Annotated in this window: 48 protein-coding genes, 1 tRNA gene and 3 pseudogenes (1 of these 52 only partly in view); 27 read left to right on the top strand and 25 right to left on the bottom strand. The window is 57.7% G+C overall.

Features of this window, described 5'->3' with window-relative positions:
- Together AC1RT6_RS17600 and AC1RT6_RS17595 are read left to right on the top strand one after the other, a co-directional pair.
- Positions 1–174: DUF983 domain-containing protein (locus tag AC1RT6_RS17600; RefSeq protein WP_493029558.1), on the top strand; the 174-nt coding region annotated here is incomplete at its 5' end.
- Positions 171–929: an SURF1 family protein gene (locus AC1RT6_RS17595; protein ID WP_079447856.1), complete on the top strand. Its 759-nt coding sequence runs from the start codon at positions 171–173 to the stop codon at positions 927–929. The genes AC1RT6_RS17600 and AC1RT6_RS17595, both read left to right, overlap by 4 nt.
- Before the next feature lie 756 nt (positions 930–1,685).
- Here AC1RT6_RS17595 and cyoD read toward each other — a convergent pair.
- From cyoD to AC1RT6_RS17570, 5 genes are all read right to left on the bottom strand, one after another.
- The gene (cyoD, locus tag AC1RT6_RS17590) at positions 1,686–1,964 is read right to left on the bottom strand and encodes a cytochrome o ubiquinol oxidase subunit IV (RefSeq protein ID WP_079447855.1); all 279 of its coding nucleotides are present in this window, start codon (positions 1,962–1,964) and stop codon (positions 1,686–1,688) included.
- Positions 1,965–2,024: 60 nt separating this feature from the next.
- The gene (locus tag AC1RT6_RS17585) at positions 2,025–2,639 is read right to left on the bottom strand and encodes a cytochrome c oxidase subunit 3 (protein ID WP_472791399.1); all 615 of its coding nucleotides are present in this window, start codon (positions 2,637–2,639) and stop codon (positions 2,025–2,027) included.
- The gene (locus AC1RT6_RS17580; protein WP_079447853.1) at positions 2,636–4,609 is read right to left on the bottom strand and encodes a cbb3-type cytochrome c oxidase subunit I; all 1,974 of its coding nucleotides are present in this window, start codon (positions 4,607–4,609) and stop codon (positions 2,636–2,638) included. The genes AC1RT6_RS17585 and AC1RT6_RS17580 overlap by 4 nt, the downstream gene beginning before the upstream one ends.
- Before the next feature lie 356 nt (positions 4,610–4,965).
- Positions 4,966–6,483, bottom strand: coding sequence for an ArnT family glycosyltransferase (locus tag AC1RT6_RS17575; RefSeq protein WP_493029556.1), 1,518 nt, complete (start codon positions 6,481–6,483; stop codon positions 4,966–4,968).
- A 121-nt stretch (positions 6,484–6,604) separates the two neighbouring features.
- Entirely contained in the window at positions 6,605–7,351 is a 747-nt protein-coding gene (locus AC1RT6_RS17570) for a hypothetical protein (RefSeq protein ID WP_079447850.1), read from the bottom strand.
- Positions 7,352–8,008: 657 nt separating this feature from the next.
- On the opposite strand from AC1RT6_RS17570, the gene AC1RT6_RS17565 reads away from it, so the two are divergent.
- The 10 genes from AC1RT6_RS17565 to AC1RT6_RS17520 all read left to right on the top strand — a co-directional run bounded on the left by AC1RT6_RS17565 (position 8,009) and on the right by AC1RT6_RS17520 (position 21,221).
- Positions 8,009–8,989, top strand: a complete 981-nt coding sequence (locus AC1RT6_RS17565; RefSeq protein WP_079447849.1) for a c-type cytochrome — start codon at positions 8,009–8,011, stop codon at positions 8,987–8,989.
- Entirely contained in the window at positions 8,989–12,633 is a 3,645-nt protein-coding gene (locus tag AC1RT6_RS17560; protein ID WP_079447848.1) for a nitrate reductase subunit alpha, read from the top strand. The genes AC1RT6_RS17565 and AC1RT6_RS17560 overlap by 1 nt, the downstream gene beginning before the upstream one ends.
- Entirely contained in the window at positions 12,627–13,331 is a 705-nt protein-coding gene (locus AC1RT6_RS17555; protein WP_079447847.1) for an FKBP-type peptidyl-prolyl cis-trans isomerase, read from the top strand. Before AC1RT6_RS17560 ends, AC1RT6_RS17555 begins: the two co-directional genes overlap by 7 nt.
- Positions 13,332–13,395: 64 nt before the next feature.
- Positions 13,396–14,937 carry a nitrate reductase subunit beta gene (gene narH / locus AC1RT6_RS17550; RefSeq protein ID WP_309775774.1) on the top strand — a complete coding sequence of 514 codons (1,542 nt, stop codon included), beginning with the start codon at positions 13,396–13,398 and terminating at the stop codon, positions 14,935–14,937.
- Between the two features lie 147 nt (positions 14,938–15,084).
- A complete protein-coding gene (gene narJ, locus AC1RT6_RS17545) occupies positions 15,085–16,113 on the top strand; it encodes a nitrate reductase molybdenum cofactor assembly chaperone (RefSeq protein WP_079447823.1) in 1,029 nt (342 codons plus the stop codon).
- 34 nt (positions 16,114–16,147) lie between these two features.
- Positions 16,148–16,825, top strand: coding sequence for a respiratory nitrate reductase subunit gamma (gene narI / locus AC1RT6_RS17540; RefSeq protein WP_079447822.1), 678 nt, complete (start codon positions 16,148–16,150; stop codon positions 16,823–16,825).
- 238 nt (positions 16,826–17,063) lie between these two features.
- A complete protein-coding gene (locus AC1RT6_RS17535) occupies positions 17,064–18,320 on the top strand; it encodes an MFS transporter (protein ID WP_079447821.1) in 1,257 nt (418 codons plus the stop codon).
- A 152-nt stretch (positions 18,321–18,472) separates the two neighbouring features.
- Positions 18,473–19,504, top strand: a complete 1,032-nt coding sequence (locus AC1RT6_RS17530) for a tellurite resistance/C4-dicarboxylate transporter family protein (RefSeq protein ID WP_079447820.1) — start codon at positions 18,473–18,475, stop codon at positions 19,502–19,504.
- Positions 19,505–19,930: 426 nt separating this feature from the next.
- A tRNA-Met gene (locus AC1RT6_RS17525) sits at positions 19,931–20,007 on the top strand.
- Between the two features lie 266 nt (positions 20,008–20,273).
- A complete protein-coding gene (locus AC1RT6_RS17520; protein WP_079447818.1) occupies positions 20,274–21,221 on the top strand; it encodes a complex I NDUFA9 subunit family protein in 948 nt (315 codons plus the stop codon).
- Positions 21,222–21,260: 39 nt separating this feature from the next.
- Here the strand turns inward: AC1RT6_RS17520 and AC1RT6_RS17515 are convergent, their stop codons facing one another.
- Entirely contained in the window at positions 21,261–21,551 is a 291-nt protein-coding gene (locus AC1RT6_RS17515; protein ID WP_079447817.1) for a DUF3175 domain-containing protein, read from the bottom strand.
- Between the two features lie 122 nt (positions 21,552–21,673).
- On the opposite strand from AC1RT6_RS17515, the gene AC1RT6_RS17510 reads away from it, so the two are divergent.
- Both AC1RT6_RS17510 and AC1RT6_RS17505 read left to right on the top strand, forming a co-directional pair.
- Entirely contained in the window at positions 21,674–22,684 is a 1,011-nt protein-coding gene (locus tag AC1RT6_RS17510) for an NADP-dependent oxidoreductase (RefSeq protein WP_079447845.1), read from the top strand.
- 36 nt (positions 22,685–22,720) lie between these two features.
- Positions 22,721–22,969 carry a hypothetical protein gene (locus AC1RT6_RS17505; RefSeq protein ID WP_244553535.1) on the top strand — a complete coding sequence of 83 codons (249 nt, stop codon included), beginning with the start codon at positions 22,721–22,723 and terminating at the stop codon, positions 22,967–22,969.
- A 560-nt stretch (positions 22,970–23,529) separates the two neighbouring features.
- Here the strand turns inward: AC1RT6_RS17505 and AC1RT6_RS17500 are convergent.
- The 3 genes from AC1RT6_RS17500 to AC1RT6_RS17490 all read right to left on the bottom strand — a co-directional run bounded on the left by AC1RT6_RS17500 (position 23,530) and on the right by AC1RT6_RS17490 (position 26,129).
- Positions 23,530–23,808 carry a HipA domain-containing protein gene (locus AC1RT6_RS17500; protein WP_244553537.1) on the bottom strand — a complete coding sequence of 93 codons (279 nt, stop codon included), beginning with the start codon at positions 23,806–23,808 and terminating at the stop codon, positions 23,530–23,532.
- 83 nt (positions 23,809–23,891) lie between these two features.
- A complete protein-coding gene (locus AC1RT6_RS17495) occupies positions 23,892–24,371 on the bottom strand; it encodes a restriction endonuclease (RefSeq protein WP_079447815.1) in 480 nt (159 codons plus the stop codon).
- Between the two features lie 225 nt (positions 24,372–24,596).
- The gene (locus tag AC1RT6_RS17490) at positions 24,597–26,129 is read right to left on the bottom strand and encodes a Fic family protein (RefSeq protein WP_079447844.1); all 1,533 of its coding nucleotides are present in this window, start codon (positions 26,127–26,129) and stop codon (positions 24,597–24,599) included.
- Between the two features lie 238 nt (positions 26,130–26,367).
- On the opposite strand from AC1RT6_RS17490, the gene AC1RT6_RS17485 reads away from it, so the two are divergent.
- The gene (locus tag AC1RT6_RS17485) at positions 26,368–26,571 is read left to right on the top strand and encodes a cold-shock protein (protein ID WP_079447843.1); all 204 of its coding nucleotides are present in this window, start codon (positions 26,368–26,370) and stop codon (positions 26,569–26,571) included.
- Between the two features lie 1,259 nt (positions 26,572–27,830).
- On the opposite strand, the gene AC1RT6_RS17480 is transcribed toward AC1RT6_RS17485, so the two are convergent.
- The 4 genes from AC1RT6_RS17480 to AC1RT6_RS17465 all read right to left on the bottom strand — a co-directional run bounded on the left by AC1RT6_RS17480 (position 27,831) and on the right by AC1RT6_RS17465 (position 30,080).
- Positions 27,831–28,034: a hypothetical protein gene (locus AC1RT6_RS17480; RefSeq protein ID WP_079447814.1), complete on the bottom strand. Its 204-nt coding sequence runs from the start codon at positions 28,032–28,034 to the stop codon at positions 27,831–27,833.
- 157 nt (positions 28,035–28,191) lie between these two features.
- Positions 28,192–28,716, bottom strand: coding sequence for a hypothetical protein (locus AC1RT6_RS17475; RefSeq protein ID WP_472791402.1), 525 nt, complete (start codon positions 28,714–28,716; stop codon positions 28,192–28,194).
- Positions 28,713–29,867 (bottom strand): recombinase family protein, encoded by a 1,155-nt coding sequence (locus tag AC1RT6_RS17470; RefSeq protein ID WP_244553533.1) that lies wholly within the window; start codon positions 29,865–29,867, stop codon positions 28,713–28,715. Before AC1RT6_RS17470 ends, AC1RT6_RS17475 begins: the two co-directional genes overlap by 4 nt.
- Positions 29,868–29,879: 12 nt before the next feature.
- Positions 29,880–30,080, bottom strand: coding sequence for a hypothetical protein (locus AC1RT6_RS17465; protein WP_173816029.1), 201 nt, complete (start codon positions 30,078–30,080; stop codon positions 29,880–29,882).
- A 232-nt stretch (positions 30,081–30,312) separates the two neighbouring features.
- Here AC1RT6_RS17465 and AC1RT6_RS17460 point away from each other — a divergent pair.
- Positions 30,313–31,043, top strand: a pseudogene (locus AC1RT6_RS17460) (chromosome partitioning protein ParB); the annotation flags it as partial.
- 5 nt (positions 31,044–31,048) lie between these two features.
- Positions 31,049–31,291, top strand: a complete 243-nt coding sequence (locus AC1RT6_RS17455) for a DUF2274 domain-containing protein (protein WP_079447813.1) — start codon at positions 31,049–31,051, stop codon at positions 31,289–31,291.
- Between the two features lie 5 nt (positions 31,292–31,296).
- Here AC1RT6_RS17455 and AC1RT6_RS17450 read toward each other — a convergent pair whose 3' ends face one another.
- Positions 31,297–31,542: a hypothetical protein gene (locus AC1RT6_RS17450; protein ID WP_079447812.1), complete on the bottom strand. Its 246-nt coding sequence runs from the start codon at positions 31,540–31,542 to the stop codon at positions 31,297–31,299.
- 448 nt (positions 31,543–31,990) lie between these two features.
- Between AC1RT6_RS17450 and AC1RT6_RS17445 the strand changes: the two genes are divergently transcribed.
- Positions 31,991–32,611: a ParB-like protein gene (locus AC1RT6_RS17445; protein WP_079447811.1), complete on the top strand. Its 621-nt coding sequence runs from the start codon at positions 31,991–31,993 to the stop codon at positions 32,609–32,611.
- A gap of 265 nt (positions 32,612–32,876) precedes the next feature.
- Here the strand turns inward: AC1RT6_RS17445 and AC1RT6_RS17440 are convergent, their stop codons facing one another.
- Complete coding sequence (locus tag AC1RT6_RS17440) at positions 32,877–33,122, bottom strand: hypothetical protein (protein ID WP_338013174.1); 246 nt, start codon at positions 33,120–33,122, stop codon at positions 32,877–32,879.
- Positions 33,123–33,467: 345 nt separating this feature from the next.
- Between AC1RT6_RS17440 and AC1RT6_RS17435 the strand changes: the two genes are divergently transcribed.
- The 7 genes from AC1RT6_RS17435 to AC1RT6_RS17405 all read left to right on the top strand — a co-directional run bounded on the left by AC1RT6_RS17435 (position 33,468) and on the right by AC1RT6_RS17405 (position 41,437).
- Positions 33,468–34,004, top strand: a complete 537-nt coding sequence (locus AC1RT6_RS17435) for an RNA polymerase sigma factor (protein WP_338013173.1) — start codon at positions 33,468–33,470, stop codon at positions 34,002–34,004.
- A 150-nt stretch (positions 34,005–34,154) separates the two neighbouring features.
- A complete protein-coding gene (locus tag AC1RT6_RS17430; protein WP_079447809.1) occupies positions 34,155–35,111 on the top strand; it encodes a FecR family protein in 957 nt (318 codons plus the stop codon).
- A 265-nt stretch (positions 35,112–35,376) separates the two neighbouring features.
- Positions 35,377–37,665 carry a TonB-dependent siderophore receptor gene (locus AC1RT6_RS17425; RefSeq protein WP_493029555.1) on the top strand — a complete coding sequence of 763 codons (2,289 nt, stop codon included), beginning with the start codon at positions 35,377–35,379 and terminating at the stop codon, positions 37,663–37,665.
- A 39-nt stretch (positions 37,666–37,704) separates the two neighbouring features.
- Positions 37,705–38,010: a hypothetical protein gene (locus AC1RT6_RS17420; RefSeq protein WP_244553532.1), complete on the top strand. Its 306-nt coding sequence runs from the start codon at positions 37,705–37,707 to the stop codon at positions 38,008–38,010.
- Positions 38,011–38,013: 3 nt separating this feature from the next.
- Positions 38,014–39,573, top strand: a complete 1,560-nt coding sequence (locus AC1RT6_RS17415; RefSeq protein WP_079447807.1) for a PepSY-associated TM helix domain-containing protein — start codon at positions 38,014–38,016, stop codon at positions 39,571–39,573.
- A complete protein-coding gene (locus AC1RT6_RS17410; protein WP_079447806.1) occupies positions 39,566–39,886 on the top strand; it encodes a DUF3325 family protein in 321 nt (106 codons plus the stop codon). The genes AC1RT6_RS17415 and AC1RT6_RS17410 overlap by 8 nt, the downstream gene beginning before the upstream one ends.
- Before the next feature lie 21 nt (positions 39,887–39,907).
- Positions 39,908–41,437, top strand: coding sequence for a hypothetical protein (locus AC1RT6_RS17405; RefSeq protein WP_472791403.1), 1,530 nt, complete (start codon positions 39,908–39,910; stop codon positions 41,435–41,437).
- A gap of 353 nt (positions 41,438–41,790) precedes the next feature.
- Here the strand turns inward: AC1RT6_RS17405 and AC1RT6_RS17400 are convergent, their stop codons facing one another.
- From AC1RT6_RS17400 to AC1RT6_RS17375, 6 genes and pseudogenes are all read right to left on the bottom strand, one after another.
- Positions 41,791–42,762 carry a Dyp-type peroxidase gene (locus AC1RT6_RS17400; protein ID WP_420799317.1) on the bottom strand — a complete coding sequence of 324 codons (972 nt, stop codon included), beginning with the start codon at positions 42,760–42,762 and terminating at the stop codon, positions 41,791–41,793.
- Between the two features lie 672 nt (positions 42,763–43,434).
- Positions 43,435–44,574 (bottom strand): PepSY-associated TM helix domain-containing protein, encoded by a 1,140-nt coding sequence (locus AC1RT6_RS17395; protein ID WP_493029557.1) that lies wholly within the window; start codon positions 44,572–44,574, stop codon positions 43,435–43,437.
- Between the two features lie 158 nt (positions 44,575–44,732).
- Positions 44,733–46,744: pseudogene (locus AC1RT6_RS17390) on the bottom strand (TonB-dependent receptor).
- Between the two features lie 150 nt (positions 46,745–46,894).
- Positions 46,895–47,140, bottom strand: a pseudogene (locus tag AC1RT6_RS17385) (hypothetical protein); the annotation flags it as partial.
- Positions 47,141–47,349: 209 nt separating this feature from the next.
- Positions 47,350–48,354: a FecR family protein gene (locus tag AC1RT6_RS17380; RefSeq protein ID WP_274533968.1), complete on the bottom strand. Its 1,005-nt coding sequence runs from the start codon at positions 48,352–48,354 to the stop codon at positions 47,350–47,352.
- A gap of 121 nt (positions 48,355–48,475) precedes the next feature.
- Complete coding sequence (locus AC1RT6_RS17375) at positions 48,476–48,982, bottom strand: sigma-70 family RNA polymerase sigma factor (RefSeq protein ID WP_079447801.1); 507 nt, start codon at positions 48,980–48,982, stop codon at positions 48,476–48,478.
- 888 nt (positions 48,983–49,870) lie between these two features.
- Here AC1RT6_RS17375 and AC1RT6_RS17370 point away from each other — a divergent pair.
- Together AC1RT6_RS17370 and AC1RT6_RS17365 are read left to right on the top strand one after the other, a co-directional pair.
- Complete coding sequence (locus AC1RT6_RS17370; protein ID WP_244553530.1) at positions 49,871–50,143, top strand: CBS domain-containing protein; 273 nt, start codon at positions 49,871–49,873, stop codon at positions 50,141–50,143.
- A gap of 474 nt (positions 50,144–50,617) precedes the next feature.
- Positions 50,618–51,868 carry an MgtC/SapB family protein gene (locus AC1RT6_RS17365; RefSeq protein WP_079447800.1) on the top strand — a complete coding sequence of 417 codons (1,251 nt, stop codon included), beginning with the start codon at positions 50,618–50,620 and terminating at the stop codon, positions 51,866–51,868.
- 333 nt (positions 51,869–52,201) lie between these two features.
- On the opposite strand, the gene AC1RT6_RS17360 is transcribed toward AC1RT6_RS17365, so the two are convergent.
- The 4 genes from AC1RT6_RS17360 to AC1RT6_RS17345 form a co-directional block, all read right to left on the bottom strand.
- On the bottom strand, positions 52,202–52,597 hold the full coding sequence (locus AC1RT6_RS17360; RefSeq protein WP_079447799.1) for a response regulator transcription factor: 396 nt from the start codon (positions 52,595–52,597) through the stop codon (positions 52,202–52,204).
- A gap of 65 nt (positions 52,598–52,662) precedes the next feature.
- Positions 52,663–53,280, bottom strand: coding sequence for a response regulator FixJ (fixJ, locus tag AC1RT6_RS17355; RefSeq protein WP_079447798.1), 618 nt, complete (start codon positions 53,278–53,280; stop codon positions 52,663–52,665).
- The gene (gene fixL, locus AC1RT6_RS17350; RefSeq protein WP_079447797.1) at positions 53,270–54,802 is read right to left on the bottom strand and encodes a sensor protein FixL; all 1,533 of its coding nucleotides are present in this window, start codon (positions 54,800–54,802) and stop codon (positions 53,270–53,272) included. Before fixL ends, fixJ begins: the two co-directional genes overlap by 11 nt.
- Before the next feature lie 785 nt (positions 54,803–55,587).
- Position 55,588, bottom strand: partial view of a CBS domain-containing protein gene (locus AC1RT6_RS17345; RefSeq protein ID WP_079447795.1) — a 1-nt sliver only. Its footprint extends 728 nt past the window's final position; just 1 of its 729 coding nucleotides falls inside the window; the start codon falls outside the window, past its right edge — the gene reads right to left on this strand; its stop codon straddles the right edge of the window (only 1 of its three bases is visible, at position 55,588).

The raw sequence follows: 55,588 nt of genomic DNA, 5'->3' as shown, positions 1-55,588 counted from the left end.
CTCGTCGTCGAAGTCAAGTATCAGCCAGCCCTCTGGATCCACGCTGCTCTCTGGATCCCAACAGTCCTCGCTGTTACGCTGTGGCCCTTGCGCGCAATGAAATCGCTCCTGATCAGCCTCCAGTTTCATCACAAGGCTGCTGAGGGACGCGTAGTCTCTCGTAATCGCCTATGAATGCCTCCCGCCGTCGCGGTAGCAGCGCCGGCCTCGGCCTCGGCCTCGTTGCGCTGGTCATGGTCGCCGTGCTCGTCGGTCTTGGCGTCTGGCAGTTGCGGCGCGGGGCCGAGAAGCACGCGCTGATAGCAGCGCTCACCGAGCGATTGACCGCCGCGCCCATCGCCTTGTTCCCGCCGGCAGACTGGGCGACATTATCGTCGGTCAGGGATGAATTTCGCCGGGTGAGTTTTTCGGCGACCTACGAAGCGCGACCCGACGCAATGGTTTACAGCTCCGGCTCGGCTGTGCGCCCGGATGTTGGGCTTGGCACGTGGGCATTTCTGCCCGCGCGACTGGCCGACGGGAGCGTACTCGTTGTTAATACGGGCTTCGTGCAGAACACCACGCAGGATCGCAACCAGCAGGATCGTGCGGTGAAACCGTTGGTGACGGGACAGCCCGTGGCGATGACGGGTTATCTCCGCTTCCCGGAAGAAGCTGGCGCCCTGACTGCGTCTACCAGCCGGGACAAGCGGCTGTGGTTCTCGCGCGACATAGGCGCGATGGCACAGGCTCTTGGCTGGGGAAACGTTGCACCGTTTTACATCGACCTTGAGACGCCGGCACCTGCGAGCGGCGTTCCCAAGCCTGGCCCGCTCGATGTGCATTTGAAAGATGATCACCTTCAATACGCCATCACCTGGTTCGGTCTCGCGGCAGCTGTGCTTTTCACTTTCGGCTTTTGGTGGCGCAGCCAACACCGCTCGACGTAGCTCGCAATTTCTCCCCGAATCGCCACGGATGCCTTGTCGTTCATATGTCGTCGGCGTGATGATCTCTGCAAACATCTCGGTGATGTGCTGGACCGATTCGGATCGCTTCGGCGGCTTTTGACCGAGCGACCACGCAACTGATTGTTTTGGTAGGAGAGTTGCGGGTTCTTGTGGGACTGTCGGGCGACGTCGGCACCGGTTTGCGGTCAGGACACGACGCGTGAAAGCAAGATAGCGGATCTCCACTCGAGTTCCATCAAGCTGGGTCAACGCGTCGCAGCAATCCAGCATCGCAGGCACCGCGCAACCGAGCGAAACGCTCGGGTTGACTCGCCCGCCCAGACCGCAAGCGCGGTCGATAAAGCCTCTCGGGCTCCAACAGTAAGCGTTTCAATGCGTATCGACCCCGGATGCCTCCCCATTCGCGGACACGATGTCGCTTCGTTCCGTCGTCGGCTCTGCGTTTCAGAACGTGCTGCCCGCATGCCCTTCCAAGGGGGGCTACCCGGAAGGGCTGTTCAACCATGTCGGAGCTACAGGTCAGCAAAAGGGGCGGCTGTGCTCCGAATGTTGTCCTAATTGACCGACATTCGACAACACCGAGGGCCAGGGTTCGAGCGCCGGCAAGCTGGCCAATACCCTTCGATTTTTGACCCTGTCTGTGTATCGCTGGTGATTGAGGATGCAATCAGGGTGGCCGCGCTCCGATCGCCGTCAGTTTTGCGGGTCTTTAAGATATCGCGGTGGCACCACCGACTATGCAGTGCGGGAACCGATCAACATGATCCAAATCGTACCGCCGACTAGGACAAAGAGCACGATAGCGGCGAAGCAGAACGCGATCAGTTTGTCTTGCGACGATGATTTCAAGTCGAGATGCAGGAAGTACCGCAAGTGGACAACGACCTGCGCAACCGCAGCGATGGCGATGACGACCAAAGTTTGTGTCGGAGGCAACGTGCGGGTGGCGACGAAGCCGAATGGAATCGCGGTGAGCATCGACGCTAGAACGACGCCGACGAGGTACGATTTCATCGAGACCTCCCCGCGACGTAAACGTTTGACCTTTCAGACGATTGCGGCGCTGCTGCCATGCTAGAGAAGCCGGGGCAGGTAAATGAATGAGAAGATGTTGATCCATACGATAACGAGGAAATGCCAGAACAGGCCCAGGCGATAAAGGCGCGAGGCGGCGATGGGGGTGAGTCCGCGCAATGCGATTTCGCATCCCAGCAAGACAATCCAAACCAGGCCGAAGCTGACGTGGGCTCCGTGGGTGCCGATCAAAACGAAAAAACCAGAAAGAAAGCCACTTTGCCACGGGCCGGCATTGGCGATGGCCATGCCATAAAGCTCCGAGATCTCCATGACGACGAAGCTGAGCCCGGAAATAGAGGTCATCCCCAGCCAGACGATCGCGCGCCTGCGTTGCCCGGCTGATATCGCAACGCTGGCGAAGCCGAAGGTCGCACTGCTCGCCAGCAGGAGCATGGTTTCCGCGAAGATGCGGGGAAGCAGGAATAACGTGTGGGTCGATCCGTCTGCGGTATTTCGCGCCATCGCAACAAAGATCGCGAACAGCAGCGCGAAGATAATCGCATCACTCATTAGCCAGAGCCAGAAGCCGTAGGTCTTCTCCTCGATAGCGCGTTGGGCTGATTCGGCATTGGTTTCATCGCCATGATCGGCGGTGATGACGGCATCTGTCACGTCCGCGCCTCACGTCCGAGTGCAGGCGAGACGCCACGCCGGCTTTCGATCGCCTCGACTTCGCTCGCGGGGATACGTTGGCCGGCATGATCATGGAACGTCTGCGAGAGTACCGCGGCAAAAATGCCTAGCCCGCCAGCGGCGGCCAGCCACCAGATTTGCCAGATCATTGCAAAGGCGAACACGAACGACATCGCGCCAAGCATGATTCCCGCGCTGCTCTTGCCGGGCATGATGATGTCATGAAAGCGCGCGGACCTGTGGTCCAAAGTTCCCGCCTGCTTCAGGGTCCACCACGGATCAATGCCCTGCACGTGCGGCACGGCGGCGAAGTTGTAGGTCGCAGGCGGGGAGGCGGTTGCCCATTCGAGCGTCCGGCCGTTCCATGGATCGTTGCTTGAGGCAGCAAGCGTTTTGCGGTCACGAATGCTGACGCCGATCTGGATGGCCAGGAAGGTGACGCCGCATACGATGAAGAGGACGCCGGCCTGGGCGACGATAAGATACGGCTGCCAATCGGCGACGTCGCTGCGATTGAGGCGCTGCGGCATTCCCATGAAGCCGAGAATGTACAGCGGCATGAAGGCCAGACAGAAGCCGACGATCCAGCACCAGAAGGCCCGTCTGCCCCACTTTTCCTCGAGACGAAAGCCGAACGCCTTTGGGAACCAGTATTGATAGCCGGCGAAATAGCCGAACAACGCGCCGGGGATCAGCAGGTTGTGGAAATGGGCCACTCGGAACGTGGTGTCGTGGATGCTAGGCGGTATCACCGCGAACAAAAAGCCCGTGATACCGCCTACGAGGAACGTGACGATAAACCCGAGCGTAAAAAGCATCGGCACCGAAAATTTTACCTGGCCAAGATAGATCGTGAGCGACCAGCAGACGATTGTCACGATAGTGGGCACGGCAATAAGCGGAGCCGCGCGGCCAAAGAAGGCATTCACGTCGACACCGGAACCGATAGTATAAAAATGGTGCAGCCAGACGACTAATGATAGCCCAGTAATGGCGACCATGGAGTAGACGAGCGACTTATAGCCGAACAATCGCCTTCCCGAGAATGTTGCCACGACTTCCGAATAGATGCCACAAGCCGGCAAAATCAGAATGTAGACGTGTGGATGCCCCCAGATCCAGAACAGGCTGATGTAGTTCAAGACGCCATCGCTTCCGGCAAAAAATTGCGTGCCGAGATGACGGTCGAGGCCAAGCAGCGCAGCGGCCACGATCAAGGATGGATAGGCAAATATGATCAATATGCTGGCGCATAGCGCTGTCCAGGTAAACAGCGGCATCATCATCAATCGCATCCCTGGCGCGCGCCGCTTGACGATCGTGACGAGAAAACAGATTCCCGCCAGTATCGAGCCGACGCTGCTGAGCAAGACTGCCCAGATCCAGTAATCGACGCCGACGTCCGGACTGAACTGCATTCCCGATTGGGGCGGGTACGCGGTCCAATAGGCGGTGGAGAACCTGCCGACGACGAGCGAGATCATCACCAATGTCGCGCCGGATACTGTCAGCCACAGGCCCGCCGAATTCATGAACGGAAACGCCACCCGGCGCGCACCGATCTGCTGCGGAATAACAATGCTGAACAGGCCAAGCACAAACGGCATCGCCACGAAGAACATCATGATGGTGGCGTGGGACGTGAAGATCTGATTGAAATGGTCCGGCGGCAGATAGCCGTGCGGTTCGAATGCAAATGCTTGCTGGGTGCGTATCATCAGTGCGTCAACGACGCCGCGCACCAACATGATCAGCGCCAGAATCACGTACATGATGCCGATCTTCTTGTGATCGAGGCTCGTCAGCCATTCAGACCACAGAAAGCGCCATCGACCGAGCCACGTGATGATTGCGACCACGCCCAGTGCGCCGCACACGACGGTCAGCGCTCCTGCCATGGCGACGCCGCTATAAAACGGCAGGGCGTCAATCGTCAGCTTACCGAGCATATCAATTGGTCTTCGGACAGGGAGAGGCTGCCGCGGTCCGTGACAAAATCAGACGGTGCATACTCAAGTCTTTCGAGAGTACTGAGTAGGGCCACGAGGTCAATTGAAATCGCAGGGGGATCGCCGCGATGATCGCAGTAGCTATACAAGACTTTGAAAATACTGATGAATTATCATCATATCGTTGTTTATCTGCGCTGGAGGTCGAAAGCAGGTTGCGCCTGCGAACCGCCGTCCGTCTGACGACGGATCGTAGCCGACGAAGGTCCGAATTTGGGCAGACGTGACTGCCGCCGCGGACAGTGTGTCGGACCAGAGACTGACATGATCGCAACCGCTCGTGAAATCTGCATAGTTCATCCTGGAGGGATGATCTCGACGATGTTGTAGCGAGTTTTACCGGAGACGACATTACCCTTTTCGACAAACTGCAACTCGGGCCTCATCTGAAGCACGGCGCGCTGATGCTCGGGACGTAAGACTGCGATGGCCGAGGTGGTCAGTTTAGCCAGATCGTCTAACGCGACTGCGCTTATTGGTTCTCTCACATAAACCAGCATGTTGTGATCGGTCGAATCTCCGCTTGCTATGTAGAGAGGTCGCTCCTGAAGGGCGGCAGCGATCGCCTGGCCCGCCAGACGGCTCTCCTGAAAGAGGTGCGGAGCGATGGGCATCACCATCCAGCCTCTAACCAGCAGCCCGCCAAAAATCATACAGGTCACGACCAGTGCAGACACGATGACCCTGGGATGGCTGTGGCGCCAGTTCTCAAACATCAGCCCACAGATCACTGCTAACGTCATGGTTCCTGGCATCGCATAACGTGCAGCCACTTTGCCCGGCCAGACCAGGAGAACGAGGGTGCAAACGACAGAGTACAGGACCGCGGCAAGCAGCAGGTCATGCTGAGTATTATCTCGCCATCTGCGGACGGCGATCATGATTGCGGGGCCTATCAGGATGGAGCCCGGCAGGAACTCAACAGCCAGGCTCTTGGCGAAATCCATATGTCCGAGAATCGTCGTCAGGCCGGTAGTCGTCTGCGTCAGACGCGAATGGGCTTCCCAGGTACCGACATCACCCGGCTTATAAACGAGGCCATACCAGGCCCCAATGATTAATCCGGCGCCAATGTTCGCCGCGACAAATGCTGGAATCTGATCGCGCTGTTTCAAAAGGATGTAAGCGCCAACGCCAAGAGTGAAATAAGCAACTTCCTGCGGCCCCTTCGTCAGGCCGGCAAGTGCGACCAACATACTGATACAGAGCCATCGGCCGGTGGTTAGTCCCTCATCGCGAGTTCCCTGCCACCACACGTAAAACGCGCCGAACAGCAAGACCGAGAGAACGATGTCAGGTTCGGCATTGATGAATTTTGGCGCGACAACGGGCATGCTGATCCAGCAAAGTGCGCCGAAAATCGCGGCACTCTTGCCAGCAACAGATCTGAGCAAACTGTAGATCAGCAACGCCCCGGCGAGGAAGAAGCAAAGGTGAGGGATGCGCAGCGACCATAGCGTGACGTCGCCAGTTGTTTCGCCAAAGAGTGCAGCTATCCAGGACAATAAAACCGGTCGCTCAGCGAACCGTTCGCCGTAGACGAAGGGGGTCAGCCCATGACCTGCTTCCAAGGCCCCGCGCGCGATGGCGATAATGCGTCCTTCCTCAAGGTTGGCAGCGCGGATAATCGTCGCAGGCACAGCCTGGACCAGGAAGAAGCAGACAACCCACAGGATCGGCCATCGCGACCTGTCCAAACCAGAGAAACCGGAGAGCATCCGTTCTCCAGGTGCAAAAGCGATGTCCCGTAACCGCCCGAAGGCTGAGCGCCGGCTTGCCTGATCCACGTGCACTTGTGTTTCTATGGAACCCACGTTTGCGCCAAATCATACGCGCGATCGGCGCATTCATGCCTGTCGAAAGACACCGGTAAAGCGAGCTCGATCTGGAACGGTCCCTTCACGGGCGCATCAAAGTTGGTACGATCTCGTCAAGCTAGTCATCTTGCGCGCCCTCCAGGTCCTTCACCTTGAGTCCGTGCTCGATGAAAAAACGGTATTGCCTGGAGTTTTCCTCGTAGAACGGTTTGTCTTCCACCGGCCCATAAAGCTCGAACGCGTAGTTATAGAACTCTCCGGATGGAGACTCATCTTTAACGGAGGCCATTTCCAAAATGACTCCAAAAGACGGCGCGCGAAGGACTTTCAATTGATCGATCAGCTTGGTCGCCGCCTTCTCGGACGTTCGCTGCAAATTCACCACCGCGGGCGGCCAATTTTGGTGATCCGGAAACGAACATACGACCGAATACAAGCGCGTGGCGGCAGGCGGTGAATTGGGATCGTTCGGATTATAGCTGCCCCGTTTATTCAGACCCGATGCCATCACCGTGCGGCCAGTCCTCCACGTGACTTCGTCGCCGCTCTTGAGCTTGACCGAAAATTCGGCATCGGCGGGAATCCAATGTTTGCTATCGTCTGCACGCGCAAGAATTCCGCCGCCGGCCTCCCGCGGACGCCACAAGATGAAGCACCAGTTGATAAAAACCGGGCAGATGCGAATGGACGATCCGATGCTGCGACCCAGCAGGCTGTGCCAGAACTCACCTTCTTTTGCGTTCTCGGCTTGGGCAAGTTCGGGCGATGAAGCCTGAAGCAGCTTCAGTCGCGGCACTTCCACGTTGCCAAGACTGCCAAGACCCGGATGGTCCTGCAGGAACGCGGGCAAGCGCGACTTAGCCATGATAATCTCCTAGGCCGTGGGGGAGGGACATTCCGACGCATGATCGAGGATTCCGTGCCGGGCTTCAACGTAATTCGGACTGAATACGGATTGCTGGATAGCCGCCGCAGTGAGGTCGGACTTGGGCGACCTTGGTACTTGGGTTGCCTTTAACGGTCTTGGTCTCGTCACGACAATCAGGTTCCGGGAAGCTGGTTCATGCTTCGGCCACCGTTCCGACGGGCCGCGACAAAATGAACCGCCGTGCAAGCGGTTGAGCGGTGGAGCAAACAGCTTCTTACGAGATCGCTGACAACCGCCAGCCTGCTTGCCGAATATTGAATCTGGCGGGTCGCGTTGTAGGAGGTTTGTTCATTATATCTGTTCATTGTAGATGGGCTTGCTAGCTGAACAGGAAGCGTAATCTGAGGGTGCACTGCGTCATTGAATCGGAAACAAAAGATAGTTGGTCGCGTTCTCCAACACTGCTTCCGCAGGACGAAAAAAATGCTCATTTCGAAGATCAACGCCCTTGCGCTTTCTAACGATTCTAGTCTAGCATAAACCTACCGTCGCCGATCATGTGGGTCTGAGAACGACGGGTCACGAGCGGGAAACGTCTGTTATCTAACAAAACTTAATGCCCGCCCGATCATATGGATCTGAGGACGAGGGATCATGAGCAAAAAGCCCCTAGCGTCGTGGCGATTTATGCCCGTTGTTGCGCTAGCTACGACAGCCATATGGGCAGCGTTGCCGACAGTGGCTAACGCAGCCGATGCAGCGGCCGGTAAGAAATTATTCGACGATAAGACATGCAGTGCATGTCACAGCATAGGCGGGGGGGATCTTGTCGGTCCCGACCTGAAAGACGTTACGAAAAAGCGTCCTGCCGAATGGCTGCATGAGTGGATCTCTAAGCCTGACGCGATGATCGCCAAGAAAGATCCGGTCGCGGTCGAGCTGCTCGGTAAATATAACGGCATGGAGATGCCCAATCTGGGGTTGTCCACTGCTGAGGTCGACAACATCATTGCTTTCCTGGAGACAGGTGGCGGTGGAGGATCCTCAGCTGCTGCGGCGCCGGCCCTCAAGGGTGATGCCGAAAAGGGCAAGGATCTGTTCACCGGTAATGATCGCTTCGCTAATGGCGGTCCCCCTTGTATGGCGTGTCACAGCACCGGCGGCCTCGGAGCTTTCGGCGGCGGAGCGCTTGCTCCTGATTTGACCACTGTGGCAAAGCGACTTGGTGGAGCTAGCGGACTATCTTCCTGGCTGGCTGGTCTGCCTACACCTACCATGAAAGCAGTTTGGACGAAGCAGCCGCCGACTCCGCAGGAGCGGGCAGACGTTGCTGCCTTCCTTGCTCAGGAAGGGTTGGCCGTGCGTTCGGCTTCGGCAATCTGGCAGCTGGCAGGATTGACCGGCTTGGGTGCTGTGATTCTGTTGTTGATCGCTGGTTTCAGATGGCGGAATCGCCTGAAGTTTGGTGTACGGCGGCCGATGATGGCTACGCCTACGACCGGACGAAGCACGGGTCCCTACCACGGCGGTTGGTTTACGGGTATGTATTCCGACGGTTGGATCGGAAGGTTTAAGGGAACTGACGGTAATAGTAATAGGCCTCGCGGCCGGACGAACGCACCGAGGAGACACTGATGAGCTGGATACTTGACCTCGTTAATCCCCGGGAGCGCAAGTGGGAAGAGTTTTACCGCAACCGCTGGTCTCATGATAACGTCTTCCGCAGTACGCATGGCGTTAACTGTACCGGTGGCTGCTCTTGGGCGATCTACGTCAAAGACGGAATCATCACCTGGGAAATGCAGCAGACTGACTATCCGCTTCTTGAGCGCAGTCTGCCGCCCTACGAGCCGCGTGGATGCCAGCGTGGTATCTCTGCGTCCTGGTATGTCTACAGCCCGATCCGGGTGAAGTACCCATATATCCGCGGTCCTCTTTACGACCTTTGGAAAGAAGCCAAGGCGTCGCATCCTGATCCGGTGCAGGCTTGGGCCTCCCTGGTTGGAGACGAGCAAAAGCGGCTTCGTATTCAGAAGGCGCGCGGCAAGGGTGGTTTCCGCCGTGCCAAGTGGGTGGAGCTGGTCGAGCTGATTGCTGCGGCTGCCCTATATACGGCCCGTAAGTGGGGTCCGGATAGGGTAATGGGCTTCTCGCCCATTCCGGCCATGTCGATGTTGTCGTATGCTGCGGGTTCACGCTTCCTTCAGCTCTTCGGCGGCGTAAACATGAGCTTTTACGACTGGTATGCCGACTTGCCGACGTCGTTCCCGGAGATTTGGGGCGACCAGACCGACGTGTGCGAAAGCGCAGACTGGTACAACAGTAAGTTCATTGTTTCGATGGCTGCGAACATGAACATGACGCGTACCCCCGACGTGCACTTCATTGCAGAAGCGCGGACCGAGGGTACCAAATTTGTGGTTCTCTCGCCGGACTTCAGTCAGATCGCCAAGTATTGCGACGAGTGGATTCCGCTTCAGGCGGGCCAGGATACGGCTCTATGGATGGCGGCCAATCACGTTATCCTCAAGGAGTACTATATCGATCGTCAGGTTCCGTACTTCATCGACTACGTGAAGCGCTACACTGACCTTCCGTTCCTTGTCGAGTTGGAGCCCAATGGGAACACTTACAAGACGGGCCGGTTGTTGCGCGCTAAGCGTGTTGCGCGCTACCAGGACGTCGAGAACGGCGACTGGAAGATGCTGGTGCTTGATGCCGGCACCGGTGAGCCCCGTGCGTTCAAGGGTCAGGTCGGTGACCGTTGGGGTTCTACGCATGGCAAGTGGAATCTGTCTGCTGAAGACACGTTGGATAACAGTCCGATCGATCCGGTATTGAGCTTTATCGATCAATCCGATGGTGTGGTGCAGGTTGGGTTTGACGACTTCGTGAATGGCAGCGTTGTTTCGCGCGGCGTTCCGGTTAAGCGCATCGCTACGGACAAGGGCGAGGTACTCGTTGCGACCGGCTTTGACATCATGATGTCTCAGTTCGGCCATAGCCGTGGTCTGGAAGGCTCGTTTGCAACCAGCTACGACGATGAAGATGCGCCTTATACTCCAGCTTGGCAGGAGCGTCACACCGGCATCGGCCGTGAGACGGCGATAAGGTTCGCGCGGGAGTTTGCGACCAACGCAGAACTCACGAACGGCAAGTCCATGGTTATCGTGGGCGCCAGTGCCAACCACTGGTACTACAATAACCTTTGTTACCGATCTGCGACGGTCGCCTTGATCCTGTGCGGTTGCTGCGGTGTCAACGGCGGTGGTATCAACCACTACGTTGGTCAGGAAAAACTTGCTCCCGTTGCGCCCTGGAATACGATTGCGATGGCGCTCGACTGGACCAAGCCGCCGCGGGTCGTGCAGTCGTCGACTTGGCACTATGCTCATAGCTGTCAGTGGCGCTACGAGCAGGAGTTTACGGAGTACGGCTTGACTGCGCCGAATCCGCGATGGGCTAAGGGTCATGCGATAGACCTGGAGGCGAAGTCGGTACGTTCTGGCTGGATGCCATTCACGCCGCACTTCAACCGTAACCCAATCGAATTGGCAGCCGAAGCCGAGCGTGCGGGTGCGAAGAGCACTGAGGATATCGTCACACACGTCGTCGATCAGGTCGCCAGTAAGAAGGTGAACTTCGCGATCGATGATCCGGATGCTGACGAGAGTTGGCCTCGGATGTGGTTCATCTGGCGCGGTAACGCGATCCAGTCGAGCGCTAAAGGTCACGAGTTCTTCTTGCGGCATTATCTCGGAGCTCACGACAACTCGATTGCCGAGGATCGTGCTAAGGGCAAAACGCATACGGTGAAGTACCGTGACGTGGCGCCACGCGGAAAGTACGATTTGGTTGTCGATCTTAACTTCCGTATGAACACGACGTCACTTTATTCTGACATCGTGCTCCCGACTGCCTTCTGGTATGAGAAGAACGACCTTAATACGACGGACTTGCATTCGTTCTTGCACGTGCTGGGACAGGCGGTTCCGCCGGTATGGGAATCGAAAACGGACTGGGAAATCTTCAAGCTGATCTCTAAAAAGGTCAGTGAGTTGGCTCCGCTAGCGTTCTCGAAGCCGGTTAAGGACGTGGTTGTTCAGCCGCTCATGCACGATACTCCTGATGAGCTGGCTCAGCCGGAGATTCTCGATTGGGCTGAGGGTGAATGCAAGCCGGTGCCGGGCAAGTCATTCCCGCACGTACGAGTGGTCGAGCGAGATTATGCGAACTTGTATAACAAGTTCATTTCGTTCGGTCCGAAGGCTCGCGAGGATGGCGTTTCTGCGGTCGGTGTAAACATTCCGATCAAGAAGCAGTACGACCAGATGCTTGATAATCCCGTCATGCCGATGCCGGATGCGAGGCATATGCGGTGTGTGGAATGGGGTGGCAAGCGGTATCCAAGTCTGGAAGATGTGCTTGACGCATGCAACACCTTGTTGATGTGTGCGCCTGAGGCAAACGGCGAGGTATGCTATCAGGGCTTCCATAACGAGGAGCATCATGTTGGTCTACCGCTTGTCGATATTGCGGAGCCCACTAGGGGTGTCTCTTCGACCTTCTACGATCTGACGCGCCAGCCGAGACGAATTCTTACGAGTCCCTGCTGGACGGGTATGACGAACGACGGTCGGGCGTATTCCGCCTGGTGTATGAACGTCGAGCGTTTGGTGCCTTGGCGTACGCTGACCGGTCGGCAATCTTTGTATCTCGATCATCAGTGGTACCTTGACTTTGGTGAGCATATCCCGACTTACAAACCGCGGCTTAATCCGCGCAAGACCGGTGATATTGTTAAGAGTCGGGTTGATGATCGTTCATTGGTTCTGAACTACATCACGCCGCATGGTAAGTGGAACATTCACTCTACTTACAAAGACAATCACCGTATGCTGATGCTATCTCGCGGCATGGATCCGGTGTGGATCAATGATAGAGATGCAGAGAAGGTCGGTATTGAGGATAACGACTGGGTCGAGGTCTACAACGACAACGGTGTGGTCGTAACGCGCGCCAACGTGAGCCGCCGAATTCAACCGGGTACTTGCATGTATTACCACGCAGTTGAGCGTACGGTGTACATTCCTAAGTCGCAGGAACGCAAGTGGCGGGGCGGTGGACACAACAGTCTGACGCGTACTCGTATCAACCCATTGTTCTTGGCTGGTGGATATGCTCAGTTTACATACGGCTTTAACTATTGGGGTCCGACTGGTATCTTCACACGCGACACCCATGTCGTCGTGCGTAAGATGGAGAAGTTGGAATGGTAGGCGATATCGCGACGCATGGTCACGATCATGATCACGACCATGATCACGATCACGATCATGAATCGGCTCCGGCGCATTTCGGCGCGCCTGAGCGGGTTAGCGTCGGGAAATACGTGACCATTAACTACACTCTGCGGACTAACGGCCAGATTCGTCACATTCGGTCAGCTGTGTGGGGCGATGAGCCGTTAGAGTATCAGCATGGGAGTGGACGTCTGCTACCTGCCCTTGAGCGCGCGCTCGAGGGTAGGGCTGCGGGCGAGCGGTTTGAAGTGACGTTGCCGCCTGAAGAGGCTTACGGAGAACGCGACAAGGCGTTGCAGCAGCGAGTGCCGGCTGAAACGTTTGGCGGTGTAGATCAAATTGAGCCGGGAATGTGTTTTCTTGCGCACAGCGACGATGAGCGTCGAGTTGAGAATGTGATCGTTACCGAGGTCGATGAGGATAACGGGTATGTAGTAGTTGATACGAATCACCCGCTTGCCGGCATGACGCTCGAGTTTGAGGGTAGCATCGTGGCAGTACGCGACACTCCAACTCCGGCGGGACACCAGCATATCGATCCGACAATAGCGAGCATGGGTGATGGACTTGCGTTGGCTGCTGCGCAAGCGACGGTGGATTCACGTCGCAAGCGAGGCGGTGAATCGTCAAAACCACCTGCGCCCGACACTGTCGATGAGAACGGCAACAGATAAGTGCGCAACGACAATCGAAAAATGAAGTCATAAGAACGAGCCATAGGAACGAAGGAGTATACACATGGACATCCGAGCTCAAGTTTCGATGGTCTTTCACTTGGACAAGTGCATCGGTTGCCACACCTGCAGCATCGCGTGCAAGAACATTTGGACCGATCGCAAGGGCACCGAGTACATGTACTGGAACAACGTGGAGACCAAGCCGGGTACGGGTTACCCGACACGTTGGGAAGACCAGACCAAGTATCGCGGCGGCTGGGTGGTTGACGGTCAGAGGCAGAAGAGCCTTCGGCTGCGGCTGCAGGGCAAGTGGGGAACGCTCACCAACATCTTCTACAACCCCTATCTGCCGACGCTCGACGATTATTTCGAGCCCTGGACCTACGATTACCAGAACCTGATCAGCGCGCCCTTGGCCGACGAGCAGCCGACTGCGCGGGCGATTTCGATGGTGACCGGCAAGTACATGGACACGATCGAGGCCGGTCCGAACTGGGACGACGACCTCGGCGGCTCGCAGGTCTATGCGAACAACGATCCGAACTTCGACGGCGCCTCCGATGAGGAGATGCGTCAGATCAACGAGATCAACAGCACGGTGTTCTTCTATCTGCCGCGCATCTGCAATCACTGCCTCAATCCGGGCTGTGTGGCGGCGTGCCCGCAGGGCGCGCTCTACAAGCGCGGCGAGGACGGCGTGGTGCTGGTGAGCCAGGAGCGCTGCCGCGCCTGGCGCATGTGCGTCTCGGGTTGCCCGTACAAGAAGACCTACTTCAACTGGTCGACCGGCAAGGCCGAGAAGTGCATCCTCTGCTATCCGCGTCTGGAGAGTGGCCAGCCGCCGGCGTGCTTCCACTCCTGCGTGGGACGCATCCGGTATATCGGCCTCGTGCTTTACGATGCGGACGCGATCGAGGAGACGGCCAAGTCGCCGCAGGATCAGCTGGTGATGGCGCAGCGCAACATCATCAAGGATCCGTTCGATCCGGAGATCATCGCGGCCGCGAGAGCCAACGGGATTCCGGATTCGAAGATCGAGGCTGCGCAGAAGTCTCCGGTCTACCAGTTCGTCAAGAAGTGGGGCATCGCGCTGCCGCTGCATCCGGAGTTCCGCACGTTGCCGATGCTGTTCTACGTGCCGCCGCTGGGGCCGGTTCTGGCCAAGGTGGAGAACGGCGTGTACGACAACATTGCTAGTGAATCACGGTTGGGACCGTTGATGAGCTCGCTGGAACGTTCGCGTATTCCGCTCCGCTATATGGCGAGCTTGCTGGCGGGCGGTAATGAGGACATCATCCGCGGTGTCTACAAGAAGCTGGTGGCGGTGCGCGTCTACATGCGTTCGAGGAAGGTCAAGGACATTCCGGACGAGGAGGTGCAGCGGGCGCTGGCGGAAGGCAAGACCACCGCGGCGGAGGTCGAGGCGATCTGGCGGCTCACCTCGATGCCGACCTTCGAGGAACGCTTTGTTGTTCCGCCGATGGAGCGTGAGACGGCGGTTGATGCTCTGTTCCCGCAGCTCGACCCGGTCTCTCACAACTATCCGATCCGCAAGGGTGCGGTCGGCGTCGGCTTCCACACCGATCCGGCAAGAGGACCATAGGCCCTCTTCCCGCACGGCAAGGCGCGAGACGGTATCCGGGTTATGCATTCGGACCCGTCTCGCGTGGTTCTAAGATGGTCTGAAATAGGAAGACTGTCTTATATTTTTATATAAAGTGTTCAGTATCATAGGCTCGACATAAAGATCATGAGTCGTTTTTCGCATCGTGCAGAGGTTTTGTATTCGAACCGCGCCAAGGTTTTGGGGTTGTTTGCTGACATCCTCGATTATCCTGTTGCAGGTTTAGAGCATAAGGCTGCCGAATGCGTGGCGCTGGTGAAATCTGTGCAGCCGCAGGCCGCGGCTTTGTTGGTAGGCTTCCGAGATTTTGCCGAGCAGACGCCGGAAGGAAAGCTGCAGGAGGTTTATAGCGGTTTTTTTGATCTGAATTCGATATGTCATCCCTATGTTGGCTATCAGCTTTTCGGTGAAAACTACAAGCGCAGTGTATTTTTGGTCGAACTTAAGAAAAGTTATCGCGCAAGCGGGTTTGAGCCCGATGCTTCGGAAATGCCGGATCGCTTGTCGATCGTATTACGCTTCGCTGCAGAGAACGAGGGCGAAGACATCGATGCTCTTTTGAACAAAGGGTTGTTGCCGGCGCTTGAGCGTATGACAACGAAGCCGGAAACGGAGAGTCATCAACACGGACCGGCTGATATTGATGGCGATACCGGAATTGAGCGTGCGAAGCTGGACGATCGTGATTTACGAAAGCAGCTAAAGGCGCAGCAGCGCGAAGCGCGAAAGTTGATTGAGGGGCAGAGTCAGGAAGACGATCGTAAACAGCTCAAGGGCCAAGGCCAGGGTGATGTACTGGAGGGCGGCTTTTTGTTGGCTATGAGCGAAGATTATGATGTGGAAGAGGCGGAGAAGCGCGCACACCCATATCATCAAGTGCTCGACTCATTACGGCTTTTGCTAAGTGAGGGTATGACGAAAAAGCGCGCTGACCGCTCAGCTGAGCAGGAGCGTGTCCTTAGCTGGACCCGAGAACGATTCAATCTTGATGAGGACGAGACGATCATGGTGTCGGAGCTTCCTTGTTCTGATCCCGGCTGTCCTCCAGTAGAAACGCATGTCGTATTCTGGACCCAAGCCGGCCGGCAGCATTTCAAGGTGTATAAGCCACTTGCGGAGGTCGCAGCAGACGACCTGCTGGATTGGCGAGCGTGAGAGGAATATCCCATGTGTGACGGAGGCAAATTCTATGTATGACGTATTCCTGTTCGCGGTTCTGCCATACTTGGCGATCGTGGTGGCGGTTATCGGTGGTGTTCATCGTTACCGCACAAATCGGTTTTCCTATTCAACGTTGTCGTCCCAACTTCTGGAGAACCGCCGTTTGTTTTGGGGCTCCGTACCTTGGCATTACGGTATTGTAGTTGTCCTGCTAGCCCATATGATCGGGTTTCTTGTTCCTGGTATGTGGTCAAGCCTGACATCTACGCCGACAGCGCTATACACTGTCGAGCTGATTGGCTTTGCGTTCGGTTTCGCCGCGCTGATAGGCCTATGCGTTTTGATAGTGCGCCGATTTACAACGGAGCGAATTCTTGCCGTGACCAGCCCAATGGACGGCATATTGCTGGTCGCGCTTCTTGTGCAGGTCGCACTTGGTTTCTGGGTTTCTTTGGCTTACCGCTGGGGAGCTGACTGGTACATCGATACTGCGGTGCCGTGGTTGATTTCGCTGGTATCTCTGAATCCGCAAACTCACTATGTGTCGGCTTTGCCGCTTCCTGTTAAAGCGCACATGCTTACCGGGTTCTTGGTGATCTCCCTGTTTCCGTTCTCCCGGCTCGTGCATTTGATCATGTTCCCCTTCTGGTACTTGTGGCGGCCGTACCAGATTCAGATCAGAAACACTGTGAGATCTGCTCACTAGTAGCTTGGCGTAATAGTTACGTTCTGGTAAAAGAGATAAAGATATTCTCGCCGGCGAGTTTCGCTCGCCGGCGAGAATTATGAGTTGACTTGTCGGTTGAGGAGATCGTGCGGAGCGGATCCCGTTGGCTTAGCAGCGCGGCGAACCGGTAGCTTAAGGTCAGGATCCAGGTATTAACCTGGTTTTTTAGAAGCAACGCAATCAGCTAGATAGATTATTTCTTAGGTAGGAGCTACCGGTGGAACATTCAGTTGGCAAGGTAGATGCGCCAAGCGAGCCGCAAGGCAACGCGAAGGTGTTGTGGATCTCAACCTTAGCGTTTTCGCTGGGGTTCGCTATTTGGGGGATGTTTTCTGCGCTCGCCCCATTTTTGATTGAGTGGTACCATTTCACAAGCACGCAAGTGCTTGTTTTGGCTGCGATGGAGCCGCTTTTCGCCGCTGCTGTCAGTATTCCGCTAGGTATCTGGACTGACAAGTTCGGTGGCCGGACTGTGTTCACGATTTTGTTGGTCTGCCTTTCAGTGGTTCTGATTTTCGGAACCTTTGCGGAGGGCTATTATTCCTTCCTGTTCCTGGGGTCGATGCTAGGACTTGGTGGTGCGACCTTCGTGGTAGGTAACGCTCACGTGTCGTCGTGGTATCCCAAGTCCAGACAAGGCATGGCCTTGGGGCTTTTTGCCTTGGGTAATATCGGGATTACCTTTGGTATGATGGCTGTTACGTTCGTCATTACGAGCGTTGCAGATGCGAACGATCCTGAGGGCTGGCGTATCATATTCCCTATCTTCGCCATTCCTACGTTGTTAATGGCGGCGGTTTACATGTTTTTCACGTCTGATGCGCCGAACAAGAAGCTTAAGAATACGTCGACGCGGGAGATTTTGGCTGTCTACCGCTCGGGCGTCGTTGTTTGGCTGGTGCCTGGCCTTTATTGGGTGGCGTTCGGCACCTTGGTGTTTTTCGCGTCGACGATGCCGACCTATCTCGTCGATCATTGGCACGTGGAAGCGACCTCGGCAGTGGCATTTTACACGCCGCTGCTGGTGGTTTGCGTGGCCCTTACCCGACCGCTCGGGGGCTGGCTGGCTGACCGTTATGAGGTTTTTTCCCTTTTGACTTGGATGTTCGGTGCTATGTCTGTTCTCGCCGTGCTGATGGCGTTGCAGATTTCACTGAGTTTAGAGTTGGTCGCCATTTACGGATTGGCGTTGCTGTCGGGCGCGTCAGCGGCAGTGGTCATCAAGCTAATCCCGATTTACTTTGAACAAGTTGGCGCAGTCAGTGGATTGGCCAAAGCTGCCGGCGCGGCTTGCGGTTTCACGATGACCGCTGTTCTGGCCGCTAGCAACTACCTGATTGGCGGGTATACGCTCGGCTTTGTTGTCTGGGCGCTGATGAATATGGCGGCTTTTTATGTCTCGTTCTCGCGAGTTGGCTTCAGGAATGTGAAGCCGATCAGCGCTGCGATCGCCGAAGCCGTTCCCGCCCATTGAATCCTTTATCTAGGCGATCCTGAGAGGTTTGCCTGTCAACCATTCACACCGCCCCCGGAGGGGCGGTGTGACGTCACAACGGTGTCTAAGCTCAAGGTCAGTGAAGTCTAGTGCAGCCGTTTGACTCACCTAAACGTCGCTTTCGGCTTCGCATGCGCGGCGCTCGCCGCCTTTCACCAGCCTATTTTGCGTTGGTGATGGCTACTGGGATCGTCTCCATTGCTTCGGAGCGGGCCGGATTTCATCCGATCGCCGTCGCTCTTCTTTGGCTGAATACAACGCAATTTGTAGCGCTCTGGATTCTCACGTCGTGGCGACTCATACGCTACCGTCGAGCACTGATTGTCGATCTCACCGACCATCGTTCTGCGCCTGGATTTCTTTCCGCGGTGGCTGCCACGGGGGTGATGGCGAACCAATTCATACTCGCTGGCGCATTAGACGTTGCCATGGGACTTTGGATTTTTGGTATTCTCCTCTGGATTATCCTGACCTACACAATTTTTGCAAACCTGACGATTATGGAAGCCAAGCCGACCATTGATCAGGGAATCACCGGGGCTTGGTTGCTTGCGGTCGTTTCGACCCAGGCGATCGCTCTCCTTAGCGCGCTACTCGCACGACATATTCATCAACCCCTCCGGCTCGACGTCAATTTTCTGGCGCTTTCGATGTTGCTGTGGGGCGGCATGATGTATATCTCGATCATCTCGCTTATTTTCTATCGCTATATGTTTTTTAAGTTCTCGCCTGCCGATTTCGTGCCCTCGTACTGGATCAACATGGGGGCGATGGCTATCTCAACGCTTGCTGGTTCGGTGCTGATTGAGAATGCGGCGGATGCGTGGTTCCTTGAGGAGCTACTTCCCTTTCTCAAGGGTTTCACCATCTTTTTCTGGGCTGCCGGAACGTGGTGGATACCGCTTCTCATCGTCTTGTTTGTCTGGCGGCATGTTTATCGGCGTTTCCCTCTCAGGTACGACCCGGCGTATTGGAGTGCGGTCTTTCCGTTGGGGATGTACACGGTCTGCACTTACGAGATGTCCAGTGCCATGCGGCTGGAGTTCTTACGGCCTATCGCGGATGTATGCGTCTATGTGGCTTTGCTGGCTTGGACGGCAGCGTTTATCGGTCTCGTCAGGAAACTCGCCAGCGATCTGATTCCAGCGCTCAACTCTCGCTGAGGGTCATATGGATTGGCCGCGCGGCTTGCATTCGCCGATGTTGATTTCGGATTCGGACACCAGTAGTGCTTCGATTTGAAATTTACGGATCGGCCGGCGCATAGCGTAACATGGCGCGCCGAGGGGTATAGGCGAGAAGGGGATGATCTTGTTTTTCAAAAGAGGCTTCGCTGCGCGTGAACAGGGTTGGTTCATATCATCGAGGAAGCCAATCGAATTTGGAATGAATTGTCGTCCGGACCTATAAAAGTTAGGAAATGTGAGGCGCAGCCCTTTCCAAAGCGAGTGTGCATTGGTACACGTGGTTTCGCACTAGGGCGTTCGCCCGAGTTGCCTTTTCAGTCATCTACCGGATGAGAATTGATCGGCGCCTAGGTGTCGCCGGATTGCTGCCCGGCATGATTTCGAAGGCGAGCAAAAGTTTAACGCGGGGTGGAGCAGCCCGGTAGCTCGTCAGGCTCATAACCTGAAGGTCATAGGTTCAAATCCTATCCCCGCAACCAATCTATAAGCCCCTGAAAACATGATGTTTTCGGGGGCTTTTACTTTCCGATTTTTATCGCCCAAAGATGGCTCGTGGAAGCGTCGTGGAAGCACCTGGAAGAGAGTCGGAGCGTAGAATCGCGGGTTTAATTGCGACAATCTGACTCACTCCCGAAGGCCGCGCTATTGGGCACCCCCGCCATCGCCCAGCACCTTGCCGGGCCGCCTTCTGTCCTGAAAAAGCGCGTTCGGTCGAACGCTTCCCGGCCGAGGCCGTTGAAAAGGGATGGAGGACACAGCAAGACCATCAGGCGAGGCGCATTCCAGGCTTGAGTTGACGACCGTGTTCGGCGGTTCGGGCTTTCTCGGACGCAGGATCGTCAAGCATCTCCTTGACCACGGCACCGCTGTCCGTGCGGCATCGCGCCATTCCACTCGTGCAAGGCACGAGCAGGTTCATGGTGGATCATTTTCTGCCGTAAAAGCGGATATCCTCGACCAGGAGCAAGTTGCTGCGGCCGTTTCAGGCGCGAGCACGGTCATCAACGCAGTCAGTCTCTATACCGAGCACGGCGACGTCACGTTCGAACGGATCCATGTCGAGGCCGCCTTGAGATTGGCAGCCGCCGCACGAGATGCCGGCGCTGTGCGATACATCCAGATATCCGGAATCGGTTCCAACCCCCGCTCGGCGTCGAGCTACATCCGGGCGCGAGGGCAGGGCGAGGAAGCCGTTGCAGCTGTATTTCCGAATGCGATCATCGTCCGTCCCGCGGTAATGACGGGAAGCGACGACGCATTTCTGACGACGATCGTGAGACTGTTACGAATCCTTCCTGCGTACCCGCTGTTCGGTAGCGGCGACACGCGTCTCCAGCCGGCATTTGTTGAAGACGTCGCGGAAGCCATAGCGCGACTCGCGCTGGGGGCGAGCGACCCCGAGGCGCGTCTGTTCGAGTTCGGCGGACCGCGTGTCTACTCCTACCGGGAACTGGTCGAGGAGATCTCCCGGCTACTCGGCGTACGCGTCCGCTTGATGCCTGTGCCGTTTCTGGCATGGCACGCGCTCGCCATCGTCGCCGAACTCGTCCCCGGCGCGCCGCTGACGCGCAACCAGGTCGAACTCATGCGGATCGACAACGTCGCGGAACGGTGCGGCTTCCGAGAACTCGGGATTGAGCCTCACGACATCGATGTGGTCGTGCAGGCAATCCGGGAGAAGTCACGACCATGATGGACCAAAGGAAGATATGCGCGCGCATAGGCAAGTCCGTCAGTCCTCGGCGAGCCTTCCATATGCTCGGCGTAGCTCGTCCTTTGCGTCTTCCAGGACCTTCTTGCGCTTCGCCGGAAGATTCCTGCCGGCGCGATTGATGTAGAAGGTCAGCATGGACATCGCCGAACGAAAGGGCTCGGATTTGCGGTTTTCGCTCTTGTCGGCCGATCGCTTCAATGATGCCGCAATCTCTTTTGGGTTGTCCTTCTCGAACACGTGCGGCTCCAGTTCGAGCGCATCACTGTGCTCAGTGACGTCCGCCGACCATTTCTTCGTCCTGTTGGGCATGAGAAACCTCCGAAGGTTTGGTCTATGGGGTTCTGATCTCCCGTGGGAAGCTTCGACGGTGCCGACCACGCGCACCTCGTGCTAGACAGGAGAATGAACGGTCCCCACGGATGTTCATGCAGATGAAAGCATTTGTCCTGACGAAATATGGCGGGCCGGAAGCCACGGAACTCCGTGAGCTACCGCGACCGCGACCGGAGCAGGGTGAAGTGCTGGTGCGCGTCCACGCCGCTGGCCTCAACCCGGTCGATTTCAAGACGCGCGAGGGCAAACTTAAGATCATCTACCGATATGCCTTGCCAACCGTCCTGGGAAACGACTTAGCGGGCGTCGTGGAAGAATGCGGCGCCGGCGCAACGCGGTTTGCGAAGGGAGACCGCGTCTTCGCCCGCATGCCGAAGGATTCCATGGGAGCCTTCGCGGAATACGCGGTTCTCCCCGAAAACCTCCTCGCTCGAATACCTTCGTCGGTCGATTTCGTCACCGCCGCGGCGGTCCCGCTCGCGGGGCTCACCGCACTTCAGGCGTTGCGCGACGAACTCAACCTGCGGAACGGCAGCCGGGTCTTCATACCGGCAGGGGCGGGCGGCGTCGGCACGTTCGCCATCCAGTTGGCGAAATGGCTCGGCGCAGAGGTTACAACAACGGCATCGCCGCGTGGAAAAGCACTTGTCGAACGGCTCGGAGCCGATGTGGTGATCGACTACACCTCGCAGCGGTTCGAGGACCATGTGCATGACATGGACGGCGTGTTCGATCTGCTTGGAGGCGAAACGCTCAAGACATCATTCCGTGTGGTGAAGCGCGGCGGCAAGGTGGTATCGATTGCGGGCATGCCAGAGCCCGAGACCGCGCGAAAGGATCTGGGCCGAGGCCCGTTGCTCACGATGCTGTTCTGGTTCGCATCCCGCGGCCTGCGTGCAGAAGCCAGAAAGCACGGCGTTTCATATCGCTACCTGTTCATGCATCCGAGCGGCGCCGAACTGGCGGAGCTTGCTCAGCTCATCGAACAGAAAAAACTTGAGCCGATCATCGACCGTGTCTTTTTATTTGCCGAGATCGGTGAGGCGATTGCGTATCTGGAAGCCGGCCATGCCAGGGGCAAGGTCGTGGTGCGGATGCGAGAGGAATAACGTCGAATAGCGGTCCGCGGTGCCGATAATGCGTTTGTGTTTCCACATAGTCATGCGTTCCGTCGTGATCGCATCTCCGTTGATGACGATCGCAAAATAGGGCCTGGATGTCTCGTCGAGTTTGGCGACGGTGTCACCGTGATCGCCGAGTGGCACCCCGTTGAGGGCGCCATTCATCTCTCCATCCCGACCTATCGCATAGCGAAGGAAACAGAGGTCGCGCCGCAGACCTGGCGTCTCGTCCTAGACAATGACGGCTACTGGCGGTTAGAGCGCGTATGGTAGCGACGTCAGAGTGACGGGTCGCGATAGTCCTTCCGTGCGCGCTGCCGGCCCGACGCGGAATATGAGTGCGGACAAATGACTGTCATCGACCTGATCGATGTCCCGAACGGCCGCACTCTCTTATGCGATTGGTCTGCTACTGGCGTTACCGGCGCTTGTTCTTCTTCCCGTAGGGCGCCTGGACGGCGCGGCCGGGACGGTTTTCGCCGTCCTCGTTGTTGTCCATGGGATCGCGGCGTTTTTCTTATGGCGGGTGAACCCGATGATGGATTAGTTAGGTGGGGGATCGTGTGCAAATTTTGTGCATCGCCGTTCCACTTTTCTTTCACTTTCGTTCTCTTGCGATGGCTTGCGACGGACATCCCGTGCACAGCAATGACAGCGACACGCCAATCATACGGGCGCTTTCGGCATGGGAAGCTGTACTGCGATAGGCACATCGAGGCCTGGATGATCTGCGGTCTTGTCCGATGAGCTCGCAAGCTAAGTCGATAGTTTTCTCAGTGCAGCGCGCTCGCGATGCTCAAACGCATCGGCGAACTGATCGAGTTCGTCCCCTATCATGCCAAGGGCTGGCCTTGCTCGCGCCAGGGAGCAATAGCGGCCTCGACTTGTCCCAAGATTTCTTTCGCGCGCGTCTTGGCGATGCGGAAGTATGCGATGACCGACATCAGTGCATCGATGCTGGCCTCCGGTCCGACATCCTCCGAAATCCAAGTGTTCAATTCTCGCACCCACTCAGGAAAGGGATTGATGTCAAAGGCGGGCGCTAGACGCCGCTGACCCCGATCGACATGGAGGAATCCATGATTAACCAAGTGGTCGTCTACGTTAGTGATCAGGATCGAGAAGGCGATCCGCCGCCAGAGTTCTTCGATATCTGCACGGGCTCGCCACGCAGTCTCGAGCGGTATCCGAACGTTTAGAATACAGCGAGCCAAGCCTTCGCGTCAGGCACAGTGGTAATGCCTGCGTTCTTCAGAAGTCTGACGATATCTGAAGCGCAAATCACGATAATCGGATGCTGGTCTTCTTTGATTTCTTTGTAAGCCTGATCATGGACGAAGGATGTCGTGACCAGCACACCGAACTGGCGGTGGCGCAGGCGCGAGATAAGTCTCGATAACTCTTTAACCCCGACCGAACTGCTCATGCTGTAGCACTTGGCTTCAAGTGCGAAGCTTACATCCACTGCGGAAGCACCGTCACCCAGCTGGTATCTGCCAATCCCATCACGGCCGCCATCCCGTATTGGTCTTGTCAGATCAAGCGAGACAATACGAGGAAGCATGAACTCAGCAATTTTCGCCGCACATCTCTCAAACCTGAATTCATCATCCTTGAAATAGTCGCGGATTGCCTGAATGATTGCGTGTCCTGCTTCGGTATTAGCCAGGGACACCTATCGAAGATATTGTCCGGGAAGACGCCAGCCGGTCGCCGGACAGTGGCCAGGGCGCGCGATCTGCTCGATGCGAACTCTCGCGTGGCGTCGGCATCGGACGGTTGGTTGGCCATCGTCGGTGAAACGGCCCGCGGATCCTCCGCATTCAGAGCCGTGGTCGATGCTGCCTTGAAGCTGACCGATGCTCAGAGCAATAGGAGGAAAAGGCGCGGCGGTTAAGCGTTAAAGGTTCGCGTAGATTGCCTCGATCTCCGCTGCCTCGTCGTCAGTCAGGGCCGCGAATTCCTTTTCGCGCGCGCGCTTCGACAGCTTGCCTCCGTTCTGCCGCAGGAAGCGATACAGCAGGTCGAGGACTCGGTCCGGCATGTCGATCATCCGCTTCACTTGGGTCTTGAAGCTATCGTAGCTCCGGAGGAACGCGGTTTCGGCGGGCAGATCGACATCGATGGTGCGCGCGACACATTCGAACAGAAACTCCGCATGGGGCGTCGCGTCGAAATAGCGATAGAAGTCGGCCGTCTCGTTCAGGACCTCGACATTGCCGCGGTCGGTCGGGCGCCGGCGAATGAGCGGCAATAGTCGGCGCGAATAACCTTCAAGCACGCGGCGGTAATCGTCGATCCGATCGAGAATCACGGCCGATACGGGAAAGACAAGACCAGGTGGGTTGAAGCCTCGTTCCGCCAGAACATGATGGATGAGGTAGCGGTGGAGACGGCCGTTACCATCCTCAAACGGATGGATGTAAACGAAGCCGAACGCGAGAACGGCTGCGGCAAGTACCGCGTCGAGGCTTTGCGCAGCGCTGCGATCGAAAGCCGTCAGGCCATCGATCAGCGCAGGCAGGTCCTGGTGTCGCGCGCTGATGTGATCGGGAATGGGGGTCCCGTCCAGTCGATCGTGCTCGCCGACAAACCCGCCTTGCTCTCTCAATCCGAGATGGACGAAACGCGCATCCCCGATGACGATGCGTTGCAAGCGTTCCAGTTCGGCCCGGTCGATCGGGCGATGGCCGGCTTCGCCAATGACATGCCCCCAGCGCTGAATGCGATCCTGGGGCGGATCCTCGCCTTCGATTTGGAAGCTCGATCGCGAATCCTTCCGTAGTAAAAAGGCCGCGGTGCGGGCGAGGAGGTCAGCGGGTACCTCGGCTACAAGACGTCGTGCTTCATCGCTGAGATTGCGGGCGACAAGCTGCTCCAACAACGGCGTGCGAAAGATTAGCGGACAATAGGCGGGTGTACCGGGCAGATTGTTCTTCACGCGATGGCGTGACGATGTCGTCCCGTCGATAGCCCATTGCTGCCCTGGGTCAACGACAGGAGCGTAACTCCCTTGCGTTGCGTCAGGCAGGTCGAGCCGGGCATCGAGCAGCCATTCGTACAAGAACCAGATCCGCCGTGCGTAAGCGCCAGTCGGCGCGGCGCGGACAAGAGCCGCGATCGGCTCCGGTCCCGTGACAAGGAACAGTCGCTTCAGAACGGCGAGATCGAGTCCTTCGTAACGCAGCGCGAAGGTTAGATGGCCACCGAGATTGGCGTCGGGCCGGTGACGCGGCGTATAGAGCTTCCAGCCGTCGGCCTCGTAGACCTTGTGTCGGGGGCCGATTGCGGCCAAGCGGATGGGCGCCGGGACAGCCAGCTCAAAGGCGTCGATCAAGGCGGCATAACCGACCGGAATGGCAGCTTCCGGCAGCGGGCGACCGTGAAAAGCGATGACAGCTTCTGAAAATGGCTTCTGTTGCCCGGGTTCCATGAATTTCAATACCGGCTTATGAAAAAGAGCACAGGGTAGAAGAATTTCATGAAAATCGATAATCTTCAATGAATCTACGTGAAATTCACGCTAAAACTGTGAAGATTGATTCCTAAGATCGGCGCTCCCTTAGCGAGAAGAGGACGCCTCCGCCGGCTCACCACCGGCAGTATTGTGCCTTGCTTCCCGCTACTGCTTAGGGTTGTATTCACGTTTCAACGTTTTGGGGACGACCAACGTGGCTACAGGAACTGTGAAGTGGTTTAACCAGCAGAAAGGCTATGGCTTCATCCAGCCGGAAACCGGCGGCAAGGACGTGTTTGTCCATATCTCAGCCGTGGAGAAGGCCGGGTTCACCGGCCTGGCAGAGGGCGCCAAGGTATCTTACGAGATCGTGGCGAACCGCGGCAAAGAGAGCGCGGAGAACCTTCGCCTAGGCTAGCGAGCTGAGCTGGATGTAGGCTCGCTCGCGATGTGGATGGCCCGGGCAACGCTTCGGGCCATTTGCTTTTCTGGGATGTGGTTTTTTAACAAGTTCAGGGTTTTTCGTTCATTCAGGAATTGGGGGCTTCCGCCGACCGCGAGACTGGCGCTTGATCAAAATGTGCTCTTGCAGGGCTTTCGCCTGAACCCCGATTGACGTTCGGCCCATTAATTTAGCGATCAGGCGGACTGGCTTATCTTCCGCCGCCAGCTTTTGTAACGTTCTAATATCATCCGCTGTCCAAGGCTTTCCGGAGTTGAAAAGAGTTTTCACCAAGCGAGTGCCTTAAGCCCCGTTGTGGTCAGCGTTATCGCATAGCGACGAACGTCGGCCGCAGCGTTCGCTGTAGCAGAAGACAACGACGTTTCACTTCCGGGCAGAGCGCGATTGATTAGAATTGCTAGAGAGAACATTGGATGGCGAGGCGCTGTGCAAACTCAACAACCTCTCGTTCAATCCGACAGGCGAGAGGATACGCGACGGCGGCTTGTGGCCCGTGCACGAGTTTGCATACGTCAGATCGACGCTATATTGTTCTGGGTGAGGTTCGAAGGGCGATGGCTTAGGGGTGATGAGTTTCATTATCCCGAGCGACCGGACAGCTTGCCGGAGTACAACCCAAGGAAGTGCCCGAAGTTCGACCCGAGGAACGCGCGACGGTGAGTATCGGATGTGCAACCTTACAGCATCACCACCAACCAGGAAGCCATCCCAGTTTGTTCGCTGTGTTGCGTGACCTCACGGGAAACCTCCCGCCGCTGCCCGCTGTCTACCCCGATGGTCTCGCCCGGTGATTCGCACGTGTAAGGGTGAGCGTCAGTTAGTGATGATGGGATGGCGCTATCACACGTGAGCAGACGCGTCGTTCCTAAAGGGAGTGCGGCATGGTATTTCCGAATGAACCAGGAGGCGACATATGAATGGCATGACGGTCGGCTGGGCTATCCTCGGTGCGATACTCGCTCTGCTGCTCGGTTTCTCAATCTACAATGGGGTCGATAAGCAAACGCCGAACGCAATAACACTGCCTCAGCAAAGATAAGAAGGCTAAACGAAGACCGCTAGCCATTGAACTGGCGGCTTCGGAAACATCCTGCACAAATTGGCGCGCGCTTAGCGGGGTCCGATTTGAGGGTTGTCGTACCGCACGTTTTGCTCGGTGTGGCGCAGGAAGTCCTCTCTTGAGGAGAAGATGCGCTGGCAGTGCTGGCAGCAGGTCATAACTCGCTTAGAGTAAGTTCAATGCGGGATTTGCTGTCATATGCGACCGTCACGACGGCCTTGAGGTCGGACTTCTCGAAATGCTTGCGCCGGGTCTCGCGGGCATCGACGGAAAACCGGATGGCCTTGCCGAAGGGGTTCGCAAAGCCGGGCACCTTGTCGAGTAAACCTTTACGTTCGGCCCGCACGATCTTATTCACGGTGGTCGCCGATCGGGGTGTGCGGCCTGACAGGTCCCCCTTCTGGCTACATAAGCACGTGATGGTCAAACGCGGCCAACCGATTCGCCAGTTTTCCCTGTCCAGGATCCTAAAGTAGATCAACTGTAGGCCTGGGGGTACACCCGGGGGGGTCAAATTAAATCGCCACTTCCAAGGAATGTCGGTATCGGTATCTGCGCTTCCCCGCAACCACCGATGCCTGCGATAGCAGGTCGTCCAAAACCCCGACTTCCGAAAGGACGTCGGGGTTTTTCTTGCCTGCCACAAACCGGAGGATCGCGGCCAGATCGCCGCGCAGGAGGATCGCGAGCGTTCCACCTTCCGGAACGAGGCTCACCCGGCTGACCAGAGACCGGAACGTCTCCGCAGCCTGGGCCTTGGTTTCCTCGCTCTGCAGGTCCCGGTAAAGGGCGGCGATCTTCTGGTGATAGACCTCCGCCATGTTAGGGTGCAGCAGGGGCGGCGGTTCCTGGGCGTTGGCCAAAAGTTCGGTCAGCTCGGCCTTCCGCCCCTCAAGACGCTTCATATCCGAAACGATGGCCTCGATAGGCCCGCCCGTCTTGATCGCGGTGAGCAGTTTCTGCAACTCGCGTTCAATCCGCTCGGACTCGCTCCGCCAGGACTCAAGGTCTGTGCTGCGCTCGATCCGGCGACGGTTCACCTCGCGGGTGAACTCTTGGCAGAACTCCTTAAACAGGTCCGGGGCGCCATGAGATGGGTGTTCAACCCTGTCAGGATCGACTTCTCGATCGCGTCGCGCCGAATGTTGAGCCGGTTGTCGCAGGTTCCCTTATTGCGCGCCGTCGCGCAGCCAAGAAGGTCTTTGGAGATCATGGTGTAACCGCCACCGCAGCAACCACACCTGACGAGGCCAGCGAATAGATGCTTCGGCCGTCGGCGTGCATTCAGGGTATTCTCCCCCGGCTTCCGACGGCGGCTCGTAGGCCAGCCGACGCTGGCGTTCCTTCGTGGCCTCCACACATCCTGTTCGACGATGCGCAGTTCGGGAACGTCCTGTATGACCCACTCGCTCTCCGGGTTAAGCCGCGAAACGCGCTTACCCGTGTCGGGGTCCTTGATGTAGCGCAGCCGATTCCAGACCAGCTTGCCGACATAAAGCTCATTGTTGAGGATGCCGACGCCGCGTTTCGGATTGCCGTGAATCGTCGACGGCCGCCATTCGCTTCCCTGCGGCCCGGACACGCCCTCCCGGTTCAACGTCATGGCGATCGTGCGCGATGATTGACCAGCCAGATAATCCGAGAAAATACGACGGACGACGTCGGCCTCGGCTTGGTTGATCGTGCGGTCGCCGCGGATCGCTTCGTCATTGGCGTCAAATTTCTTGACGACATCGTAGCCGTAACACAGTCCGCCACCCGACTTGCCGTCTTCGACGCGCCCGCGAAGTCCGCGTCGCGTCTTGTCGGCCAGGTCCTTCAAGTAGAGCGCACCCATCGTCCCCTTGAGACCGATGTGAAATTCGCTCACTTCGCCTTCCGACAAGGTGACGATGTTGATGCCGACGAACCGCATTCGCTTGTAGAAGCCGGCAATGTCTTCTTGGTCGCGCGACAGCCGGTCAAGCGATTCCGTCAGAACGAGATCAAAGCGACGCTTGAGGCCGTCCGCGATCAATTCTTGAACGCCGGACCGCAGAAGCGATGCCCCGGAAATGGCCCGATCGATATAACTGTCAACGATCTTCCAATTTTCGCGGTCGGCGCGAGCGCGGCACAGCCGAAGCTGATCCTCGATAGAGGCGTCGCGCTGATTGTCCGATGAATAACGGGCGTAAAGCGCGACCTTCATGAGACGACCTCCCTATTTACGGAGGCGTTCGCGGGACGCGCGCTCCCATTCCGCGTCGACGAACTCCCGCGCGGCTTGTCGTGCAAGCAGGCGCACAAGCGCGACGAGGCGCGGGTCGCGCTTTGCGGGGTCGTAAGCCTCCGCACCTTCGGATGGCACGAGAACCAACCGCACGTTTTCGGCTGTCGTCCTTCTCGGTCTTGCCAACGCCATTGCCTCGTCGCCGAGCGGCCCATTCCGCTCACGACGAACTGTGCCGCCAAGATCGACATTTGAGAATGCGCATTCCCGGTCACGTCAGCGGTCTCCCGCGTAGCGCGCTCGCCAACTACGCATTGCTTCGCAAATGATCGTAAGTTTTGCGGCAGCAACAGCGAGCGCAATCGTCTAACCCCGCCGAAACCGAGAGTTGTTCTATTTTAATCTGCGTCGAAGCCGCTACGAACCCGAAGCGGAGGAGGCAAGCGATGGCGTCATCGACGGCGCGCGCGTCAACGATGATGGTGAGGTCATCGAGGATGGCGAGGGCGGGATCATGCATCCGCGCCCGGAACTGCGGACGAAGATGCGGAGGAAGACGGCACACCGCCTTCCGACCTTCTCATCCGCCTGACCGCGCATCGCACGCTTGGCCTGCGGCTCGCCCTTGGCGAGCAGCCGGACATGGCCTTGATTGCCGTCATCCATGCGCTCGCCGCGCAGACCTTCTATCGTGGCGTGGACGCGCATTGTCTCGATATCCGACCGAATAGCGCGCACCTTGCGGGCCACGCGGACGGCACTGAGGACATGGCGGCGGCGAAGGCGCTGGCGGATCGTCACGCCGGATGGGCGGCGGACATGCCGCGCGACGTGGCGGACCTGTGGGACTTCATCGCCGGGCTGGATGCATGCAAGCGTCATGGCGTTGTTCGCGCACTGTGCCTCGCAGACCGTCAACGCGGTGAGGTTGTCTTGGGAGCGTAAGCCGCGCGCATGCAACGGCGGACAGGCTGGCGAGCGCGCTGGCGCTCGACATGACGGAGCATTGGACGCCCATGGTGGCCGCATTACCAAAGCGCACATTCTCGCCGCCGTCCGGGAAGCCGTTAGTGACGAGGCGCGGATCGCATCGCCAGCCTCAAGAAGCAGCCGATGGCGGAAGCCGCCGTGCAGCTTCTTGCCGGGACCGGTTGGCCGTCATGACCAAGCTCAAGCTGGAGACGATCGAGGACAGCAGGCCGGTCAGCCGCATGGTCAAATTCCCCGGGGTGGTTTATCGCGACCTGATCGCCTATGCCGAGGTTCTGGCGAGAGACGGCGGCAACGCCACCGCCACCACGCCAGATCCCATCAAGCTGGTTGTGCCGATGCTCCAGCGCTTCATGGCGACAGACAAGGCATTCCGAAAGGCGAGAGCGCAGTTTCAGCGGCCGCGGCCGTAGGTGCTTCAACGCTCATGCTCAGGCTGGCTTGCTTTTGGGGGCACGACGATCGTGCCCCCGCTGGGGTGACGGTCGCGAGCGGGTAGCCTCTCTCGGGCTTCATCGCCGGGCAATCGGCCATCAAAGAGGAACGGCCGTGTTTCATCCTCGCCGGCAGCCGCGGGTGTCTGCGATTGTCCGGACCCCGAATTTTGCGCGTTGGCCCCGGTCGCGGCCAGCGCCAACATAAACGCGATTGCCAGTCTCGACATGACGGGCTCCCATTGTGGCGAGATCAACCCAAGGTGACACCAGTTTTTGGTCTCAGTCACTGTCGATGAGGAACTGGGCACGAAGATGGCCCATTTAGATGGACCGTTAAGTCCGACCTATCGAGAGACGACGTAGGCCAGGCATGATGTGGTTGGAATTTGTGCCGACGATCAATGACATCCCGCAACGGTCATATACTGCCTCCGTCGGCCGATACTCTGATGCGACAGGAGGCCCACATCATGCGTAATGCTCGGGGCAAACGGCTAACGGGACATCGTGATCGACCGACTTATGAACGGCGGTGATCCGCGCGCGATTGCCGGCAGGTGTGAGGCTCGGATGTGCCGGTGGGCTGTCGTGTCATAGCTCCGCGTAAGCGGTTCGACGCCATTGCCATCCGAAGGCAACATGCCATAGTCGTCCGAGGGGGACGGAGAGCTTCTTATGGTGGGCACGCGCGAACCGGTCCTACATCCAATTCCGATTTTGTCGCTGCGACCGACGCAAATGACGGTCGGGATGCGGGAGGTCGAGGAGAAGCGCCGACGCTGGCGCGCGCAGGAGTCCAACAAAAAGCGCGCCGAGTCGCTTGGCCAGCGTATGATCCCGGTGGTGCGCGGCCCCAACCAACACCATTACGTCGTCGATCACCATCATCTGGCACGGGCGTTGCACGACGAAGGTGTGAAGGACGTCCTTGTTACCGTCATCGCCGATCTCTCCATGGTTGATCGAGATGCCTTTTGGGTGGTGATGGACAACCGGCGCTGGGTATATCCGTACAATTCCAAAGGCGAGCGCTGTCACTTCAAGGACATTCCCAAATCGGTGGCCGATCTCAAAGACGACCCGTTCCGCAGTCTCGCCGGTGAATTACGACGCGTGGGTGGCTTTGCCAAGGATACGACGCCGTTCAGCGAATTTCTTTGGGCCGATTTTCTGCGCCGCAGGATGTCGAGAAAAACGGTCGAGGCCGATTTCGAGGTCGCGATCGAGCAAGGGTTGGGCCTGGCCAAGAGCAGGGACGCAATCTACCTGCCGGGCTGGTGCGGGCCGGCTGGGTAAGCGGGCTCTAAATTCTTCGCCCACCGAAACCTCGGGCCAGCCCTCGCAAGCAAAACCCGCGACGTGGAGATTCATCGGCGGGTCTGGGGCGGGACAAGAGGGATTACTGACCTACCCGAGCCGGATCATGCATGGCGTATCACGCCGGATTGTGAAATGAAAGTTTTAAGCCGTTAGGTAAAGACCGTCGGCTGGTCACTCACATAGCGCAACCGACTCGACTAGAGAGGGCACGGTTGTCCGCGCCCCCTCTATTTGCCACAGATCATCTACTAAACGATGAGGGTTGCAAGAAGTGATGCTCGTTTGCAATACGAAGAACATCATCCTTAACGGCATCGATAACTTGTTCGAACATTCCACTACAGAACACCGCGCTGCTTAGAGCACGCTCAATCACTGGCGCCTCGCCAAACGCTTTCAGCAGAACGGCATTCGCAGATTCTCCGCTGGCAGGATCGCCTGTACGGCTGAACGCGACCGCACCGACATTCTTCTCCGTCCGGGCCATTCGCACAGCACTTCGTATCACCGCATTCGCACTTGTGCATTCGACAAGCTCGCGAGGCTCAGGTCCATCGTCGCCAGCACCGAACGGGAGTGCTACATAACAAGTCACAGGCTACCCATCAAAAATCGCACGAATGCGGCGTTTTAATTGATGCGTGTGGGATGAAGCGGCCTGCTTATTTTACGGTATTTCTTCAACTCATTCTAAATCATTGCGTTTGCACACGGCGGGTTTCGTCGCTATTGGCCGCTAGCGGGATAGATGGTGCCATAGGTGCCATATCAGCTCGCTAAGATTTGCGTGGTTGGAGACTAATGTGAACGAGGCGGTTGCGGATCGGTGTGGATGCCGAGGGAGCGGCGATCACTAATGTCCTGGGACGACCTTCACACATTGTTTGTGCGACACTCGAAGGAGATCGCGAACGCTCTCCGTCGGCGAGGGGTCACTCCGGAAAATGCAGCCGACTTGACCCAGGAGGCCTTTTTGAGGTTGCTCGCGGCGGGTCGGCCAAACAATGCGAAATGCGACAACCCGCGCGCGTTTCTTTTCCGAGCGTCCCGCAATCTGCATATCGATCAGATCCGGCGTGAGCGCCACGTGCGGCAGGTTGCTCTGACGGATGCCGAGTTTGAGGCTATTCCTGACGGTTTGCCATCTCCGGAAACAATGATCTTCGACCGGCAGCGGCTCGCGATTTCAGCCGCTGCCTTGCAGGAATTGCCTGAACGGACACGTCGCGCTTTCGAGATGCATCATCTTGGCGACAAAGGTATCGCAGCTGTGGCTCAAGAACTTGGTGTGTCCACCACGAGAACCTGGGTCTTGATCCGCGGTGCCTACTGTCATGTCCGCGATCGCCTCCGCGAGGCGGAAGGCTAGTGTTCGGTGAGGACTCACTGAGAGAATAAAGCGAACTTCTGAACCACAATACTGGTACACGGCCGGAGGGAAAAATGCCCGTCCCCGTTCGTATTCTTAGTATGGAACTGTGGAGCGCAAACGCACCCGGTCTATCTCTGAGGCGTGTTCATGACCGACGAAATATCCGAAGAAGATCGGCTGTTCATGGAGGCCACGGATCTGATGATCCGGCTTAAGAACGATCCCGACAATCCTGTTCCGCGCAGAATGATCCGGGAATGGCGTTCGAGAAGCCCGGTGCACGAAAGCATATGGGCCGACGTCGCCGAAATTCACGGCATGATGGTCAAGATCATCACCGATGAACGCGATGCCGGGAAAAAAGCAGCCGCAGGCATCACGCGGCGATCGTTGGTCATCGCGGGCCTGGTCGGCGCGGGCGCGGCTGCGGGTTATCCCGCCTTTCACCGTTTTCTGGTTGATGCCAGGGCGGACTTCACCACCGACACCGGGCAAATTCGTCGTGTTAATCTTGCGGATGGAAGCGTCGCGACGCTGGGGCCGGACAGCGCGATAGCGGTGCAGTTCGACGAGGAGCAGCGGTTTATCCGTTTACTTCAGGGCATGGCGTTCTTCGATGTGACGAGCGATCGAAAACGGCCATTTCGCGTCGGCATAGCAGAGTTGGTGTCGACCGCGCTCGGCACCGCATTCGAAATTAGCGATGGCGCCGGCTATCTTTCGATCTCGGTCGATCACGGCACGGTGGAAGTGACGTCCACGGCAGCGGACATCCAAACCGCCCGCCTCACGGCCGGTCAATGGCTGGCCTTCGACGAGCGGGGTCGGACGAGCCAGTTCGGCACGCGAGACGCAAGCCAGATCGCAGCATGGCGCACCGGACAGCTTTTCGCTGAGGATGAACCAGTCTCGTCGATCATTGCTAAAATCAGCCGCTGGCAGTCCGGCCGCACCATCGTCGTTAATCCGAGCCTTGGCACGCAGCGTGTCAGCGGCGTCTTTGACGTCACCGACCCACCTCGGGCGCTCAATGCCCTCGTGCATCCATTCGGCGGCCGTGTCCGGATGATCGGCACTTATCTCACGGTGATTTCGCCGATCTAAAATATTTTCGATGAGATAGGAAAACCTCGAGACCCCGTTCGTATGCACAATTAGGGCGCGTTCCGGCAGCCCTGTCGAAGCATTTAGGGGTGGCTTGGTCATGTTGAAGTTTTTCGGTCTCGTTGGGTGGGGCCGTTTGGGTGACGTCTGCACAGTTCTGCTGGCGTCAACCGCAATGACATGCGGGTCATTGGCTTTATGCACACCGGCCAGTGCACAGACTGCGCAGATATCCTTTGCAATCCCTGGCGGCTCCCTCAACCGCGTGTTAGCGGAATTTGGGCGCCAGAGCGGCCTACAAATTGTTTATGTCCCCGCGATTGCGGCAGGCAAATCGTCTTCGGGCGTTAGCGGTGTTTTGACGCCTGCGCAAGCCGTTACAAAAATCCTCAAAGGCACGGGACTCATTTATTCGTTCACCGATCCGAGAACCGTCTCAATCGTAGCGCCTTCTTCTGCTGCCGCCAGCGCCGCGGTCGCCGGTGCAATCTCGCTCGACACCATCGAAGTGCAGGGTGCAGGCAATCCGAACTCGACAATGACGCCGATGCCGGCCTATGCGGGCGGACAAGTCGCAACTGGTGGGCAACTTGGTCTCCTCGGCAATCGCAGCGTCATGGATACGCCGTTCAACCAGACCAGCTACACAGCGCAGACAGTCCAAGATCAGCAGGCGCGCAAGCTCGACGACGTGCTCGCCAACGATCCCTCGGTCCGAGCGAGCGTCCCGCGCGCCTACGGCTTTGACTTTGTGACCATCCGCGGTTTCGATGTGCCGAGCTCGGCCTATGGTCTCAATGGGCTGTACGGCATCGCCTCCGCCTTCTCATTCTCAGGACTTACGGGAATCGAACGGGTCGAGGTGTTGAAGGGCCCGGGGGCGCTTCTCAACGGCATGCCGCCGCCCGGCGGCGGCGTTGGCGGCAGCGTCAATCTCGTCACCAAGCGGGCCACGGACACGCCGATTGCGCAGCTCACAAACAGCTATTCGTCGCGTTCTTCGTTCGGCACGCATCTGGATGCCGGGCGCCGCTTTGGCGAGCAAAGCGAGTTCGGCGTCCGTTTCAACGGTGCCTATCGCAACGGCGGCACCCAGCTCGCCAACCAAAGCCAGGAGCTCGGTACTGCAGCGCTCGGGCTCGACTATCGTGGCGAGCGCGCGCGTGCGTCGCTCGATCTCGGCTACGAGAAGAACGACGTCGATGTCATGACACGCTTCGTGGTTCTAGGCCCGGCTTTGACCTCCGTGCCCCGGCCTCCTGACCCCACCCAGAAGTTCCAGCCAACCTGGGGGTACTGGCAAGGCGAGGGCAAGTATGTTTTGGCGGGAGGCGAAATCGATATCAGCGATAGCCTCACGGCTTACGCACAGATCGGCGCCGTCAGGGGCACAACCCAGTATCAATATTCAGATATCACGGTCACCAACCTCAACGGCAACTTCAACGGTTCGCCGCGGCTGAACTGCCAATTCCGCGACCAGGACGCCGCGCAAGCGGGCTTTCGCGCTCAAATCGACACGGGTTCGGTCCATCACGCCGTTAATTTCAACGTGACGGACACGAAGGGCGAGGTCGGGATCCTCAACACGACCGGAACGGCCTTCGCGTCCAACCTCTATAACCCGATGCCGAACCCCGTGCCGCAACTGTTCGTTGCTCCGCCACCGAAGACTTCGGACCATCACCTCTGGGGCTTTGGCGTCGCCGATACGATGTCGATCCTGAATGACCGTATCCAGTTTACAGCGGCCGTCCGTCAACAATACGTCGTGAGCCGCAATTTCAGCGCGGCGACCGGCCTGCAGACCGGCGGTTATAACACTGATGCCGTGACGCCCGCTTATGCGCTCGTGGTGAAGCCACTCGAAAACGTCTCGCTCTATGCTAACTACATCGAGGGGCTTGAGGCGGGCACCATCGTGCCAGACCAATTCACGAACAGGGGCGAAGTGCTGTCGCCCTATCGAACCCGGCAATATGAAGCGGGCGTCAAAGTCGATTGGGGACGGATCATTACGACTGCGAGCGCCTTCGACATCACGAAGCCCTTCCAGATCACGAATACGACCACCAACACTCTCACCCAGGGGGGTGAAAACCGTAACCGTGGTATCGAGCTGAATGTTTTCGGCGAAGTCACGCCCGGCGTGCGACTGCTGGGTGGCGTGATGTTTATCGACGCGCGCCAGGCGAAGACGCAGGGGGGCACGTTCGACGGTTACCGCAGCTTCAGCATTCCGGACACCCAGCTCAATCTTGGCGGCGAGTTGGACCTACCCTTCGTGCCCGGCCTGACCTGGACGGCACGTGGAATCTATACTGGCAGCTTCTTCGTCGATCAGGCCAACACGATCGCAGTGCCGGATTGGACACGCTTCGACACCGGTGTTCGCTACACCTTCGCAGCGCCCTGGAACAACAAGCCGATAGTGGTTCGCTTTAACGTGGAGAATGTATTCAACAATGCCTACTGGGCGGGTGCGAACACGGCCAGATATCTCTATCTCGGTATGCCCCGAACCTTCCTGGTTTCGACAACCTTCAACTTCTAGCGTTAGCGGAAATCAATGGCGGAGAGAATATCAACAAAGTTGATCGCTGACCGACGCAATGCCACCGACACCAGGCGCTGGTGGCTTGTCGTGTTGTATCTGCTTGTGCTGATCGTCGGGGGTTATGCGGCGGCATTGACGCTGGTGGCGGGTTTCGCCCGCGCACTGCCCGTGCTCGGGCTCGCACGTAGCGAGGCGGTCGTACTCGCTTCGATGTGCGGGTTTTTGTTCTATCTGGCACTCCTAATTTGGGGCACCGCGCAGCCGCGCATCTCGCGTCTCGCTTTGGGACTGACGATGGCCGGTGGTCTTGGTCTTGCCCTTTTACTCACCAAGGCAGCCTGAGAGATGACACAGGAGTTCCGCTCATCGATGAACCTGGCGCACACCTGGGCTGGTGTGGTCGCCGCCTCGCTGCTGTTCGCGATCTTCTGGATGGGCTCGCTCTCGGTCTACGATCGCGAGATCGATCGCTGGATGGCGCCGATGACGCGCCTGGCGATGCCTGATCAGCCGGCGTCCTTCGACGCCCAGCGCGGTAGCTACGATGCGGCGGTCAAGGTCGGTGCGCGCTCCTGGACGATGCTGCAGCCCAGCGACCGCCAGCCGGTGGTTCGCGTTGTCTATCGCGATGGCGACGAGGCCCTGTCGCTCTATTTCGACCCGGTGTCCGGTGCCGCGTTGCCCGAGCAAGGCACCTGGGCCGGGACCCGCTTCTTCTTTCCCTTCCATTACAGGCTGCACCTGAGAGCGTGGGACCTCGGTGAGTGGATCGTCGGTGCTGCAGCGATGGCGATGTTGCTACTCTGCGTGTCCGGCGTGATTATGCACCGCAAACTGATCGCTGATTTTTTCAGCTTGCGCACGCGGGAACGAACTGCCCGTATGACGCTCGACCTGCATACGGTGACCGGCGTGCTCGGGTTACCGTTCAATTTCGTCATCGCGCTGTCGGGTCTCACCATCCTGTCGATCGCGTTCTTCCCGAGTGGCTGGAAGTCATCCTATCCGGGAAAGAATGCCTTCAACGAAGACGCCTACAGCGCCTATTCGCGCCCGATGGCCAAGAAGCCTGGAACCCTCATGCCCCTGGACGCGCTGGCCGCGAAGGCGCAGCAGATGTGGGGCGGTGCGGCCCCATCGGCGATCGTGGTGCAGCATCCTGGCGATGCGAAAGCCTATGTTAGCGTGTTCCAATCCTTTGATCGCGGCATCGTCAGAAGCGCGCCAGCCATCCAATTTGACGCCGCCACGGGCGCCGTTCTGCATCAGAGCGGCGAAATGAAACCGATCGCTTACGCCCAGCGCTTCATCTCCGGTATGCACCAAATCCAGTTTCGGCACTGGTTACTACGCGCGCTCTATTTCGCGCTCGGCCTATCCGGATGCGTTCTAATCTTCTCCGGCTTTCAGGTATGGCTCCAGGCGCGCCGCCGGCGTCATGCCGCGGAGGGCAGGTCCGGCGTCCGCGTGGTTGAAGCCATAGCAGTCGGCTCCGTGACGGGTATTGTCATGGCCTCAGTCGGTTTCATGGTGATCAATCGCATTTTGCCCCTCGGCATATCCGTCTTGGGGACTCCTCGTTACGCGCTGGAAATTTGGACTTTCTACCTGGTCTGGCTCGTGAGCTTCGCCCACGCCTGGTGGCGGCCACAAGCTGCTTGGGCTGAGCAGTGCCGCGCCATCGCTGCACTTGCCGTGCTCGCGGTAATCTTGAATTGGGTGACGACCGGTGATCATCTGCTGCGCAGTCTGTTCGTGCCTCGCCTTTGGCCCGTGGCCGGCGTCGATGCTGGTCTGCTTATGCTGGCCTTCGTCGCACTTGCCATTGGCCGCTGGTTGTCGCGCGCCGAGCGGCGGGTTGGTGCGGCCGTTCCCGATCTCAGTGGCGCGAGCAGCCATGCTTGATGCGCTCTATCTGCTCGCGGCTTTCGTTGCGAACTATATCGCCTTCGCTTGTTTGGCCTTAGTGCAGCGGCATCATTGGCACGCCGTGTTCGGAACGCCGGACTGTCCACGCTTGGGCAGACTGCTCCTCAAGGTCGTCGGCATCCTTAGCTTTGCGACTGCGTTTGCCGTCATACAGTGGCGCGAAGGATCGGAGTACGGAATCCTGCTCTGGGTGACGGAGCTGCCTGTGGCAGCCGCACTCGTCGTGGCAACACTTTCATTTAAGCCAAAGCTTCTCAAGCTGCTCGCCGCCCTTCCGGCGCGAGCCTGAAATCATGGATACGCATCGATCATGACCGACCGCCGAACGGTAAGAAATTCTTGTCTTGCTATCCTGCCAACCCTGTTGCTGGTCCTTTCCCTGAGCGGGGCTTACGCGCAAACGATCGTTTCGTTCGACGGCGACCGCGGACCGGGGATCGAAACGTGCAAGCCGAAGATCGGACCCATTCACTGCGATCGAGCCGAGATGGACGTTGCGGCCAGCGGCAAGCAGGTCGTCCAGGTCACATGGCAGAACGTCAACGTCTATGACCCCGCCGGCAATCTGTTGAAGTCGACGCCTCTGTCCGCGGTGATCCGCGCCGCCGGACTTGACCCAAATCCGCCGAGGGGCGGCGGCCCGTTCGAGCCGCACATCATCTACGACGAGTTCATCGAGCGCTGGGTCATCACCGTCACCTGCCGCAACGACTGCACGCTGGTCAGCGCCGGCCCTGATGCGACCGGCGCCTGGGGCGGCACCTCTCTGTCGTGCCTGCAAGGCGGTGCTTGCCTCGATCGCGATCCAGGCCTCAAGCTGGGTTACGACAAAAACGGTATCTACGTCTGCGGCGGCCACATCGGCGACGATAATCTCGCGACCGTGCCAGGGGTCTCCTATGATTGCTTCGCAGTGCCTTCAAATGAGGTCAAGGCAATCGCGCAGGGCATTGCGCCGACCCACATCAACCGCGGCCACAATATGCCTCTCGACATCGTGCCGGCCATCGATCACGACCCGACAAAGGCTGCGGCTGCGCCCGCATTCTTCGCCAACAAGAGCTGTGATCGCACCGCGCAATATGCCTGCCAGCGCTCCTCGAATTTCTCGTTCGACTGGATCGTGAACACATTTACTTGGAACGGTGGCGGCGGGACTTACAATTCCGGCGGCAGCCAGCAGGTGATCAAGACCGACGTCGGATCGAAATCCAACAAGTGGCTCTACAACACGCCGTGCTGCGCCGATATCATGTCCATCCCGCAGGCCGGCAGCGAGGTCACGCTTCGGGCCGCGCCGAGCCACCGGTTGATGAATGTCGTCCAGCACGGTTGGCATCTGTACGGCGTGCTCGGTACCGGACCATGCCGTGAGGCCTGCGGCTCGCAGGGGGCCGATCCCAACAACATCCTGATCTATGTCGATCTCGATTGCTCACAGCCGGCGGCCTGCGTCGTCAGCCAGACCGCAAAGCTCGCCAGCACCGACCTCCATTTGGAGTTCGGCACCATCGGCGTCGATGGCGAAGGTAATATTGGTATCGTCGGCACCGCTTCGAGCGCGCGCACCAACCTGTCGGTGTTGCTCTGGACCCACAGAAAAGATGATCCTGCCGGCCGTTTTGCCGACCCGGCAACGGTCGTGGCGGGTACGCAGCCTTATACTTGCCGCAACGAGAAGAGTATGGCGCCGATGGGAAATTCGGTCGGCATCCTAACCGCGCTCGATCCCGTTGACCGCAAGACGCTTTGGGCAACCCAACAATGGGCCAATGATATTTCTCCCTGCGTCTGGGCCACGCGCATTGTCGGTTACAAAATCATGCCGGAGAAGCAGTGACCCGCATATCATAGCAAGGACCAATGCGCCCTATGGTAAGAGCGGCCACCGCAGCTTTTCTGTCATTGCGGGCCACAACGTTGCCTAAGTAGCGTCGGCCCCGCCTGATCGCCGCCACACCTTCCGCGCCCTATGTAGGGGTGCGCATGCGGAGTCAGTGAACTTCTTCCGCACCTCCGCACCTCGCTTTCAAGGTGCGGCCGAACTGTTACCGATCGAATTGTCTCACTTTGAGAATGCAGCAAGCCTAGCTCGGTGCGCTGCTCCGTTTGACAGTCTACCCCTTTCATTGAGGCTGGGTTGACCGGCTTGCGTGCCGAGCATGAATCTTGCCGACCGTGGAAGAATAGCCTCTATTTAGTGGATGGCGAAGCGGGCGCTGCAGAGCTCAGTGCAGCCGGGCCGGCACTACCGAGGAATGTCGCGGGCGGAACGAAGAACAGGCTTCCTGTCGTTGCGCGGCTGAAATCGAGCAGTCGGTCGTAGTTGCCGGGTGGATCGCCCACGAACATATTCTGGAGCATCCGCTCGATCCGCGATGGTGATCGTGTATAGCCGATGAAGTAGGTGCCGAACGCACCCTTTCCGATCTCGCCGAACGGCATGTTGTCCCGCAGGATCTTGAGTTCCTTTCCGTCCTGGTCGGTGATCGAGGTGAGGGCGTTGTGCGCGCAAGAGGGTTTGACCGCATCCTCCAGTTCTATATCGGAGAGTTTTTTGCGGCCGATGATCGCTTCCTGCCGCTCGATCGGCAGATCGTTCCAGCGTTTGAGATCGTGAAGATATTTCTGGACAATGACGTAGCTGCCGCCGGCGAAGGCGGGGTCCTCGTCGCCGATCAGCACTGCGTTGACGCTCTCCGGCCCGACCGGATTCTCGGTGCCGTCGACGAAACCGATCATGTCGCGCTGGTCGAAGAATTTGAAGCCGTGCGTCTCGTCGACGATGGTGACCGCACCGCCGAGCCGAGTCATGATCTGCATCGCAAGTTCGAAGCACAGGTCCATGCTCCGCGCGCGGATGTGAAACAGGAGATCTCCGGGTGTTGCCATCGCATGATGACGGCCACGAATTTCACGAAATGGATGCAGTTCCTTCGGTTGCGGATCGCCAAACAATCGGCCCCACGCGTCCGAGCCGAAACCCATGATGCAGGAAAGCCCACCGTCGAGATCGCGAAAGCCGACCGCGCGCACGAAACCAGCCAGATCGCCGCACATGGCGCGAACGGAATTCAGGTTGGCCTCGCCATCATTCAGCGTCGCGACGAGGAAGATCGCCGCACGCGAAAGCTTCGATGCTACAGCCTGGCTTTCCATAGTCATACACGACCCCGGATTCGATATACTTGCAACCGCTACGTCTTATCCGTCGTGTCCTCAATAGACGAGGAATGTCAATATGCTCTTCGACCGGGCCAAACCCGGTGCTTGTGAAAAGCCAGCTCGACAAACGCTTGGCAGTTGCTCGATCAACGGGCGCGCCCGACAATAGACAATCGCATTTACCTGCTTCCTTTGATGCCGAAGCCGAAGACCAATTATTCGACAAAGCGATCGAAGGGGACACCTAAGCCCTGGACGAGGGATTTTACGAAGCATCTCGGAAGTCATTGGAAGGACAAGGAAGTCCGACAAGATAAACGACGCTGCCCGCGCCATCAGTGTTGAACTGAGGTATGGTATCCAGTTCCGGCTCCGGAATCCCCTGTCGATTTCTCTTTCGCCAATGGCGTCACGAAGGATGAAGCGGCGGTTCGGGCGACAATCACCTCGCCTTGGTCCAACGGACAGACCGAGAGTCAGATCATGCGTCTCAAATTTGTCAGACGGCAGATGAACGGCCGCGGCAAAATCGATTGCTTCAAGCCGGACTGACAGGTGCTGAATGAATAAGCTACACCAAAACTGCGCCAAAGCTTTATTTCGCGCCGAAACAAACTGCTGCCCCCGTTTGCTTCTCAAGCAACAGACCTGCACCAGCTGAGACCTTACAGATCAGGTAGTGCTACTTCCAGCGCGCAGCACTTTGGTAGGTCTTGATTTCGTAGAACGTTTTTTGAACCACATGATCCCACCACTGATAAACAGCGCGAGGGGCGCGAAGCCAGCAGTGAGCACGAGCAGGCGGCCGAAGAGCGCCAACGTCGAGCCGTTATGAATCCAGAGCTGTTCCGTCATGTAGCGATCACCCGCCGACATAGTTTCCGAGGTTCGATCCTGCACCACGGCGCCGCTCCATGGGTCGAGCCAGATCGCGCCTCGTGAACGTAAAGCGGGATCAGCGTCATCCGGGCGGAATCGTACACGCCATGCGTTGCTAGTTTCGGTCGGCGGGTTTAGCACGGTGATCGACAAGGTCGGCTTGGTTGCCTGCGCGATCCGCATGATCTCATCAGGCGGAAGTTGCGGCGTTCCCTTTGGCGGCGGAGTCTCAATGCGAGGCGAGGGATCAGGTGTTGCCTTTGACAGGAGACCAACGACAGGGCGGACCATACCGGGGAAAACAATACCGATTCCCGTGATAGAAATCGCGAGGAGCACGATCAATGCCCAAAAACCCGCCGTGTTATGAAGATCGACAAAAAATCGAAGGGGCGAAACACCTCGGCGTATCGATACCGATCGCCAGAACCGTCCCTGCTTCGGCCACCATGAATATAGGCCCGACAGCGCCAATCCAAGCAGCACGAACCCGACCACGCCCACCAACTGTTTGCCCCCCCATTCGTAGAGCAGCAGCGTGTAGTGCAGGCGATAGATCATGAACGCGGGCGCGTTCGTGTAGTCGCGCTGGCCGAGCACCTTTCCGTTCGAAGGATCGATCATGGTGGTCCAAAGATTTTTGAAGCTATCTTTCGGACCTTCGTGGGTATGCATCACAACCCAGACGGGCCAAACTTTATCGGGAGCCACGATCGCGAAGATCGGTGCGGGATCAGCCGCCGCCGCGATCCGCACCACCTCGGTCAAGTTAATCGATTGTTCCGCATCAGCCGGTATAAAAAGCGCTGGATTCAGCGCAGCATCGATCTCCCGATAAAAGACGTTGAAGCTTCCTGTAAGCCCCATCAGCACCACAACAATACCGCATACTAGCCCGAGCCATCGGTGAGCCCACAAGAAGCCCCGCCGCACGCGCGCCGGAGAATAATCTTTGAATACCGATCGCACAGACAAGACGGTGGTCAATTCTTGAAGGCGCCGGTCAGCGTCCGGACCTCACAGGCACACCAACTGTTCGCTCTATTGACCGAACGTTCACAAGTATGCATGGAGCGACTCCCTATAGGCATCTACAGATCCACGGACATCGACAGGAGATACGTGCGCGGGGCTCCCAAGAAGAACGTTCCGAACGAGGCCACGCTGGACCAGTAATTTGTGCCTGTCACATTCTGAACGTTTGCGCGGAAAATTGTCCTTCTGCCGTAGATCGCCGTCGTGTAGCGAGCGCCGAGATCAAGTCGCGTCCAATCCGGGATCGGCTGTGTGTTCGCTGTATCGATGAACTGCTTGCCGGTGTAGATGATCGTCCCATTCAAGGTGAGTCCTCGCATCCAGGGCAAATCCCATTCGGCCCCAATATTGGCCTGTATATTTGGAACGCCGATTGGTGTGTTGCCCACATTTGCCGCGACCGCACTCTTCGTCAGGGTGCCATCTAGCAGCGACACGCCTCCAAGTACACGTACATCGGGCATCAGTTCGCCGTAGACATTGAACTCGAGCCCGCGAACCTGCTGTTCGGCAGTCTGCGCCAAGCGCCCAGCGGACATCTCACCGCTCGGCTTCGATATCTGAAAGGCGCTGAAAGTGGTGGCGATTCTGCCGAAGTCAACCTTGACACCAGCCTCGACCTGCTTGGCGATATAGGGCGCGAGTACTTCGCCGAAATTGGACGCATTCTCCGGTGCTATATCACCTCGGCTCAGCCCTTCGACGTAATTCGCGTACAGAGAGACGTCGTCCCGGGGACGGACAACGAGGCCGACCACGGGAGTGACTGCGCTCTTATCGTAGGAGTTCACCGGAGTTCCGACATTAGAAAGATAGTTGTTCGCCTCGACACCTTGACGCCGGACGCCCAATGTCAACAGCACATGCTCATCAAGCATCGACAAGGTGTCAGCAATCGAGAGTCCCGTGAGTTGACTGTCCGAGAGCCGAGGACGCCCGGGGATATCGTTTGCGAACTGAGTTGGTGTTACCGTCGGGTTATAAATGTTCGACGCGAGCAAGCTGCCATTGGTGAGCCGCCGGTACAGCGCGTCATGATAAACCGACGCCTGGAAAACGATAGCATGGTGAACGACTCCGGTATCAAAACGGGCGCGGAAACCGCCATCATATGTGTACCGTTCGATGTTAAGCCCGAAGAACTGGGGCGCCGCGGTCGTGTCGCCTTGCTGATTGAGAATGGTATGCAGAGGTGCATTCGCAAAGAAACGATTGACCGTCGACCGCGACCCGCCGACGTCAGCGAACACCGTAACCTGATCGCTGACATCGTATTCGTTCCGCCATAGGACAGATTGATCGGTGATGCGCGACCATTCCCAAGGTTGGATCACATTCAACCGACCGTCTGGTGCCGTTGGTACCGGCACGCCGGCAGCCATACGGAAGGGACGGGACGGAGCGGTAAATCGATCATTTTGCGCGAGGAGGTAGAGCCAAGTCCTGTACCGCTCGCCCTGATAGTCTAGGGCGAGTGACCCAACGGCCGTCGTTTCAGACTGGTGGTCAATGGGTGTGTCGCCGCCACGCATGCTGCCGTTGGCCCGCACGCCCCGTTCCCGGTTACCGCCGTAGCGCCTCGCGACGTCCAAGTAACCGCCGAGTCTCGCGACCGAACCGTAACTCATAGTGAGACGAGTCAAGTCGTCTCCCGCGCGCTTAGGCACAATATTGATGACCCCGCCGACACCACCGTTGGGTGCGATGCCAGAGAGCGCAGCCGAAGGCCCCTTGAGCACCTCGATACGCTCGGCGTAATCCGTAAAGATGCGGTAGCTCGGCGCTATACCGTAAAGCCCTCCAAAGGCGAACTCACCATTGTTGCCTTCGTTGACTGGGAGGCCACGAACATTGAATGAACTGACTGTACCGCCTGTTGGGGCGGTACTCCGCACAGAAGGATCAAGGATAATGCGTCTGCACCCGTTGCCGCCTGTTGGTCCCGGATGAACTTGTCCGTGTAGCTTGTGATGTTGAATGGCGAATTCATCACACTTCGATTGCCGAGAATACCGAGCTGGCCTCCTGTTGCGACCTGCCCACCCGCATAAGCTGGCATTGGCGTCATCGTCGAATTGGGATTCCCACCCTGCACATCGATGGTGTCGAGCGTGATTGCGCCGGCCGGCACTGCGCCGCCCGTGGTTTGTGCACCGGGCGTGCCGATCACGACGGTGGAAGCTCCAGTGAACCGATAGGAAAGGCCGGTTCCGGCCAACAGGTGTGTCAGAGCAGTGGCGGGCGTCAGGGTGCCTGTCGCGCCGGGCGACGTCAGACTTCTCACCGCCGCAGCATCGACGGAGACTTGTAGACCGGTCTGCTGACCGAACACCGTGAGGGCACCTGGAAGGGGCTGCGGCCGGATTGCGAATGCCCGTTCCTGAGTTGCGTGACCGGATTGCGCTGCCTGCGCTTGCGCAGCATTTAATGTCACGACGTTTATCGATCCGGGTGCGGTGCTCATCAGCAGCGCCGCGAAAGCCTTACTTCCGAGTCCACCCGCCTTCCGCGCCTTCATTTCCGCTTGCATCCCCTAACCCTTCATTCCTCAGTACAAGGGGCTGCGCGGCTGCGCAGAAATAAACCCTCGCTGAAGGAACGAAGCCGAGCCGGATTTTTTTAGCGAAAAGCGACGGATTGCAGATTAGAAGTGTTGTAAAATGACAATCGCCGTCATGAACCCGAGACGATGATCAGCCAGGGGCTGACCTGACGTGCGCGTGCCCCAAGCGCCTGCGCGACGGCATGAACGGCATCGATGGGCTTGTTGAGATCATAGACGCCCGTCACGCGTTTCTCGCCAAGCTCACCGCTTGCGATGATGATCTTGCCACGGTAGTGCCGTCCGATTTCGTCAATGACATCGGTGATGGCCTCGTCCTTGACTGCGAGCATCCCCGAACGCCAACCGCCGGCCAACTCGGGCGCATCGTTGCCGCGTCGGACTGTCCCGCTCCATGCGACCCGGACCCAATCGCCAGCAACCAGGGGCGTTGCGAGAGCCTGGCTGGCGATCGGCGATGTCACGGCTACGCTGCCCTCGTTGACGGCGACTGATACGCCGTCGGGCCTCCGCCGAACATCGAACGCGGTTCCAAGGTCGACCGTATCGACTGAGCCCGCCTCGACATGGAAAGGCCGCATGCTGTCCTTCTGAACCTCGAAATAAGCCTGACCGGACAGGAGCCGCACGCGGCGGCGGCTCGCGTCATAGGCGACCTCGATCGCGCTGTCGGCGCCAAGGAAGGCGATGCTGCCATCCTCCAGCCGGATTTCTCGCGTCTCCGCAACGCCCGTGCTATAATCAGCGCGTAGCCATACATCGATCGCCGGCTGAAGGATAACGACCGCACAGGCGGCGGCGACGCCGGCGGCTGCCATGACGAGATGGCGGGGCCGGAGGCGCGATGTCGGCCGCGCCGTGGTCGTCGATAGGCGAGAGCGCCGGGTTGACGCTGGTGCGGTCGCCTGTATTGGCGCTTTGACCGATGCTCGCGCCTCGCCGAGCACATCCCAGAGATGCTGTGCTTCCACCCACGCTCGGGCGTTCTCCGGATCGCTCGCACGCCATAGCTCAAGGCTTGCCCGGAGGCTCGGATCGTCAGGGTCTTCCTGAAGGGCGATCAGCCAATGAAGCGCCTGTTGGCTTGGGTTGTTATGGTCGTCGTCCGGTTTAATCAGCTATCTCCCAAAGAAATAAGGTGCCCGGAGCAGCCTGGAGGGACAAATCATCCGATCGACCAGCTCAATTGTAGAACGAATGAAACCGGCCGATTTTCAGGAAGCGCAGAAAAGCGCGTCACGGTTCCCGTGCTAGCCGCTTACGGCAATGCTCCAAACCCTCATAGACCAGGGAATGCACGCGCGCGACCGAGATGCCCAGACGGGCTGCAATGTCATTGAGCTTCAGACCCTCGAAACGATGCAGCTCCAGGGCGATACGCGTCCTCTCCGGCAATTCCGCCATCGCTTCCATAACGATCTTCAACTCGTCGCGCTTGACGATCGCATCTTCCTGCGATGGCCAGTCTTCAGCGACCGTCTCACAGGCCACAGACCCCGCGAGATGTTTGCCTTCAGACGCGAGCCGCCGCACCCAGTCGATTGCAAGATTGCGGACGATCCGCCGGACATAACCGAGAGGTTCATCCAGCGGCCGGTCGGCCGAAGACGATCTGAGACGAAAAAAAGCTTCTTGAACGACATCCTCGCCGCGCCCGCGATCTCCAACGATCGCCGTCGCGTAATCGACAAGCTCGCCACGGTGGCTGAGATAAAGACCCAGATGTTTATCGGCATATCCCAACGCGTGCGACCTTCCGAGCGGGCGTTCTCAAGCTACATTTTAGAGTTAGTCTAAATTCTACAAGGGCTTGGTATCCTGCTGTCTCTCTTATTTGAAAGGTGGACTGACGGCAACGCCACCTTCCAAAGGGGGATGCATGCAACGGTCGTCTATCGAGCCAGCCCGACGACGCGCAAAGGCGTGACTGCTCACGACGAGCGCGAGCATGACGCGACTTCTTCGTATTCGATGTCCATGTTTCCTACGCGCCAGAAGAGTCAAAGGCCACATTAGCTCGCCGAATTAGCGCCCACAGCGGCGCAATTCTTTCGACATAGAAGTTCGAATCGCGCGCGGTGCGCCCGACACGATCCGAACGTGTGACCTCCACCCTCGGAGGGCAACGGTCATGCTGCCAATCTCGGAACGATTTGTTCTATCAATCGCATGAATTGAGCACTGGCAGTCGCCGCAACCATTGATACAGACGATTCCCATTTTGAAGAGCGTTGGGTTCATTTCGCAGGGATCGGGTGTGGCGCTTCCCCGCAACCAAGATTCCAAGCGTATCCCAAGCAAGGTTAAAGCTCAAAGCGATGGTCGCTTGCTGAGAAGAGTAGCCTCTGTATAAGTCGATTGATTTCCCAAATACGATAAGAGGAATCTCTCCGTGAAAGCAGAGGAGATCGAGCATGCGTAAGGTCGATGCCCTCGAGGTTCAGCGCAAGTTTAGCTTTCAACGTCAGGCTCCGAAGGATCCGGTCGAGATCATACGACACGGCCAGAGCTGAAATCGACCCGGAGCAGACGAACTCCGACGAACTGCTGAAGTAAGGCTGATAGCGTGGTGCTTCTCGATCCGAAGCGCGGCCTTGCCGTCGGCTACGATGAACCAGAAATGCTCCTTTCGTGAAGACCCTCAATTTGTCTCAGGGCGCTGATGGCGGACAGTGCGTAGAGCCGGATGCGGATTTAACCGAAGCGATAGCGTTGATGGAGAGCCATCACGTTGCGCAGATTCCGGTCGTCTTTGAAGGGGCTGTCCGGGACATGATCTCGAAGGCCGAACTCCCTGCAACGGTGGCGCACAGATTCGATCAAGCATTCACATCGGCCAAGGTGTTTGCGACAACACCCTCGCTGCGATTTGGAAGGAAGCTGGGCGGCAGGAGCTATCCTTGACGTCGTGGTAACGAACGGTGACTGCATGACGCAGCACGTTGCCGGAAACCGCCGCTGCGTGAATCGCGAGAGGGAATCGAGGAAGATCGGTGCAGCAGGTATTTCGTCATGCTCCATCCGCGGCAGTAACCGGCGCGTTGCTGCGGGGTTGGGTTGCAGCAATTTCGTATCGGGGCTGACATCGCCGGAAGCGAACAGTCGCGGAGGGTGAGAAGATGCGCTTTCTTCAGCAAACTCCACCCGGAACTCTCATTGACTCAAATCATGCTCTGCACCTGTGGTGCCAGTATGGATACTGAGATTGAGTTGAGTATCGCAACTGAAATTGTCTGGAGACCGATTATGCCATACGACTCGGAAGCCTCGGGGAAGGCTGAGTCGACGCTGTAAAGCGGCTGTCGAGTGCTATAACAGCAGCGATCGTTTGGGGGCGGGCAGAGCTGTAACGATCGATTCGGACGAAAGTGAAATGGCATGGATGCTGAACCTCTGAGTCGCCTTACGGTGTCTCTGGCCATTGGGCTCCTTGTCGGCCTGGAGCGCGGTTGGCAAACGCGCGATGCGGAGAGTAATCGGCGAGCCGCGGGCTTTCGTACTTTCGCGCTTTCCGGACTATTGGGCGGCGTCACCGGTCTCATCGCGCTTCAAACGACCTTCTCGGTCATTGGATGGGTCTTTTTGGGATATATCATGGCATTCGCGGCCTTTCATTGGCTGGAAGCCAAGAACGAAGGTCGTGCCAGTGTGACGTCGGTTGTCGCGGGAATGCTCACGTTCCTGCTCGGGACCATGGCTGTCGTTGGAGATCTGCAACTTGCCATTGCCTGCACCGTCGGCATGACGGTTCTGCTGGCGTTACGCGAGCCGTTGCATCGGTGGATCAGTTCGTTGAACTGGCAAGAAATCCGCGCCGTGCTGACTTTGCTCGCGATGTCATTCCTGCTGTTGCCGCTACTGCCAAATCGGCCGATCGATCCGTGGAAAGCGATCAATCCCTATCAGATATGGCTTCTCGCGATCATGATCGCGGCAATTTCATTCGCCGGTTACGTGGCAGTGAAGGCATTCGGAAATCGGCTTGGAGTCGTCATGGCGGCTGTTGCCGGAGGGCTTGCATCGTCTACAGTCACCACTCTTGCTTTGGCGAAGCTGGCTCGCGAACATCCATCATCGTCCGGATTGTTGAGCGCAGGTATTCTGGTCGCGGGTGTCGTCATGATGCTGCGTGCGGGGACCATTGCAGTGGCGCTCAATGGCGTACTGCTGGTATCACTTTTGCCCGCGCTCTTGACCACCGCCGCGGTGCTCGGCATCGGGGCCGCTATCTTATTGTTCAGAAATGTCCAACAGGAGACGCCCGAACTTCAAATCAGAAATCCTCTCGCCATCGGAACCGCAGTCAAACTGACCGCGGTGCTTGCAGCCGTGATGCTGACCGCAGAACTGGTGCGCCGAATGTTCGGCGGCGTCGGCATCTTCGTTGTGGCCGCGCTTTCCGGAATCGTGGACGTCGACGCCCTCACGATCTCGATCGCTCGCATGGCTGGTGGGGATGTAGATTTGAAGACAGCGGCTCGTGCGATCATGGTCGCAATTGCAGTCAACACCATCTCCAAGGCCATCATGGCCAGTTGGGTAGGAAACAGGAGAGTCGGGCTGCTAGTTGGAGGAATCAGCGCTGTTGCGCTTGCCGGAGGGCTCGTAGTAGCTGCCTGGGAGGCCTGAACGCCCCGGGGTTGCGGATATGCATTTTAGTCCGGCTGCTTCTCTTATCTACAAATAACTCGCCCCCGGATCGTTCTTCGAAATCGCTAGCGTCTGCGCCCAAGAAGGTCTGAGAATCGCCGCCGAAGTCGGGTTCAACGCAGATAGCTTGTCCTATTGCGGAGCATTTCGTGAGTGCCGACCGAGTCCGTAGGCACGTACCGTCTTCGGCTTGGAAGAGTCTTTCACGCGAGAGGTGGTGCGGCCGATACCTTAGGGCTTCGCCCTTAGGTGGTGCCGGGGGAGACGGGCAGCGGAATGTCCAAAGGCGGCTTTGCGCCCTGCAAAAACTTTCTAATGGTTTGGATATTGGCGAGAAATGGCCTCCCGAACGCGCATCACGAGGCTGTCCTCTAGATGAGGTTTGAATAGAATATAGTCTATTCTAGCGGCCGCGGCCCTCTCCGCCATATGCTGAGGGGGATAGCCGGTAATAAGAACAATCGGTGCCGCGACATTTTGTTGACGGAGGCGGGCCGCCACATCCAGTCCATCCATGTGGGGCAGCTTGTAATCGATCACCAGGCAATCGACATCGTCCGGACCAATGGAAGCCAATAACGTCACGGCGGCACCGAACGAGCGAACCTTGAACCCATGGGTTTGAAGAAGAAATCGCATTGACTGAAGCACAGCAGGATCGTCATCGAGAATGCAGATTCTGTGCTTTACGATTGTGGACCCTGTCATCTGATGCCACGAATTCCAGTGATCACCTACAATACGGTTGTAAGGAGGGGGCGACTTGACTTACCTCAATCGTTTAAGATGCCGGCGCGCAGGGCAAGCCGGATTAACTCGGACAAGTTATGGGCCTGCATCTTGGTCATGACATTTGCCCGGTAAACTTCGATCGTCCGGGGACTAATATTGTGTTCACGGGCTATCAGCTTGTTGGATAGTCCTGCGACGAGGCCGTCCATGACCTGACGTTCGCGCTGACTGAGAGTCGCTATTCTCGATGCGATCTCCGCCGAGACATCGTCACTTTTCGTACGATTCGGGCTCTGTTGGAGGGCGGCCTCGATCATTCCAATCAGCCGTTCATCTTCAAACGGCTTTTCGACAAAATCGAACGCTCCTAATTTCATCGCTTCGACGGCGAGGGAGATATCTCCGTGCCCGGTCATGATGATGACGGGCAGGGGCGAAGCAGTGGCCTTGAGACGTCGAAGTAGATCCATTCCATTGATGTCAGGCATGCGAACGTCAGACACGACGCAACCAAAACGAAGACCGGAATGAGCATCGAGAAAGTCGGCGGCTGCATCGAACAGCGTGACGTTGAAATTTGCCGCGCCAAGCAGGAAATCGAGCGAGTCCCGCATCGTTGGATCGTCATCGATGACATAGACATTTCCCTTATGCGACATCTGGCAAATCCCCGGTTGCAGCTATAGGCAAAGTCAGTCGGAAGGTAGCGCCACCGGAATCGTTCGTTTCGACCCATATCCGGCCACCGTGGGCTTCCACGATCGACCGGCTGATAGAGAGACCCACGCCCATACCGGTTTCCTTGGTCGTGAAGAAAGTCTGGAACAGGCTTTCAGCGGTGGCCTCGCTGAAGCCATGCCCAGTATCCGATATGGACAGTTCGACCATCTCGTCCGATGCCTTCTTGCTGGAGGCGGTAAGTTCCCGTTTTGGTGATTCCTCCATTGCCTCCAGGGCGTTTCGAAAGAGATTGACCAGGACCTGCTGAATCTGCACGCGATCGACCAGGACGCGATCGCATTCTGTGTCCAGTTCAAGCCGTAGCATGACGTTCTGTTCACGTGCACCTGCGAGACCGAGAGCTCCGGCTTCTTCCATCAACTTCGCCAGGCTTTCGACGCGTTTCTCTGACTCCCGCCGGGAGACGAAATCGCGTAACCGTCGAATGATCTGACCGGCGCGAATGGCCTGATCTGCAGCGCAATCGAGCGCCCGTTCGATTTTCGTGATGTTGAGATCTGCATTGGCGGTCAACAGGCGGCGAGCTCCATTCATGTAGTTGCTGATCGCGGTCAACGGCTGGTTCAACTCGTGCGCGAGAGTCGATGCCATCTCCCCCATCGCACTCAAGCGAGACATGTGAACCAGTTCGGATTGCAATTCCTGAAGTTTTGCCTGGGTTTGCTGATGCTCTGTAAGATCGCGGACAAATCCAGTAAAATGCCGTTTTCCACCTGAGTGCATCTCGCCGACGGACAGGTGCATCGGAAAGGTGGCCCCATCTCGGCGTTTTCCAGTGACAATCCGTCCGATGCCTATGATGTGCCGTTCGCCGGTGGATTGATAGCGGGCCAAATAGCGGTCGTGTCGGCTGCTATCCGGTTCAGGCATCAAAATGCTGACATTCTGGCCAATGACTTCGTGTTCTGAATAGCCGAACAGACGTTCGGCTGCAGTGCTGAAGTGCTGCATGATGCCGTGATCATCAATAACAATCATCGCATCGGGAATGGTATCGAGAATCGAACGTAGGTGATTTTCGCGCGCAATCAGAGCTTCTTCAATCAGCTTCTGATCGTCGATATCGAGTATCACGCCACTCAGGCGCTGTGCCACTCCGCCTTCGTTGGTGACGAGGCCACCTCGTACTCGAACCCAGCGCTCTCTTTCTGATGTCCCACGAATCCGGTACTGAAGGTCGAATCTGCACCCGGTCTTGATCGAGCGCTGAATAGCCGATTCCGTGCGCGCGCGATCCTCCGGCTGGAGCAAGGAGAGGAAAAGATCGTAACTGACCGGGGCATTTTCCGAGACGCCAAAAAGCCTGCGCGTTGGGCTGGACCAGAACAGTTTCCGGGTCGTGAGATCGAGATCCCAGATGCCAACTCCGGATTTGTCGATTCCGCGTTGCAACTCCTCACGGAACAGGCTGTTCGACGACAACTGATCGTTACTCGACACGGTTTCACTTCCCGGCGCGGCAAGGAAAGCTCATTAAAAAAATCTACTGTATCCCCGTATTACCATCGCTAGCTAATGAGGCTATCCGGGATCATGACCGCTACCTATGGCGCGTTAGGCTGCCAAAGCCGAAGGATAAGACTTTATCCGGCTCAAGAACATTATAAAATCGATCCGTTATTGTTGTAGCCGGTAGGGGGTCTGTAAAACCGCTGGTTTGGCTCCCGCTTCCGCGTAACAACGCAATGTTCACGAGGAAAATATTCTTCCCTCCCGCAAGCTGCTTGCGGAGACGACGGATGAAGAAAAGCGAAAGATCATTTTAAGATTGCTGGAGGAGGAGGAAGCAAAAGAGACTGCAGCCTCTCTCTGCCGAAAAAATAGGTTGTTCTTGATCGGCTTGCAGACCAGGCGGCGTTTTCGGCGGCACGTCGTTCACCCAATTGTCGACCTTGCCGTCCAGAATGACCTAGTGCGGGTCCACAGGATCGCGCAGCTCTTTCACCACACTCGATCCATTTACATTTCGAGAAGGATCTCGGTCAGGATGTCGAAGCATATATCGTGAGATGGTGCGCAGCGGTTCGCTTTGTCTCGCCACCTTACGTTAGCACAAGTCGAGTTGCGGCCCTATACATTGAGATTGATGCAAGAGCCGATTTCATTCAGTTCGTCCTCTTGATTGCATCGGAGCGCGGTCCGGCAGCGGTCGTGAGCGAATAATCAGTCCGATTCACAACCGAGAGCGATAGTGTAGCTACCCTTTTGTAATTTTTAGGAAGCAAT

It is taken from the genome of Nitrobacter sp. MLSD-S21 (genome assembly GCF_058809865.1).
Note: the sequence above shows the minus strand (reverse complement) of the source record. Positions and strands in the feature narration are given on the sequence as shown.

Excerpts from the sequence above, each read along its gene's own strand:
- AC1RT6_RS17440 (WP_338013174.1), bottom strand. The coding sequence starts at position 33,122 with ATGGCCCGGACGGAGAAGAATGTCGGTGCGGTCGCGTTCAGCCGTACA.
- AC1RT6_RS17430 (WP_079447809.1), top strand. The coding sequence starts at position 34,155 with ATGACCGACGAAATATCCGAAGAAGATCGGCTGTTCATGGAGGCCACG.
- AC1RT6_RS17560 (WP_079447848.1), top strand. The coding sequence starts at position 8,989 with ATGAGCTGGATACTTGACCTCGTTAATCCCCGGGAGCGCAAGTGGGAA.
- AC1RT6_RS17555 (WP_079447847.1), top strand. The coding sequence starts at position 12,627 with ATGGTAGGCGATATCGCGACGCATGGTCACGATCATGATCACGACCAT.
- AC1RT6_RS17510 (WP_079447845.1), top strand. The coding sequence starts at position 21,674 with ATGAAAGCATTTGTCCTGACGAAATATGGCGGGCCGGAAGCCACGGAA.
- narJ (WP_079447823.1), top strand. The coding sequence starts at position 15,085 with ATGAGTCGTTTTTCGCATCGTGCAGAGGTTTTGTATTCGAACCGCGCC.
- AC1RT6_RS17400 (WP_420799317.1), bottom strand. The coding sequence starts at position 42,762 with ATGACTATGGAAAGCCAGGCTGTAGCATCGAAGCTTTCGCGTGCGGCG.
- AC1RT6_RS17465 (WP_173816029.1), bottom strand. The coding sequence starts at position 30,080 with ATGGCGTTGGCAAGACCGAGAAGGACGACAGCCGAAAACGTGCGGTTG.
- AC1RT6_RS17530 (WP_079447820.1), top strand. The coding sequence starts at position 18,473 with ATGCGCGGCGCTCGCCGCCTTTCACCAGCCTATTTTGCGTTGGTGATG.
- AC1RT6_RS17405 (WP_472791403.1), top strand. The coding sequence starts at position 39,908 with ATGACCGACCGCCGAACGGTAAGAAATTCTTGTCTTGCTATCCTGCCA.
- AC1RT6_RS17365 (WP_079447800.1), top strand. The coding sequence starts at position 50,618 with ATGGATGCTGAACCTCTGAGTCGCCTTACGGTGTCTCTGGCCATTGGG.
- cyoD (WP_079447855.1), bottom strand. The coding sequence starts at position 1,964 with ATGAAATCGTACCTCGTCGGCGTCGTTCTAGCGTCGATGCTCACCGCG.
- fixJ (WP_079447798.1), bottom strand. The coding sequence starts at position 53,280 with ATGTCGCATAAGGGAAATGTCTATGTCATCGATGACGATCCAACGATG.
- AC1RT6_RS17435 (WP_338013173.1), top strand. The coding sequence starts at position 33,468 with ATGCCGAGGGAGCGGCGATCACTAATGTCCTGGGACGACCTTCACACA.
- AC1RT6_RS17595 (WP_079447856.1), top strand. The coding sequence starts at position 171 with ATGAATGCCTCCCGCCGTCGCGGTAGCAGCGCCGGCCTCGGCCTCGGC.
- AC1RT6_RS17580 (WP_079447853.1), bottom strand. The coding sequence starts at position 4,609 with ATGCTCGGTAAGCTGACGATTGACGCCCTGCCGTTTTATAGCGGCGTC.
- AC1RT6_RS17360 (WP_079447799.1), bottom strand. The coding sequence starts at position 52,597 with ATGACAGGGTCCACAATCGTAAAGCACAGAATCTGCATTCTCGATGAC.
- AC1RT6_RS17570 (WP_079447850.1), bottom strand. The coding sequence starts at position 7,351 with ATGGCTAAGTCGCGCTTGCCCGCGTTCCTGCAGGACCATCCGGGTCTT.
- AC1RT6_RS17490 (WP_079447844.1), bottom strand. The coding sequence starts at position 26,129 with ATGGAACCCGGGCAACAGAAGCCATTTTCAGAAGCTGTCATCGCTTTT.
- AC1RT6_RS17415 (WP_079447807.1), top strand. The coding sequence starts at position 38,014 with ATGACACAGGAGTTCCGCTCATCGATGAACCTGGCGCACACCTGGGCT.
- AC1RT6_RS17520 (WP_079447818.1), top strand. The coding sequence starts at position 20,274 with ATGGAGGACACAGCAAGACCATCAGGCGAGGCGCATTCCAGGCTTGAG.
- AC1RT6_RS17450 (WP_079447812.1), bottom strand. The coding sequence starts at position 31,542 with ATGTCGAGACTGGCAATCGCGTTTATGTTGGCGCTGGCCGCGACCGGG.
- AC1RT6_RS17445 (WP_079447811.1), top strand. The coding sequence starts at position 31,991 with ATGGTGGGCACGCGCGAACCGGTCCTACATCCAATTCCGATTTTGTCG.
- AC1RT6_RS17455 (WP_079447813.1), top strand. The coding sequence starts at position 31,049 with ATGACCAAGCTCAAGCTGGAGACGATCGAGGACAGCAGGCCGGTCAGC.
- narH (WP_309775774.1), top strand. The coding sequence starts at position 13,396 with ATGGACATCCGAGCTCAAGTTTCGATGGTCTTTCACTTGGACAAGTGC.
- AC1RT6_RS17410 (WP_079447806.1), top strand. The coding sequence starts at position 39,566 with ATGCTTGATGCGCTCTATCTGCTCGCGGCTTTCGTTGCGAACTATATC.
- narI (WP_079447822.1), top strand. The coding sequence starts at position 16,148 with ATGTATGACGTATTCCTGTTCGCGGTTCTGCCATACTTGGCGATCGTG.
- AC1RT6_RS17470 (WP_244553533.1), bottom strand. The coding sequence starts at position 29,867 with ATGAAGGTCGCGCTTTACGCCCGTTATTCATCGGACAATCAGCGCGAC.
- AC1RT6_RS17515 (WP_079447817.1), bottom strand. The coding sequence starts at position 21,551 with ATGCCCAACAGGACGAAGAAATGGTCGGCGGACGTCACTGAGCACAGT.
- AC1RT6_RS17565 (WP_079447849.1), top strand. The coding sequence starts at position 8,009 with ATGAGCAAAAAGCCCCTAGCGTCGTGGCGATTTATGCCCGTTGTTGCG.